The 56,097-nt window shown below is 72.6% G+C and carries 49 protein-coding genes (2 of these 49 running past the window's edge); 28 read left to right on the top strand and 21 right to left on the bottom strand.

The genetic code is table 11. The annotated features are described in order from the left end of the window. Positions 1 to 372: the end of a pectate lyase family protein gene (locus WMF20_RS27950; RefSeq protein ID WP_437604983.1), read on the top strand. Its footprint begins 849 nt before the window's first position; the window shows 372 of its 1,221 coding nt (coding positions 850-1,221); the start codon falls outside the window, past its left edge; the stop codon is at positions 370 to 372. 154 nt (positions 373 to 526) lie between these two features. Here the strand turns inward: WMF20_RS27950 and WMF20_RS27945 are convergent, their stop codons facing one another. Continuing rightward, complete coding sequence (locus WMF20_RS27945) at positions 527 to 1,564, bottom strand: NAD-dependent epimerase/dehydratase family protein (RefSeq protein WP_437604982.1); 1,038 nt, start codon at positions 1,562 to 1,564, stop codon at positions 527 to 529. Beyond that, the gene (locus tag WMF20_RS27940) at positions 1,561 to 3,672 is read right to left on the bottom strand and encodes a glycoside hydrolase family 52 protein (RefSeq protein ID WP_165374244.1); all 2,112 of its coding nucleotides are present in this window, start codon (positions 3,670 to 3,672) and stop codon (positions 1,561 to 1,563) included. Before WMF20_RS27940 ends, WMF20_RS27945 begins: the two co-directional genes overlap by 4 nt. Positions 3,673 to 4,309: 637 nt before the next feature. On the opposite strand from WMF20_RS27940, the gene WMF20_RS27935 reads away from it, so the two are divergent. Beyond that, positions 4,310 to 4,846 carry an FHA domain-containing protein gene (locus WMF20_RS27935; protein WP_437604981.1) on the top strand — a complete coding sequence of 179 codons (537 nt, stop codon included), beginning with the start codon at positions 4,310 to 4,312 and terminating at the stop codon, positions 4,844 to 4,846. A 44-nt stretch (positions 4,847 to 4,890) separates the two neighbouring features. Here WMF20_RS27935 and WMF20_RS27930 read toward each other — a convergent pair whose 3' ends face one another. After that, the gene (locus tag WMF20_RS27930) at positions 4,891 to 5,931 is read right to left on the bottom strand and encodes a hypothetical protein (protein ID WP_437604980.1); all 1,041 of its coding nucleotides are present in this window, start codon (positions 5,929 to 5,931) and stop codon (positions 4,891 to 4,893) included. 290 nt (positions 5,932 to 6,221) lie between these two features. On the opposite strand from WMF20_RS27930, the gene WMF20_RS27925 reads away from it, so the two are divergent. Beyond that, a complete protein-coding gene (locus tag WMF20_RS27925; protein WP_437604979.1) occupies positions 6,222 to 7,289 on the top strand; it encodes a hypothetical protein in 1,068 nt (355 codons plus the stop codon). After that, positions 7,289 to 8,752, top strand: a complete 1,464-nt coding sequence (locus WMF20_RS27920) for a hypothetical protein (protein ID WP_437604977.1) — start codon at positions 7,289 to 7,291, stop codon at positions 8,750 to 8,752. Before WMF20_RS27925 ends, WMF20_RS27920 begins: the two co-directional genes overlap by 1 nt. Here WMF20_RS27920 and WMF20_RS27915 read toward each other — a convergent pair. Beyond that, entirely contained in the window at positions 8,713 to 10,296 is a 1,584-nt protein-coding gene (locus WMF20_RS27915) for a ferritin-like domain-containing protein (RefSeq protein ID WP_437604976.1), read from the bottom strand. The two genes, WMF20_RS27920 and WMF20_RS27915, sit on opposite strands and share 40 nt — an antisense overlap. A 101-nt stretch (positions 10,297 to 10,397) precedes the next feature. On the opposite strand from WMF20_RS27915, the gene WMF20_RS27910 reads away from it, so the two are divergent. Both WMF20_RS27910 and WMF20_RS27905 read left to right on the top strand, forming a co-directional pair. Then, positions 10,398 to 11,759 carry a flavin-dependent oxidoreductase gene (locus tag WMF20_RS27910; RefSeq protein ID WP_437604975.1) on the top strand — a complete coding sequence of 454 codons (1,362 nt, stop codon included), beginning with the start codon at positions 10,398 to 10,400 and terminating at the stop codon, positions 11,757 to 11,759. 238 nt (positions 11,760 to 11,997) lie between these two features. Continuing rightward, positions 11,998 to 12,915 carry a transposase gene (locus tag WMF20_RS27905; protein ID WP_437617175.1) on the top strand — a complete coding sequence of 306 codons (918 nt, stop codon included), beginning with the start codon at positions 11,998 to 12,000 and terminating at the stop codon, positions 12,913 to 12,915. 400 nt (positions 12,916 to 13,315) lie between these two features. On the opposite strand, the gene WMF20_RS27900 is transcribed toward WMF20_RS27905, so the two are convergent. Beyond that, entirely contained in the window at positions 13,316 to 14,545 is a 1,230-nt protein-coding gene (locus WMF20_RS27900) for a hypothetical protein (protein ID WP_437604974.1), read from the bottom strand. A 137-nt stretch (positions 14,546 to 14,682) separates the two neighbouring features. On the opposite strand from WMF20_RS27900, the gene mazG reads away from it, so the two are divergent. Then, positions 14,683 to 15,537: a nucleoside triphosphate pyrophosphohydrolase gene (mazG, locus tag WMF20_RS27895; protein ID WP_129577299.1), complete on the top strand. Its 855-nt coding sequence runs from the start codon at positions 14,683 to 14,685 to the stop codon at positions 15,535 to 15,537. 227 nt (positions 15,538 to 15,764) lie between these two features. Here the strand turns inward: mazG and WMF20_RS27890 are convergent, their stop codons facing one another. Next, positions 15,765 to 16,373, bottom strand: coding sequence for a hypothetical protein (locus tag WMF20_RS27890; protein WP_437604973.1), 609 nt, complete (start codon positions 16,371 to 16,373; stop codon positions 15,765 to 15,767). Beyond that, complete coding sequence (locus tag WMF20_RS27885) at positions 16,370 to 16,957, bottom strand: RNA polymerase sigma factor (protein WP_437604972.1); 588 nt, start codon at positions 16,955 to 16,957, stop codon at positions 16,370 to 16,372. The genes WMF20_RS27890 and WMF20_RS27885 overlap by 4 nt, the downstream gene beginning before the upstream one ends. Before the next feature lie 291 nt (positions 16,958 to 17,248). On the opposite strand from WMF20_RS27885, the gene WMF20_RS27880 reads away from it, so the two are divergent. The 4 genes from WMF20_RS27880 to WMF20_RS27865 all read left to right on the top strand — a co-directional run bounded on the left by WMF20_RS27880 (position 17,249) and on the right by WMF20_RS27865 (position 25,065). Further along, positions 17,249 to 18,898 (top strand): SulP family inorganic anion transporter, encoded by a 1,650-nt coding sequence (locus tag WMF20_RS27880; protein WP_437604971.1) that lies wholly within the window; start codon positions 17,249 to 17,251, stop codon positions 18,896 to 18,898. Between the two features lie 77 nt (positions 18,899 to 18,975). Continuing rightward, positions 18,976 to 22,035 (top strand): YbcC family protein, encoded by a 3,060-nt coding sequence (locus tag WMF20_RS27875; RefSeq protein ID WP_437604969.1) that lies wholly within the window; start codon positions 18,976 to 18,978, stop codon positions 22,033 to 22,035. Further along, positions 22,025 to 23,464 carry a proton-conducting transporter transmembrane domain-containing protein gene (locus WMF20_RS27870; RefSeq protein WP_437604968.1) on the top strand — a complete coding sequence of 480 codons (1,440 nt, stop codon included), beginning with the start codon at positions 22,025 to 22,027 and terminating at the stop codon, positions 23,462 to 23,464. The genes WMF20_RS27875 and WMF20_RS27870 overlap by 11 nt, the downstream gene beginning before the upstream one ends. After that, the gene (locus WMF20_RS27865; RefSeq protein ID WP_437604967.1) at positions 23,461 to 25,065 is read left to right on the top strand and encodes a complex I subunit 4 family protein; all 1,605 of its coding nucleotides are present in this window, start codon (positions 23,461 to 23,463) and stop codon (positions 25,063 to 25,065) included. The genes WMF20_RS27870 and WMF20_RS27865 overlap by 4 nt, the downstream gene beginning before the upstream one ends. Here the strand turns inward: WMF20_RS27865 and cysK are convergent. Next, a complete protein-coding gene (gene cysK, locus WMF20_RS27860) occupies positions 25,053 to 25,943 on the bottom strand; it encodes a cysteine synthase A (protein ID WP_129581653.1) in 891 nt (296 codons plus the stop codon). The two genes, WMF20_RS27865 and cysK, sit on opposite strands and share 13 nt — an antisense overlap. Before the next feature lie 204 nt (positions 25,944 to 26,147). Beyond that, on the bottom strand, positions 26,148 to 27,008 hold the full coding sequence (locus WMF20_RS27855; protein ID WP_437604966.1) for an endonuclease/exonuclease/phosphatase family protein: 861 nt from the start codon (positions 27,006 to 27,008) through the stop codon (positions 26,148 to 26,150). A 112-nt stretch (positions 27,009 to 27,120) separates the two neighbouring features. Between WMF20_RS27855 and WMF20_RS27850 the strand changes: the two genes are divergently transcribed. The 3 genes from WMF20_RS27850 to WMF20_RS27840 all read left to right on the top strand — a co-directional run bounded on the left by WMF20_RS27850 (position 27,121) and on the right by WMF20_RS27840 (position 29,918). Further along, on the top strand, positions 27,121 to 27,552 hold the full coding sequence (locus tag WMF20_RS27850) for a hypothetical protein (RefSeq protein WP_437604965.1): 432 nt from the start codon (positions 27,121 to 27,123) through the stop codon (positions 27,550 to 27,552). A gap of 147 nt (positions 27,553 to 27,699) precedes the next feature. Continuing rightward, a complete protein-coding gene (locus tag WMF20_RS27845) occupies positions 27,700 to 28,698 on the top strand; it encodes an SDR family NAD(P)-dependent oxidoreductase (protein WP_437604964.1) in 999 nt (332 codons plus the stop codon). Between the two features lie 74 nt (positions 28,699 to 28,772). Further along, positions 28,773 to 29,918 (top strand): DegT/DnrJ/EryC1/StrS family aminotransferase, encoded by a 1,146-nt coding sequence (locus WMF20_RS27840; protein ID WP_437604963.1) that lies wholly within the window; start codon positions 28,773 to 28,775, stop codon positions 29,916 to 29,918. Here WMF20_RS27840 and WMF20_RS27835 read toward each other — a convergent pair. Beyond that, positions 29,907 to 30,617: a nucleotidyltransferase family protein gene (locus WMF20_RS27835; RefSeq protein WP_437604962.1), complete on the bottom strand. Its 711-nt coding sequence runs from the start codon at positions 30,615 to 30,617 to the stop codon at positions 29,907 to 29,909. The two genes, WMF20_RS27840 and WMF20_RS27835, sit on opposite strands and share 12 nt — an antisense overlap. Positions 30,618 to 30,804: 187 nt before the next feature. On the opposite strand from WMF20_RS27835, the gene WMF20_RS27830 reads away from it, so the two are divergent. Together WMF20_RS27830 and WMF20_RS27825 are read left to right on the top strand one after the other, a co-directional pair. Then, positions 30,805 to 31,161 carry a hypothetical protein gene (locus WMF20_RS27830; protein ID WP_437604961.1) on the top strand — a complete coding sequence of 119 codons (357 nt, stop codon included), beginning with the start codon at positions 30,805 to 30,807 and terminating at the stop codon, positions 31,159 to 31,161. A gap of 12 nt (positions 31,162 to 31,173) precedes the next feature. Further along, positions 31,174 to 31,542, top strand: coding sequence for a hypothetical protein (locus WMF20_RS27825; protein ID WP_237244169.1), 369 nt, complete (start codon positions 31,174 to 31,176; stop codon positions 31,540 to 31,542). Between the two features lie 43 nt (positions 31,543 to 31,585). Here the strand turns inward: WMF20_RS27825 and WMF20_RS27820 are convergent, their stop codons facing one another. Then, positions 31,586 to 32,320: a tetratricopeptide repeat protein gene (locus WMF20_RS27820; protein WP_437604960.1), complete on the bottom strand. Its 735-nt coding sequence runs from the start codon at positions 32,318 to 32,320 to the stop codon at positions 31,586 to 31,588. Positions 32,321 to 32,456: 136 nt separating this feature from the next. Between WMF20_RS27820 and WMF20_RS27815 the strand changes: the two genes are divergently transcribed. The 3 genes from WMF20_RS27815 (at position 32,457) to WMF20_RS27805 (ending at position 35,027) form a co-directional block, all read left to right on the top strand. Then, entirely contained in the window at positions 32,457 to 32,873 is a 417-nt protein-coding gene (locus WMF20_RS27815) for a tellurite resistance TerB family protein (protein ID WP_129577289.1), read from the top strand. A 132-nt stretch (positions 32,874 to 33,005) separates the two neighbouring features. After that, entirely contained in the window at positions 33,006 to 33,863 is an 858-nt protein-coding gene (locus WMF20_RS27810) for a serine/threonine protein kinase (protein ID WP_237244168.1), read from the top strand. 48 nt (positions 33,864 to 33,911) lie between these two features. After that, entirely contained in the window at positions 33,912 to 35,027 is a 1,116-nt protein-coding gene (locus WMF20_RS27805) for a pyridoxal-phosphate-dependent aminotransferase family protein (protein ID WP_437604959.1), read from the top strand. A gap of 39 nt (positions 35,028 to 35,066) precedes the next feature. On the opposite strand, the gene WMF20_RS27800 is transcribed toward WMF20_RS27805, so the two are convergent. After that, a complete protein-coding gene (locus WMF20_RS27800; protein WP_129577287.1) occupies positions 35,067 to 35,693 on the bottom strand; it encodes an FKBP-type peptidyl-prolyl cis-trans isomerase in 627 nt (208 codons plus the stop codon). 120 nt (positions 35,694 to 35,813) lie between these two features. Here WMF20_RS27800 and WMF20_RS27795 point away from each other — a divergent pair, with 120 nt between their 5' ends. The 3 genes from WMF20_RS27795 (at position 35,814) to WMF20_RS27785 (ending at position 40,114) form a co-directional block, all read left to right on the top strand. After that, on the top strand, positions 35,814 to 37,673 hold the full coding sequence (locus WMF20_RS27795) for a hypothetical protein (RefSeq protein ID WP_437604958.1): 1,860 nt from the start codon (positions 35,814 to 35,816) through the stop codon (positions 37,671 to 37,673). Between the two features lie 15 nt (positions 37,674 to 37,688). Continuing rightward, positions 37,689 to 38,591, top strand: a complete 903-nt coding sequence (locus WMF20_RS27790) for a matrixin family metalloprotease (protein WP_437604957.1) — start codon at positions 37,689 to 37,691, stop codon at positions 38,589 to 38,591. A gap of 191 nt (positions 38,592 to 38,782) precedes the next feature. Beyond that, complete coding sequence (locus tag WMF20_RS27785; protein ID WP_437604956.1) at positions 38,783 to 40,114, top strand: hypothetical protein; 1,332 nt, start codon at positions 38,783 to 38,785, stop codon at positions 40,112 to 40,114. A gap of 76 nt (positions 40,115 to 40,190) precedes the next feature. On the opposite strand, the gene WMF20_RS27780 is transcribed toward WMF20_RS27785, so the two are convergent. After that, complete coding sequence (locus WMF20_RS27780) at positions 40,191 to 41,540, bottom strand: hypothetical protein (protein WP_437604955.1); 1,350 nt, start codon at positions 41,538 to 41,540, stop codon at positions 40,191 to 40,193. Continuing rightward, entirely contained in the window at positions 41,540 to 42,937 is a 1,398-nt protein-coding gene (locus WMF20_RS27775) for a serine/threonine protein kinase (RefSeq protein WP_437617174.1), read from the bottom strand. Before WMF20_RS27775 ends, WMF20_RS27780 begins: the two co-directional genes overlap by 1 nt. A gap of 753 nt (positions 42,938 to 43,690) precedes the next feature. Here WMF20_RS27775 and WMF20_RS27770 point away from each other — a divergent pair. The 4 genes from WMF20_RS27770 (at position 43,691) to WMF20_RS27755 (ending at position 47,344) form a co-directional block, all read left to right on the top strand. After that, the gene (locus tag WMF20_RS27770; RefSeq protein WP_437604954.1) at positions 43,691 to 44,032 is read left to right on the top strand and encodes a YciI family protein; all 342 of its coding nucleotides are present in this window, start codon (positions 43,691 to 43,693) and stop codon (positions 44,030 to 44,032) included. Beyond that, the gene (locus WMF20_RS27765; RefSeq protein ID WP_437604953.1) at positions 44,032 to 45,288 is read left to right on the top strand and encodes an RNA polymerase sigma factor; all 1,257 of its coding nucleotides are present in this window, start codon (positions 44,032 to 44,034) and stop codon (positions 45,286 to 45,288) included. Before WMF20_RS27770 ends, WMF20_RS27765 begins: the two co-directional genes overlap by 1 nt. A 503-nt stretch (positions 45,289 to 45,791) precedes the next feature. Then, positions 45,792 to 46,424 (top strand): TetR/AcrR family transcriptional regulator, encoded by a 633-nt coding sequence (locus WMF20_RS27760; protein ID WP_437604952.1) that lies wholly within the window; start codon positions 45,792 to 45,794, stop codon positions 46,422 to 46,424. Beyond that, a complete protein-coding gene (locus WMF20_RS27755; protein ID WP_437604950.1) occupies positions 46,421 to 47,344 on the top strand; it encodes an alpha/beta fold hydrolase in 924 nt (307 codons plus the stop codon). The genes WMF20_RS27760 and WMF20_RS27755 overlap by 4 nt, the downstream gene beginning before the upstream one ends. 125 nt (positions 47,345 to 47,469) lie before the next feature. Here WMF20_RS27755 and WMF20_RS27750 read toward each other — a convergent pair whose 3' ends face one another. The 3 genes from WMF20_RS27750 to WMF20_RS27740 all read right to left on the bottom strand — a co-directional run bounded on the left by WMF20_RS27750 (position 47,470) and on the right by WMF20_RS27740 (position 50,161). Further along, positions 47,470 to 48,399, bottom strand: a complete 930-nt coding sequence (locus WMF20_RS27750; protein WP_437604949.1) for an aldo/keto reductase — start codon at positions 48,397 to 48,399, stop codon at positions 47,470 to 47,472. Between the two features lie 69 nt (positions 48,400 to 48,468). Further along, entirely contained in the window at positions 48,469 to 49,302 is an 834-nt protein-coding gene (locus tag WMF20_RS27745) for an ABC transporter permease (protein ID WP_129577279.1), read from the bottom strand. After that, on the bottom strand, positions 49,295 to 50,161 hold the full coding sequence (locus WMF20_RS27740) for an ABC transporter ATP-binding protein (protein ID WP_437604948.1): 867 nt from the start codon (positions 50,159 to 50,161) through the stop codon (positions 49,295 to 49,297). Before WMF20_RS27740 ends, WMF20_RS27745 begins: the two co-directional genes overlap by 8 nt. 378 nt (positions 50,162 to 50,539) lie before the next feature. Here WMF20_RS27740 and WMF20_RS27735 point away from each other — a divergent pair, with 378 nt between their 5' ends. Then, positions 50,540 to 51,748: a PAS domain-containing protein gene (locus WMF20_RS27735; protein ID WP_437604947.1), complete on the top strand. Its 1,209-nt coding sequence runs from the start codon at positions 50,540 to 50,542 to the stop codon at positions 51,746 to 51,748. Positions 51,749 to 51,854: 106 nt separating this feature from the next. Here WMF20_RS27735 and WMF20_RS27730 read toward each other — a convergent pair whose 3' ends face one another. Further along, positions 51,855 to 52,775: a LysR substrate-binding domain-containing protein gene (locus WMF20_RS27730; RefSeq protein ID WP_437604946.1), complete on the bottom strand. Its 921-nt coding sequence runs from the start codon at positions 52,773 to 52,775 to the stop codon at positions 51,855 to 51,857. Positions 52,776 to 52,892: 117 nt separating this feature from the next. On the opposite strand from WMF20_RS27730, the gene WMF20_RS27725 reads away from it, so the two are divergent. Next, a complete protein-coding gene (locus WMF20_RS27725; RefSeq protein WP_437604945.1) occupies positions 52,893 to 53,630 on the top strand; it encodes a cysteine hydrolase family protein in 738 nt (245 codons plus the stop codon). 29 nt (positions 53,631 to 53,659) lie between these two features. Here the strand turns inward: WMF20_RS27725 and WMF20_RS27720 are convergent, their stop codons facing one another. The 3 genes from WMF20_RS27720 to WMF20_RS27710 all read right to left on the bottom strand — a co-directional run. Beyond that, positions 53,660 to 53,896 (bottom strand): hypothetical protein, encoded by a 237-nt coding sequence (locus tag WMF20_RS27720; RefSeq protein WP_129577274.1) that lies wholly within the window; start codon positions 53,894 to 53,896, stop codon positions 53,660 to 53,662. Between the two features lie 45 nt (positions 53,897 to 53,941). After that, entirely contained in the window at positions 53,942 to 54,193 is a 252-nt protein-coding gene (locus tag WMF20_RS27715) for a hypothetical protein (protein ID WP_437604944.1), read from the bottom strand. 277 nt (positions 54,194 to 54,470) lie between these two features. Beyond that, positions 54,471 to 56,097 carry the 3' portion of an OPT family oligopeptide transporter gene (locus WMF20_RS27710; RefSeq protein ID WP_437604943.1) on the bottom strand. The gene runs 428 nt beyond the window's last position, so the window shows 1,627 of its 2,055 coding nt (coding positions 429-2,055); its start codon lies beyond the right edge, outside the window — the gene reads right to left on this strand; it ends in the stop codon at positions 54,471 to 54,473.

The raw sequence follows: 56,097 nt of genomic DNA, 5'->3' as shown, positions 1-56,097 counted from the left end.
CATCATAACCATATCAACAACGTGAACTCCCGCCTCCCGAGCTACCGCGGCGGCAACGGGCACGTGTTCAACAACTACTTCGAGAACGTCCCCACGTCCGGGGTCAACTCGCGCGTCGGCGCCTGCCTGCGGGTCGAGGGCAACCACTTCTACAAGGTGAAGAACCCCATCACCACGCTGGACAGCGCGGCCGGCGGCACGGATCGCAAGGACAACCTCTTCGAGGAGACCACGGGGACGCAGGCGTCCGGCGCGGACTGCTCCTGGGCGGCGCCGTACGACTATCCGCTCGACAGGTCGGCCGACGTGAAGGCGCTCGTCCTCACGCACGCGGGCGTAGGCAAGATCGATCCCCTCGAGGACCTGCCCTGACGCGGGCCGCCCGGCGGCCGGCGCAGCGCTCCGGCCGGCGCGGCGCCCGCAGGAGCGCCGCGCCCGCGCCGCCGGAGCGCTCCCACCCGAAAGCTCGCGTGGGAGGCTCCGTGAGGCGGCGAGGCCGCCTGTCGGACGGCGACGGCGGCAGGGATCAGGACTCGGGCTCGTTGCCCCACGGGTTGAAGTCGTGCACCTGCCCCGGCGCGGGCTTCTGGCCCCGGGTGAACGCGTCGAGCAGGACGTCCTGGAGCGGCTCTTCGTCCGCGCGCCGGTAGGTCCCCGCGCGCTCCGACCAGGCGATCTGGCGGCGGAAGGTCTCGACCAGCGGCACCGTGGTCCGGAAGCCGAGGTCGCGCGCCGCCTTGCCGTTGTCGAAGATCGACCCGTATTGGTAGATGAACTTGACGCCCACCATGCGGCGAGGGGCGACCTCGTAGAGCCAGTCGGTCGGGATCGAGACGACGGGGGACTTGCCGCCGGCGGCCTCCTGCAGCGCGGCGAAGACGCCGCCCCACGTGGTGTGCTCGTCGCTCGTGAGGTGGTACGCCTGCCCGTAGGCCTTGTCGTTGCCGAGCGCGTTCACGAACCCGCGGGCCACGTCGGAGACGTGCGCGATGGCCCACGGCGCCCTGCCGTCGTCGTGGACGATGAGCGGCAGGCCGCGCCGGGCGCGATCGGCCATCGAGTCGTCGAAATAGAGCGCGCCGAGCGCCGTGTGGCCCTTGCCGGTCGTGAACGACGGGCGCAAGATCGTGGTCTTGAGCCCGTTCTGGCCGTTCGCCGCGAGCAGCGTCGACTCGATGCGCGACTTGTTCTGGCCATACTTCGTCACCGGGCGGTGCGGCTCGTCGTCGGTCGCCGGCGAGCGCGTGAGCGGCCCGCCGTAGACGCACACCGTCGAGCAGACGACCAGGTGGCCCGCGCGGCCCGAGAACGCCCGGAGCAGCGAGTCGGCGTTCTCCGGGGCGAAGGCGACCATGTCGATCACGGCGTCGAACGTGCGCTGCTGCATCTCGCGCTCGAACTCGGCGTATTTCCAGCGATCGCCGGCGATGACCTCGACGTCCCCCTCGAACCGCCGCGCCGTCACGCCGCGGTTGTAGAGCGTGACGCGATCGCCCCGGTCGAGGAGCTGCTGCACGATGGCGGTCGAGATGAGCCCGGTCCCGCCGATGATGAGGACCCTCATGACTGCTTCTGCCCCGCCCCCGCCGCGGGCTCGTCCAGCCAGAGGATGGCCGTCACGCCGCGCGGGTAGTAGCGGCTGCCGACGGGCACGCCGCGCTGCATCTGGTCGGAGTAGGCCCAGTAGCCGGAGCCCTCGATCTGCCAGCGGACGTGGGCCTCCTCGTGGCGCTCGGGGTCGGGGAGATCGGCCTTCAGGATCGCGCGGGCGATGTGCTGGCAGAGCGCGATCTTGCTCGCCCAGGAGTTGTCGCTGCTGCTCGAGAGCTTCCAGCCGCCCTCGGGGAACAGGCACAGCCCGGGCTTCAGGATGGTGTGGAGGTGGCGACGGAGCACCCGGACGAGCTCGCCGTGCTCGGCCTCGTCGAGCAAGCCCATGACGTGCGGGTAGAGGAGCCCCTCGATCGCGGGGATGATCGCGCTCGTCGAGCTGCCGTCGAGCAGGGCGGGGATGTAGCCCGACGGCTCGTGGAAGGCCGACACGATCGCGCGCGCGGCCTTCTGGCCCGCCGCCTTGGCCTCGGCGGCGCGGGGGGCGTCCCCGCAGCGCTCGAGGAGGTGGGCGAGCACGACGTACGACGCCCACGTCTTGCCGGCCAGGTAGAGGTTGCCGCGCGCGCGGCCGAGCGAGTGATCGAGCGAGTCGTAGGTCGTGATCTCGGCGCCGGTGCCGCAGCGGCTGCTGTCGAGCGCCATGACGCCGGCCCGCGCGCCCGGCTCGGGCGCGTCGCGGTGGAGCAGGCTCGCGAGCAGCTCGGCGAAGAGGCCCCGGTGGCGCTCGAGGAAGCCCTTGTCGCCGGTGCGCGCGGCGTACACGCCGGCGCAGCAGATCCAGTTCGTGAGCTGCTCGTGCGTCATGAAGCTGAAGCAGATGGCGTCGAGGTTCGGGCGCTCGTAGCTGGAGTCGCCGGCGGGCGAGAAGTGGTTGCCGACGCCCATGTCGTGCGTGAACGACACCCCGCCGGGCAGGAGCTCGCCGCCCGCGCCGGGGCGCTTCACCTGGTCGCGGTAGCTGTAGCGATCGACGTAGAGATCGAGGACGTTGCGCACGGCCCAGGGCGCGTAGCGCAGCTCGAAGAAGAGGTGATCGATCGCGAGATCGAAGGTGTTCATCATCTCGTACTCGCCCTCGTTCACGACCCACAGCGGCGCGGGCGGCGAGGCGTCGTCGAGCGCCGTGTCCAGCCACTCGGTCGACCCGAAGTAGCCGTGCGTCGCCTGGGCGAGCAGCCACTTCTGGGCGGGGCTGAGCGCCGACCGCGCGAGCTCCGCGTCGCGCTGGGCCGCCTCGCGGACGAGCGCCTCGCGGCGGTCGAGCGCGGAGGAGAGGACGTCCTCGAGCCGGCGGAAGTAGCGGGTGTAGGCGTAGCGTGCCTCGACGCCGGTCGTGATGGCGCCGGCGTCGTGGAAGCCGAGCGCGATCCAGACCTCGCGCTTTTGCCCCGCCGGGACCTCGATGACGAGGCCGCCGGTCTTGCCGAGGCGGAACAGCCGGTCGGCGCTGCCGTCGAACGCGTGCTCGGGCGTGAAGGCCTGGAAGGCGCGGAGGCCGGGCTCCGGGCGGCAGGCGAAGCCCCAGCGCCGGCCGTGCGCGACGCCGACGAGGCGGCCGTCGCTCTCGGTCTCGAGGTCGCGCAGGCTCGGCGCGTCGAGCGCGAAGAGGCCCGTCAGGGGCTTGTCGCTGCCGGTGTTGTCGAGCTCGAGGCGGGCGATGAGCGCCGGGCACGAGCGCTCGGCGACCTCGGAGGGCGGCGCCGTGCGCGGGTCGGGGATCGGGCCGAACGGCGAGTAGATCGCGAGCGTCAGGCGCCCGGCGCGGATCGTGTCGCTCGCCCACCCGAGCTCGCGGCGGATGTCCTGATCGCCGAAGACGCGGCGCATCCGCGTGTCGTTGCTCAAGGTGACGCCGAAGGGGACGTCCGGGCCGCGCTGGCCCTCGAAGTAGGGGAGACAGAAGAAGTCCCCGTCGCCCTCGCGGTAGCCGATGAAGAGGTTCGACTCTCCCGGGCGGCCCACCTGGGAGGCGAACCCGCCCCGGCGGTTGAAGCTGCCGAGCGTGAAGGAGGCAAAAGCGCCGACCGGCGCGTGCTGGACATTGTAGGAGGAGGTCACGGCGGCAAGATACCGTAATCGCCTCGCGAAGCGCTCCCGGGAAGCAAGCTCGCGGAAGGGAGCCCGCGGTGGCGGCGTGCGGCGCCATGGCAAACTTGGGTCCGTACCACCCGGCGGGCGCGCCGAGGTGGGGCGGCCCTCCGGCGGCCGCCCGGGCCCGGACGGGGGCGGCGGGGAGGCCGCGCCGCCGGGCACGCGAGCCGAGGGCGAGGGGGGCGAGGGGAGATCGGCGCGGTGTGCAACAGGCCTCGAGCCTGGGGCGCTGGCTCGGGACGCGGTGCCCGCTGGAGCGGAACGCGGTGCGGGCGCCGGCGTCCTCCTCCCCATCCGGCACAAGATGGTTGCGCCGGAGGTCGCCTCGACGCGGATATCGGCTGTCGACGAGAGGCGTCGTGTTGCAGAGACACCGATTCGTGGCCGGCGCCGCGTCGATCGCGAGCCGGGTGTGGTGAGCGCCGACGGTGTAGTCAGCGCGGCGCCGGAGGCTCCATCGCTCCAACCGAGGCGCGGCGCGGCGCCCGGTGATCCCGTCGTGGACTGATGTATAAAGGCCTATCGGGACCCGACGGGCGGGCGGTGCGTCGCTCGGCCGGGCGCCGCCTGCTCGAACAGCACGGAACCCGGGGAAGATCTTGTCATGTTGACCTTCGCGACGCTTTGTGCCCAGACCCGGGCGCTCTCACGGATGGCCTTCGACCGGAGGTACCCGCACGCGTGGCTGCTCCGGGAGCTCGGCCCCGAGGATCAGCCCCCTCCGTCGTTCAAGACCGTCTTTGCCGGCACCTCGCCCGGCTCGCACAGCCAACCGGCCCTGGTCCGTCACCGCATCTCGTCCGCGATGAGCGTCGCGTCCCACGGCTGCGAGCTCCTGCCGGTGACGAAGCGCCCGGAGAGCCCCTGGCAGGATCGCATCACCATCGGGCGCGCCCCGAACAGCGATATCGTCCTGCGCGACCCCTCCGTCTCGAAGGCCCACGCGCACATCTCGGTCCTGATCGCGGACACCCCGCTGCTCCACGCGAGGAAGAGCACCAACGGCACGTTCCTGAACGACCGGCTCCTCACGCCGGCCGGGGAGGGCGCCCCGCTCCGCAGCGGCGACATCCTCCAGTTCGGCAACGTGGTCTGCGAGTTCATCCTGAACGCCGATCTCTACCGGCTCGTCGTCCGCTGAGGCCGGGCCCCTCCGGCCCCCGCTCGCGCGCGCGGCCGCGCGGCTCAGCTCCGCTCCGGGTGGGGCGCGCGGAACAGCACCTCCACGGGGCCCGCGTGCGTCTCCACCACGTAGCTCGCCTCCACCGGGGCGCCGCCGCGGAAGGCCCTCGTGATCTCCTTGCGCCGGTTCATCAGCTCGACCAGGCCGAGCGCGAGCGCCTCCGAGGCCGTGAGCTCCTTCGGCGTCGGCTTGCGGCCGATCAGGTCCTCGTCGACCATCGCGAGCGTGGGGTAGGCGTCCGGCCCGGCCAGCTCCCAGCGCTGCTCGGCGACCTCGGCGCGCAGCGCGGGGTGCAGGTCGCTCGCGCGGTCGAAGCTCAGCGAGAAGAAGCCCGCCGGCAGCGACGCGGGCGGCGCGTCCGGGAGCTTCGCGGTCTCGGCCAGGTAGAGCTCGAACCCGCGCGCGCTCTCGAACAGGAGCACGCCGTGGCTCTGGCCGGCTTGCCCGACGACGCAGAGCGCGAGGTCGCGCGCGCCGAGCGACGGGATCGACAGCGCCATGATGTCCGCGTCGGTGGGCACGGCCTTCCAGGGGGTGGCGCGGTAGAGCGCGGCCGCCGCGCGGAAGAACGACGCCATCGCGGGCGCCTCGATGCCGCCGCCGAGGAAGCTCGGCGTCAGGCGGCCGTCCCGCGCGCCGAGGTGCGCCTCGAGGTCCTCGGCCACGACGTCGATCTCCGGCGTCGGCGCGACGCGGACCTCGATGGCCGGGCCGAGCCGCGCCCGCAGCGCGTCCGCGAGCGCGGGCGAGGCCACGCGCACGCGCTCGGGCAGGCGCGGCTTCCCCTCGAGCGGGCCGCTGACGGCGGCCTCGAAGCTGTCGACCGCCCCCGCCACGACGTCGCCGGGGCGCAGGGCGGCGCAGCTCAGCACGAAGCCGCGCTCGGTCATCCAGACGACCGCCTCGGGGCGGTACGCCTCGTCGCCCTCGTGCACGAACGCGCGCAGGGAGAAGAAGCCGCCGATCCACTCCTCGTCCCGGCGGGGCAGGGAGGGCGCGCGCTTCTTGGACCGCTTCTTCTTGGGGGCGGGCACGGAGGACATCAGGGCACCTGTTCGCGGGAGCGCTCCAGCCGGTACGCTCGATGACGCAGGAGCCAGGGGCGAGACCGGGATCGAAGGCGGAAAGCTAGCGCAAAGGCCGCGGGGATCGAAGCGGAACGCGGGCGCGCGGCCGGCGGCGCGCCCGCGCGCCCGCGCTCGGGTGCCGGCGCGGCGGCGCGCGAGCGCGGGCCTTTCGGCCTGGCGCTCCTCGCGGTGCCCTGTTATCGGTCGTCGAGGTCCAGCGCGCGGACCTGACGCAGGTGCTGCTCGCCGGCCGCCCAGGGGACTCGATGGCTGAAGAGATCTGCAGAGGACCCCGCCGCCGCGCGGGCGGCGCGGGGCGCGCGGCGCGGCGGGTCCTCGGCCGCGCCCCGCTCGGGCTCCTCGCGGCGCTGGCCGCGTCGGCGACGGCGGCCCCGGCCTGGGCCGAGCCGACCATCGCGGAGCGCGCGCGGGCCGACGCGCTTCGCCGGGAGGCGCAGGAGCTGCTGGCGAGCGACCGGCCGGATGCGGCCTGCCCGAAGCTCGAGGAGAGCGAGCGGCTGCGCCCGTCGACCGAGACGAAGCTCGAGCTGGCGCGGTGCCACGAGCGCACCGGCCGCCTCGCCAGCGCGTGGGCGCTCTACGCCGAGGTCGAGGCGGCGGGCGGCGACGCGAAGCAGGGCGTCGAGGCGCGCGAGCGCGCGGCGGCGATCGCGCAGAGGCTCCCGAGGCTCGCGATCCTGGTGTCCGACGAGGTGAAGGCGCTGCCGGGGCTCGAGGTGGCGCTCGACGGCGCGGCGGCGCGGGGGGTCGGGTTGGCCCGCCCAGTCGAGCCGGGGAAGCACAGGGTCACCGCGACCGCGCCCAGCCGGCAGGCGTTCTCGCGCGACGTCGAGGCGAGGCAGCCCGGCGAGATCGTCGAGGTCCGCATCACGGCGCTCGATCCGCAGGCGGCCGCGCCGGCGCCCGCTGCCGCCGACCTGGAGCGGCGCAGGCCGACGCCGTACGGCCCGAGGCCGGATCCGATCCACCGGAACCTGATGTGGGTGACCGGCGGGCTCGCGCTCGCTGGCATCGCGCTCGGGAGCACCTTCGGGGGCCTGGCGATCTCCACGTGGGACAAGGTCGAGAACAGCGCCGGGACGGCGTGCAGGAACGCGGAGCGTTACCTGGACTGCGCGCAGCCGGTGCCCGATCTGGCCAGGAGGGCGATGTCGTACGCGACCGTCTCGGATTTCTCCTTCATCGCCGCGGGCGCGGCGCTCGCCGGCACGGCCGTCCTCTGGATGACGCTGCCCCCGGACGGCCCGCGCGCGAGCGCGCGCGTGCAGATCGCGCCGGGCGTCCTCGGCGGCGCCGTCCTCGGGGTGTTCTGATGGCGTTCGAACGCCGTGCGCGGCGCTGGCTGGCGAGCGCCCTCCTCGCGGCGGGCGGCGCGGGCTGCGCGGAGATCGCAGGCATCCAGGCGATCGCCGAGCAGGGCGTCGGGGGCGGGACGTTCAGCGAGCCCGGCTACACGTGCCAGTGGGCGACGTCGTTCGGCGACGCCGACACCACGCTCGGCGGGCTCGCGGCCGACAGCGACGGCACCTTGTGGCTGGCGGGCGGCTTCAAGGGCGACCTCACGGTCGCCGGCGGCGCGCTCACGGCGGGAGGCGCCGGCAAGGACGTCTTCGTGGTGCACCTGGCGCACGACGGCAATCACATGTGGAGCGAGCGCTTCGGGAACGCGGAGAACGACACCGCGACGCACACCCACCAGGCGACGTCGATCGCCCTCGGCGAGGGCAGCGTCTATGTCGCGGGCGACTTCACGGGCAGCCTGTCGTTCGGCGCGGACTGCGGGGCGCCCGCGGACGGCGGGGCCGGCGACGCGTTCGTGGCGCGGCTCGACAGGCACGATCCCGGCGGGGTCGCGGCGTGCGTGGTGCACGGGTCGCGCGGCTCCGACGAGGCGAGGGCGGTGGCCGCGGAGGGCGATCGCGTCTTCGTCCTGACGTCGCTCCAGGGCGGGGCGGACATGGGGTTCTCCAGCTACGATGGACAGACCCTCGCGAACGCGTGCAGCGGTGTCTTCTCGGGCCTCCAGGGGGCGCGCTACCGGCCCCGGGCGCTCCGCGTGTCCTCCGGCGAGGCCTTCGTGGTCGCCGATTTCGAGGGCCGCGTGAACGTCGGATTCCCCGGCTCCGAGCGCGGGCTGCCGCCCGGCGACGCGGTCGCGGAGGGGACCGACTCCGTCCTCGCCTCGTTCCCGGCGTCCTGGATCTGCGATGGATCGAGCGCCGAGGGCGCCGGCCTCTGGTACCGGCACTACTCGTCCCTCCCCGGCGATCAGCGCGCCGGCGCCATCGCGGTGAACGGCGCTGGCGTCATCCTGGCCGGCTCGTTCGACGGGCAGATCGATCTCGCCGGCGAGCTCGTCGCCACGGAGGAGGACGGCTTCGCCGCGCACCTCGACCGGCGCGGCGTCGCCACGTGGGCCAAGCACCTCGGGGGCAGCGGGGATCAGTCGGCGCAGGTCGTCGGGCTCGACGCGCTCGGGCGGGTCGTCGTGGCCGGGCACTTCCGGCAGCAGTTGATGACCGACGACGCCGAGGTCGCCGGGGAGGCCGGCGAGGGGGACATCTTCCTCGCGCGGCTCGGGGCCGCCGGCGGCGCGACCGAGTGGCTCGGCGCGCTCGGCGGCCCCGGGCTCCAGCAGGTCCAGGCGCTCGCGATCTCCGGGACGGACGTCTACCTGGCGGGCACCTCCAGCGACGATTTCGCGCTCCTGAACTGCAAGGTCGAGGCCGAGGGCGGTCAGCTGTTCGTCGCCAAGCTCTCGGTCTCGTCGCGCTGAGGGCCGGCCGCGGGGCGCGGGCCGCTGCGCTCGCCGCCGCGCGCGAGCAGCGCCCGCGCGCACGGCGCGACGACCTGCGCGAGCGCGCGCTCCCGGAGCGTCCGCCGGTGCGCTGGCGACAGCACGCCGAAGCCGAGCAGGCCGCTGCGCGCGGCGTCGTCCGGGGTTGCGGGGGCCGGCTCCGAGGCGGCGGCGGCGAGCTCGTCGGCGACCGCGCTCGCCAGGGAGGGGTCGCGCTCGATGGCCCAGGCGGCGAACCGGAAGGCGAGCTCGGCGTGCCGCGCCTCGTCCTCGGCGATCGTCTCGAGGGCGCGCCGGACCGCGGGATCTGTCGCGTGGAGGGCGGCTTCTGCCGCCTCGATCGCGGCGATGGTCTCGCCGATGCACCCCTCGCGGAGGGTGGTCACGAGGATCTCGCGGGCGCTTTCGCCGCCGAGGGCGCCGTCGATGGCGAGGGGCCCGGGGCCGACGCCGCGTCCGGCGAACGCGCTGGCCAGCGCGAAGCACAGGCGCGCGTGCTCGGCCTCGTCGCCCATGGCCGCCTGGGCCGCGCCGACGAGCTCCGGCGGGGCGCCGAGCGAGAGGAGCTGGAGCGTGAAGCGGGCGAACGCGGCGATCGACGCGTGCTCGAGGAGGGCGACGCGGGTCCAGTGCTCGGCGAGCGCCGCCTGCTGCTCGGCCGAGAGCCCGTCGCGGCGAGGCGGCGCTCCCGGCGAGGCGCCCCGCCAGTCGTCGCGCGCGGCGGGCTCGGCGGTGCGCTCGACGCCGGCCACCAGGAATGGCCGGCCGATCACGCAGTTCGGCTCCGCGCAGGTGTGGCGCAGCGCCTGGAGCGTGCACTGCTGGTCCCCTGGGCAGTCGCCGTCCCCGGCGCAGTCGTCGGCGGCCGTCTGGCAGGCGAAGCCGGTCCCGCCGCAACCCGGGTTGAGGACGTAGCTCGAGCAGAGCAGCCTGCCGCAGTCCTGATCGCTGGTGCACAGCGCCTGCACGCACTGCCCGACGGGGTCGCCGCACAGGCAGATCTGCCCCTCGTTGCATTCGGCATCGGTCGTGCATCCGTAGTGGCAGAAGCACCCTGGTGGCGCTTCGCCTCCGAGGCCGGGGCTGCAGAAGCCGTGCGGCTGCTCGGTGCAGTCGGCGTCCGAGGAGCAGCTGCTGGCGCCGGCGCCCGGGTCCTTGCACGCCTCGGGGCGCGGGAGCGGGCTCGCGCAGGTGATGACCTCGGCGCGGTGCATCCAGCCGCCGGCACAGCGCACGTACCCGGTGTTCTGGCCTGCGACGAGGATGGGCTCGGGATCGTCGCACGCGAACGGGAACCCTCCCGGCGGCGCGCTTCCCGTGCTCCCCGCGGGGCCCGCGCCCGAGCTCGCGGCCGGGCCGTCCCCCGTGCTTGCGCTCGCCGCGCTCGCGTTCGTGCCTGTTCCACCGCTGCCGCCCGAGCCCTCGTCGGCCGTGACGTCGCCGCCGCAGCTCAGGGCGGGCGCGATCGCCAGCACCGAGAGCAACCTCGCACCCCAAGCGTCTATCGAGACAAGCAATCTCATGGCATCAACCTCGTTCGAGGATCTTACCCGCGTTCGACCCTGCCGTCGCTGCCCCGGCGAGCGCGCTTGCCGCGTCGTTCGCGGCGTGCGACCGTGGCGCCATGCGTGTCTTGATTGCCGGCGGCGGGATCGGCGGTCTGACGGCGGCATTGAGCCTGCAATCGGCCGGCGTGGAGGCGTGCGTCGTCGAGGCAGCGCGCGAGATCAAGCCGCTGGGCGTCGGCATCAACCTGCTCCCGCATGCCGTGCGAGAGCTGACGGAGCTGGGGCTCGGGGACGCGCTGGCGGCGACGGGGATCCCCACGGCCGAGCTGGTGCATTACGATCGGTTCGGGGGCCGGATCTGGGCCCAGCCGCGGGGCATCGCTGCCGGGTATCGCTGGCCTCAGATCTCGATCCACCGCGGCGAGCTCCAGGCGATCCTGCTCGCGGCGGCGCGGCAGCGGCTCGGGGACGCCGGCGTGCGCACCGGGCTCGCGGTCGAGCGGTTCGAGCAGACGGGGGCCGAGGTGCGCGTCTCGCTGCGGGATCGGCGGAGCGGCGAGCTCGAGGTGGTCTCCGCGGACGTGCTCGTCGGGGCGGACGGCATTCACTCGGCGGTTCGCGCGCAGCTCCACCCGGCGGAGGGGCCGCCGCGGTGGAACGGCATTCACATGTGGCGAGGCGTGACCGAGGCCGAGCCGTTCCTCACGGGGCGCAGCATGATCATGGCGGGCAGCAACCGGGCCGCCAAGTTCGTCGCATATCCGATCTCGCGCGGCGCGGAGCTCCGCGGCCGGGCCGCGATCAACTGGGTGGCGGAGGTGCGCTTGCACGAGGGGGCGGCGGTCGCGCCCGCGAGCTGGGACCGGCGAGGTCGCCTGGAGGACGTCCTGCCCCATTTCGCCGCGTGGCGCTTCTCCTGGCTCGACGTCCCGGCGCTCCTCGCCGCGGCTCCGGTCCTGTTCGAGTATCCCATGGTCGACCGCGACCCGCTGCCGTGGTGGGGCGCTGGCCGGGTCACCCTGCTCGGCGACGCCGCTCATCCGATGTTTCCGGTCGGCTCCAACGGGGCTTCCCAGGCGATCCTCGACGCGCGCGTGCTGGCCTGGCACCTCGCCCGGGCGAGCGATCCGGAAGCGGCGCTGTCCGCGTATGAGGCCGCGCGTCGGCCACCCACGAGCGCGCTCGTCCTCGCGAACCGGGCGATGGGCGCCGAGCGGGTCATCGCGCTGGTGGAGCAGCGAGCGCCCGCGGGGTTTGCGCGGATCGAGGACGTGCTGAGCGGCGCGGAGCTGGAGGAGATGAGCCGCGGCTACGCGAGGATGATCGGAACCGACGTCGAGGAGCTCAACGCCCGGCCGTCGTGGAGCGTGGGTGACGACCCCCCCCCTCGACCCGACCCGGGTTGTGGGGTGACGACCCCCGACCCGACCCGGGTTGCGTGGGCGACCCGGGTTGCAACCCGACCCGACCCGGGTTGAGCGACCCTCGACCCGACCCGGGTTGAGCGACCCGACCCGCGTCGAGGTTGGAGACGCGACCCAGGTTGGGGGCACGGGGGGGGCACCGGCGCCCAGGAAGGCAGCAGCCAGCCAGGCGAGCGCTCTGGAGACCTGGCGGCCGCCACCCGCGGAACGCGGCCGCCACCCCCGAGAGGATGGCAACTCATCGAAATCACTCGTCACAAACCTGGCACGACGTTTGTTTTGTGCGATGGCCATGAGCCAGCCTCGCGAGATCGCTCCAGGCGCTACGTATATGATCACCCGTCGCATCTTGCGTCGGCACCTGCTCCTCCGACCTGATGCGGTCATCAATCAGCTTCTGATTTATGCTTTAGCGATCTCCGCCCGTCGTTACGGCGTCCAAGTCCATGCGCTCTGCGCGATGTCGACGCACCTACACTTGATCGTGACCGACGTGACGGGCGTATTGCCGCGCTTCCTGCAGTTCTATCATCGCATCGTCGCGCTCGGGACGAAGGTAATCCGCGCCTGGGAAGGACCAGTGTGGGACCACGAGGCCCCGAGCGTGGTGCGGCTGCTGACGCCCGCGGCGGTGGTGGAGAAGATCGCCTACGTCCTTGCCAATCCCGTGGCCGCTGGCCTCGTACGGCATGCGCGTGAGTGGCCGGGCGCCAAGGTGGATGCGAACGAGCTCGGCCGAGGCGTGCTGGGCGCGACGCGCCCCTCCGCGTATCTCGATCCAGAAAACCCGCATTGGCCCGAGGAGGTGGCGCTTCCCCTCTCGTTGCCGCCGGCATTCGAGCTCAACGCGGAGGGCTTTCGTCAACAGGTCGCCGCCGAGCTCGAGCGGCAGGAAGCGCAGGCGCATGCGCAGATGCAGCAGCATGGACGCAGATTCCTGGGGGCCGATCGAGCCAGTACGATCTCCCCTTACGAGCGTGCCACGAGCTTCGAAGCGCTACGCGAACGCAATCCTACTTTTTCGGTCGGTCGTGAGCAGGGTGATGCGTGGCGAAGCGCAGGCGCGGCTGTGCGGGCATTTCGCGCGTCATACCGCGCGGCGCTCGCGCGATGGCGCGCCGGCGTACGCAGCGTGCTATTCCCTGCAGGAACGTGGTGGATGCATGCGTTTCACGGCGCCAGCGTGACGGACGTCGTTCTCGCGATATGACCATGGATCCAACCAGCTACTGACCCGACCCAGGTTGAACCAACGAACCCGACCCAGGTTGGAAACAAATAACCCAACCAGCCCGACTCGGATTGGGGCGTGGTGGCCGGCGCAGGTCGGGTAGTGGTCGTCCCTCACTTGCGCGGACAGTCTCACTATGCCGTGAGCGCGATCACGTAAGTCTTCGATTCGATTTCGATCGGGCTCATGTAGGCAGGTCGTGAGTGCCGTTTGGGGCGATCGGGCCGCTGTACCGCGAGTCGGTCGTGCGACGGAAACGCCGCCTGCTGCGTGCTGCGTGCTGCGAGCCTCAGTGCTCCGGGAGGCTTCGGAAGCGGGGAGGACCATTACGGGGGCAACCCGGGTCCGGGTCGGGTCTCCTGGTCTCCTCGTGCTGGGCTTACGGGGGCAACCCGGGTCGGGTCTCCTCCTGGCCTTTTCCGGCTACGAGGCCCGCGAAGGCGGCCGCGAAGCGGCGCCTCAAATCCTCGTCCGTGACCAGCTTGTCGCGCAACGCTCGCGACAGCTCAAGGTGGTAGAATGGCGCGCCCATCTGGCGCGACCACCGCGCCTGCACGTTGGTGACGCCACCGAGCTTGTTGATGTCGGCCGGGTAGGCGAGGACCTTTCCGTCACTGACGACCGCCCGCAGCGGGGCGAGCAGCCGCTCGAGGTTAGCGCCGTGCCCCACGGCGCTGGCGATGGCGGAGGCCGGCGCCGAGCTGTCCTGAAAGCCGTGCAGTTGCACCGCCGGCATGCCGGGAAAGCTCTGGAGCAGCGCCCGGTGGGCCGACAGGAAAAACGAGCGCTCGGCATGCGCCACGTCGGCGAAGGCAAGCGCCGCAGCCAGCCGCTCGCGGGCGGCAAGGATGTCCCCCCGCGCGCCGCCTCCTGCCCCCAGGACGCCGTCGCTGCCGCCCGCGCCCGCGGCGCCCCCGGACCCCGCCCGCCCGCTGCCCACCGCCCGAGCGCCGTCCCCGGTTGCCTGCGACTCGGCGGCCGTGTCATCCGCGCTCGCGCCGCCCGTTCCTTCGCCTTCGTCATCCCCGACGGCGTTGCTTGGCTTCGGGCCGCCGCCGTACCGGTGCGATGTGTTGACGATCAGCGCCCGCGCTCGCTGCGCCTCGAAGATGGCCAGGGCGATGGGCAGCGTCCCCTGGTCGAAGAAGGTGTGCGGCGCCTCCACGATGAGCGGCGCTGCTGCGCCTATGCGCAGCACCACCGCGGCCGCGCCCCGACGGCGCGAGTCGTCCTCGGATAGCACCCAGAGCTCGCGCCCGGGGACCGCCCGCAGCGCGAACCCCGGTGGGGCCGCCGGAGGTGGCTGCCGGTTCTGGGCGGCGACCCCCGCCGATGTGATCCACGTTACGTAAGCGGCCTCTTCCGCGTCGTTGGGTGGCTCTGCGATGAGGTGGCGCCCGCCCTTGCGCAACGGGGCAATCTGCTCGTCAAGCGCTTCCCTCTCCCGCCCGTCGGCCGCCTGGACCTCAACCACGGTCGGTACCTCCACCGTCCCCACCGCAGAGGCCGACAGGCTCGGCGCCGGGCTCAGAGCGCTCCCGACGCTCCGACATACCCCCTGCGAGCACCCGGCGATCGTGAACAGCACCACATAGCCTGCGCTCTTCATGGTCGTCCTCGCCGCCGAAACCTCGACGACGTTTGTACTTTTCTCACGGCACCGCCCGCGAATCCACAATAACGCGTTGCGCAACAACGCTTCGCCTGCTCTTCCGCGGCGGGGGCGGTTTGCGCTAGTAGCACTGCATGCCTCGCCCCTTCGATCCTGTGGAGGCGCCGCCGCTTCCGGAGCAGGTCGGTCGCACGTTCCCTCGCCTGGTCGAGCTGATGCAGCGGCTCCTTGCGCCCGACGGATGCCCGTGGGACCGCGAGCAGAGCTTCGCGACGCTGCGGCGCTACGTGCTCGAGGAGGCCTGCGAGGTCATCGATGCCATCGACGGCGGCGACCGCAAGGAGCTGTGCGCCGAGCTCGGGGATCTCCTGCTCCAGGTCGTCTTCCAGGCCGAGCTCGCTCGGGCCGAGGGGGCGTTCGGCCCCGACGACGTGGTCGCCGCGATCTGCGAGAAGCTCGTGCGGCGCCACCCCCACGTGTTCGCGGACGAGAGCGCCGAGAACGCCGACGAGGTGCTCCAGAACTGGGAGCGCATCAAGGCGGCGGAGCGGGCCCGGCAGGGCAAGGACCGCGGGGTGCTCGGCGGCGTTCCCCGCAGCCTGCCGGCGCTGACCCGGGCGCAGCGGGTCGGCGAGAAGGTCGCGCGCGTGGGCTTCGACTGGCCGGACGCGCGGGGCTCGCGCGCGAAGGTCGAGGAGGAGCTCGGGGAGCTGGATCGGGCCTTCGAGAGCGGCGACCCCGCCGCCATCGAGGAGGAGCTCGGCGACGTGCTCTTCGCGCTCGGGAACCTGGCGCGCCACGCCGGCGTCGACGCGGAGGGGGCGCTGCGCCGCACGATCGACAAGTTCACCCGGCGCTTCGAGCACGTCGAGCGGCGGGTCGTCGAGCGGCACGGCGGGTGGCCCGCCAAGGCGTCGGACGACACCCTCACGCTGGAAGAGCTCGACGGCTACTGGGACGAGGCCAAGCGCGGCGAGCAGCGGACCTGACCGGCCGCGAACTCAACCCCGTTCGCGCGGAATCGGGGCAAGCTCAACCCCGTTCGCGCGGGGCGAGCTCAACCCCGTTCGCGCGGGGCGAGCTCAACCCCGTTCGCGCGGGGCGAGCTCAACCCCGTTCGCGCGGGGCGAGCTCAACCCCGTTCGCGCGGGGCGAGCTCAACCCCGTTCGCGCGGAGCCTGCGCGGGCGGGCTCCCAGGCGCGCCCGGGCTCAGTCTTAGTCGCGCACCGCGGTCAGCACGAAGCGCTCCCGCACGCGCGCCTCGTTCGACTCATGACGGACGTGGATCTCGTAACGGCCCGGCTGGGCGACGGCCACGCTGAGCGGCGCGTCGCCGCGGTAGCGCGTGAGCCGATGCGAGCAGCGCTCCTGCCGGCAGTGCTCCTCCAGCGCCCCGCCCTGGCCGTCGGGCAGCCGCACGCGCACGTGCTCGGGGACCTCGAGGTGAACCACCGTCGGCTCCTCGGTGTGGCGGTGCGTCCACAGATCGAGGGGCATCCACGCCTGACCGTCGTCCGTCAACGCGACGGCGAGCTCCTCGGAGCGCTCGATCGCGGGAGCGCTCGCGCCCCCGCCGCCCACCAGCGAGACGGCGGCCGCCAGCGCGGCGAGCGCCGGCGCCGCGATGATCGCTCCCCATCGCCACGGAGTCTGCGCCCGCTGCGATCTCTTGCCGCCCTCCGCCGCAGAGCGCTCCGGCCGCTCGGGGAGCTTGCTCAACGCGCGCTCGACGAGCGCCTCCGAAGGGCTCATCGCGCGCAGCGCCCGCACGCTCGCCGCGAGATCCTGCGGAATCGGAGGCAGATCGTGGTCCTGTCCGCTCACGTCGATCCCTCTCGCGCCGCGAGGACGAGTTGCGCCGCCACGCGCTCGTATGCATCGCGAAGCCGCGCGCGCCCCCGGGCGTGGCGGCTCTTCACCGTCCCCTTGGGGATTCCGAGGAGCTCGGCCACGCTCTCGTAACCGAGCTCCTCGATGTCGCATAGCACCACCACGGTGCGAAATTCCTCGGGCAGCTCCTGGAGGCAAGCGAGGAGCACCTCCGTGTCCTGGCTCAGGATCGCGGCCGCCTCCGGGCTCGGAGCTTCGGCGCGAGGCAGGATGCCGAGCGCCTCGGTGCACACGTCGACGAGCCGATCGAGCAGGCCGCGGCGCCGCGCGTCGGTCCGGTAGGCCTCCAGGTACTCGTGCCGAGCGATCCCGCAGAGCCAGACCCCGAGGTCCGAGCGCCCCTCGAACGACGCCGCGTGCAGGTACGCCTTGAGCAACGCGTCCTGGAACAGATCGTCCGCCTGATCCCGGGCGCCGCAGAGGGAGATGCAGAATCGGTACAGGCGGGGGAGCACCGGGCGCACCGCCGCCTCGAACTGCGCGCGCGATTCGCCGAGGAGGGGTCGCGATTCGGTCATGAGGGCCGTTCGAGCGCCTGGAGCGTCGAGGCCCGGGACTTTAGCGTGGAATGGACGGCGAGGTAGCACCCGCCGCTCGGGCCACGGCGGGGCGAGCAGCGGCACCTCGAGCGGGGGAGCGCTGTACATTGACGCCCCCTAGGACGGAACGTACCCCCGCGCAGGTTCCTGCACATCGCATGAAATCGTCGCCCCGATCGGGAACCTCGGGGCGAGTGGTCCCGTCCTGGGGCGTGTTCCGACGAACAGCGGGCCCACAGGATGCCCGCGTATCCGAGGGCCGACCACCCCATGTCCAAGCCGATAATTTCTACAGGCGCGCCGGCGCAGGCGCCCGCGTCCGCCTCGTGGAAGAACGACCTCGTCTCAGGCTTCCTCGTCTTCCTGATCGCCCTGCCGCTCTGCCTCGGCATCGCCATGGCGAGCGGGTTCCCGCCCATCGCCGGCGTGCTCACCGCCGTCGTCGGCGGGATCATCGCCACCTGGCTCGGCAGCGCGCCGCTGACCATCAAGGGCCCGGCGGCGGGCCTCATCGTCATCGCCCTGGGCGCCGTGCAGGAGCTCGGCGGCGGCGATAACTCGGTCGGATATCGCCGCGCGCTCGCGTGTATCGCCGTCGCCGCGCTGACACAGATCGCCTTCGCGCTGGCGCGCGCCGGCAAGCTCGGCGACTTCTTCCCCGTCTCGGTGGTGCACGGCATGCTGGCGGCCATCGGGATCATCATCTGCTCGAAACAGATCCACACGCTCCTCGGCGTTACGCCCGCGGCGAAAGAGCCGCTCCACCTGATCCTGGAGATCCCGCGCAGCCTGTCTCGGCTGAACCCCGAGATCGCCTCGATCGGCGTCCTCTCGCTGATCATCCTCTTCGGCTATCCGGCGGTCGCCAAGACATCGCGTTTCCTGCAGAAGATCCCTGCGCCGATGCTGGTGCTGGCGCTGTCCGTGCCGCTCGCGTACGTCTTCGATCTCGAGCACGAGCACACCTACACGCTCACGGCGACCCACGCGACGTACGCGATCGGGCCGAGCTTCCTGGTCAACCTGCCGGGGAACCTCCTCCAGGCGATCGTCTTCCCCGACTTCAGCCACGTCGGCACGTCCGCGTCGATCAAATACATCGTGATGTTCTCGCTGGTGGGCAGCATCGAGTCGCTGCTGTCGGCGAAGGCGGTCGACTCGCTCGATCCCGCGAAGCGCCGCTCCGATCTCGACCGGGATCTGCTCGCCACGGGCATCGGCAACCTCATCGCGGGCCTGCTCGGCGGGCTGCCGATGATCTCCGAGATCGTCCGCAGCTCCGCGAACATCGGCTACGGCGCGAGGAGCCGCCTGTCGAACTTCTTCCACGGCACCTTCCTCCTGCTCTTCGTCGCCTTCGCGCCGGGGCTGATCCACCGGATCCCCCTCGCCGCGCTCGCCGCCATGCTCACGTTCACGGGCACCCGCCTCGCGTCCCCCAAGGAGTTCGTGAGGACGCTCCGCATCGGCAGGGAGCAGCTCATCATCTTCGGCACCACGGCCGCGTTCTGCATCGCCTCCGATCTGCTCGTCGGGGTGGCGGCCGGCATCGCCGTGAAGATGCTCATCCACGTGATCAACGGCGCGCCGCTGCGCGTCCTCTTCCGGCCGGACGTGGAGGAGCGCGCCGAGGGCGGGCGCGTCGTGCTGCGCGTCAAGCACGCCGCGGTCTTCAGCAACTATCTCAGCATCCAGCGGAGGCTCGCGAGCCACGCGAACGCCTCCAGCATCGAGATCAACTTCGCGGAGGCCCGCCTCGTCGATCACACGGTCATGTCCAACCTGCACGAGCTGGAGGGCATGATGAAGCGCGAAGGGCGGACATTGACCCTCGCGGGCCTCGGCGATCACTTCCAGATGTCGTCCCACCCGCTCTCGGCGAGGAAGAGGACCATCATCAGCCCCGTCGCCGAGCGCTGAGCCGAGGCGAGGCACCACCGCCGCGGCGGCGCCGCGCGGGTGAGGCCTCGGGAACCACCTTAATCTCCGGGATCGCCATGGACAGCGAGCTCTCTCAGGATCTCCGCGCGAGCGCCGCCCGACAGGCGCGCCTCGGCGACGTGGTCGAGCACGCCGGGCACCTCCTGCCAGCGCAGGGGCCCATCGGCGTGTTCGTCCACCACAACACGCTGCACGCATTCCAGCACCTGCCGTTCCACGACGCGCTCGCCGCGGCGAGCGCCGTCTTCGAGGCCGAGCCGTACCTCTCGGAGGCGGATTACCGCGCGCACATCGCCTCGGGGCGGATCGGCGACGAGGACATCGAGGCGGCCCTCGCCGCGCGCTTCGCCGCGCTCCCGGACGAGCGGCGAGGCCCGCTGTCCCGGCACGAGATCGAGCGGCTCGCGCTGCGCCATCCGATCGAGGCGGAGACCGCGGCGGGCCTCGCGTGGCGCATCTCCGAGGCGGGCGAGACGCGGAGGCTCCGGGCCGACGTCCCCGTCGAGCGGCGCCGGCGCATCCTGGAGAGCTCGGAGCGCTGGCTCGAGGCGCTCCCCGAGGCCGCGGCGCGCCTCCGCGACCAGGGCGGCCTCGATCCGGAGCCGCGCGCCGCGCTCGCGCTCTGGGACGCGTGCCGCGCCGTGCAGCTGCCGCCCGCCCCGCCCGCGGAGCCGCCGCTCGTCGACCGCGTGGGCGAAGGCCGGTCGCACCGCGATCTGCTGCTCGCGCTGGCCGGCGAGGATCCGGCCGAGCTCGTCGATCCGCTCCTGATCCGGCTCCTCGCCGCCTACCTCGACGAGGGCGTCGCGCACTGGGCGATGCCCGATCGAGCGCAGGGGCTGTGGCGCTGCTTCCGCGACATGGCGCTCGAGGGCGCGCGGCTCGCTGCCCCGGCCTTCCAGGGGCTCGACGAGGAGCTCCGTCAGCTCGACGCGGCAGGGCTCCCGCCGCCCGCGATCGCGGTCCGCGCCCTCGACGAGCTCGGGGTGCCCGAGGCTCGCTGGGAGGGATACGTGACCCGCGTGCTGCTCGAGCTCCCGGGCTGGGCCGGCATGATCCACCGCCTCGAGCACACCCCGAGCGATCGGCCCCCGGGATCGCCGCCCGCGTCGCTGGTCGAGTACCTCGCCGTCCGCCTGACCCTCGCCCGGTACGCGCTGCGCGACGTCGCGCGCCGGCGGCTCGGCTACGCGGGGCCCCTCGCCGGGCTCGTCGAGCACGCCCGGCGCGCCGTGCGGCCGCCGGCGCCGCCGCCCTGCTCGCCCGACCACGATCGGCCGTTCCGCCTGTTTCAGCTCGCGCAGCTCGCCGGCCTGTCGGCCGCCGAGATCGAGCCGCTGCCTGTGGCGGACCGCGTCTGGGCGCTGTCGGCGCTCGAGGCGTTCGACGCGATCGCGCGGCGCCGCGTCCTGCACGAGGCCTACGAGCATCACCACCGGGTCGAGGCGCTGCACGGGATCGCCGTGAGCCTGCGCCGCCCGGAGGAGGAGCGCGCGGTGAAGGAGCCCCGCTTCCAGGTCGCGTTCTGCATCGACGATCGCTGCGAGGGGCTCCGGCGGCATTTCGAGGAGCTCTCGCCGCGGCACGAGACCTTCGGCGTGGCCGGGTTCTTCGGCGTGCCGATCCGCTACCGCGGGCTCGACGACGCCGGCCACGCGAGCCTCTGCCCGGTCGGGGTGGAGCCGGCGCACGAGATCGTCGAGCGGCCGCACGAGGAGGAGGCGGGCCGCCGAAGGCAGGCCCGCCGCAGGCGCTGGGCGCGGCTCCTGCACACGCTCGGGCGCGGCTCGCGCACGCTGGCGCGCGGCGTGCTCCTCACGCCGACCCTGGGCCTGCTCTCCACGATCCCGCTCCTGGGACGCGTCCTGTTTCCTCGGGCGACGGCGCGGCTGCGCCGCGCGCTCGAGCGGCGCCTGCTCCCGGCCGTGCCGACGCGGCTCCTCAGCCCGCACGACGAGGGCTCCGCCGCGGCCGGCGCGGGGCGGCCGTTCACCGCCGCGGAGAAGGCGGCCCGGGTGGCCGTCACGCTGGAGAACATGGGGCTCACCCGCGGCTTCGCGCCGATCGTGGCGGTGCTCGGCCACGGATCGACCAGCGTGAACAACCCGCACCAGTCGGCGTACGACTGCGGCGCCTGCGGCGGCCGCCACGGCGGCCCGAACGCGCGGCTGTTCGCGGCCATGGCGAACGACCCCGAGGTCCGCGCCCTGCTCCGCGGCCGGGGGATCGACATCCCGGACGGGAGCTTCTTCGTCGGCGGCATGAACAACACGACGACGGACGAGATCGTCCTCTACGACCAGCACCTCGCGCCGGCGTCGCACCGCGCCGAGCTCGCGGCGCTCTCCGGCGCCCTGGACGCGGCGCGCGCGCTGCACGCGCACGAGCGCTGCCGTCGCTTCGCGTCGGCGCCGGCCGAGGGCGGCCCCGCGCGGGCGCTCGCGCACGTCGAGGCGCGCGCCGCCGACCTCAGCGAGGCCCGGCCCGAGCTCGGGCACGTGACCAACGCCGTCTGCGTGGTCGGCCGCCGCGCGCTCACCCGCGGGCTGTTCCTGGACCGCAGGGCGTTCCTCGTCTCGTACGACCCGACCCAGGACCCGAGCGGCGCGATCCTCGAGCGCGTCCTGCTCGCGGTCGGCCCGGTCGGGGCGGGGATCAACCTCGAGTACTACTTCTCCTGCGTCGACAACCGCCGTTACGGCGCCGGCACCAAGCTGCCGCACAACCTGGTCTCGCTGCTCGGGGTCATGGAGGGATCGCTGAGCGACCTGCGCACCGGGCTGCCGAAGCAGATGATCGAGATCCACGAGCCGGTGCGCCTGCTCGTCGTCGTGGAGGCGAGCACGGAGACGGCCGCCGCGCTCTGCGCGCGGCAGCCGGCCCTGCGCGAGCTCATCTGCAACGGCTGGATCCAGCTCGCCTGCGTCGATCCGGACACGCGCCGGATCGCGCATTTCACGGGGGACGGCTTCGCGCCGTTCTCGCCCCCGGACGACCTTCTGCCCGAGGTCCAGCGCTCCGCCGACTGGTACGCCGGGCGGTCCGGCTTCGTCCCGCCTGCGCTCATCCGCGCCGCGTCCGCGCGGCCACGCGAGGTCGCCCACCATGCTGTCTGACGTGCTGCTCGGCGAGCTCGCCGCGCTGGCTGTGCTCTCCCCGGCGGCGGCCTTCGCCGCGCTCGGGGCCTACCTGCTGCTCCTCCGCACGCCGAGCGAGCGCGTCGTGTCGCGCGCCGTGCTGTCCGCGCTCTCGGTCTCGCTCGCGGCGTCGCTGGCGATCTGGGGCTCGGCCGTCGCGGCGCCCTACGCGTTCCTCCCGGTGAAGCTCGGCCACTGGTTCGAGACCCGGAGCTACGCGTTCGAGCTCGTCCTGCTCGTCGATCGGCTGTCGGCGACGATGATGGTGCTCGTCTCGCTGATCGCGCTCACGGTCGGCCGGTTCTCGGTGGCGTACCTGCACCGCGAGCCGGGGTTCGCGCGGTTCTTCCTGCTCCTCGCGCTGTTCTCGACGGGCATGCTGGCGCTCGTGTCGGCGGGCACCGTCGACCTGCTCTTCGCCGGCTGGGAGCTCGTCGGCGTGACGAGCGTGCTGCTCGTGGCCTTCTTCCACGAGCGCGAGGCGCCGCCGCGGGCCGCGGTGCGCGTCTTCATCACCTACCGGCTCTGCGACGTCGGGCTGCTCGGGGGCGCGGTGCTCATGCACGATCTCGCCCACTCCTCGCAGTGGGGCGAGGTGTTCGGCGGCGCCCCCTGGCCCGGGGCCGCGGCGTCGCTCGGCCCCGGCGCGGCCACGGCGCTCGCGCTTTGCCTGTTCCTCGCCGCCATGGGCAAGAGCGCGCAGTTCCCGCTGGGGAGCTGGCTGCCGCGGGCCATGGAGGGGCCGACGCCGTCGAGCGCGCTCTTCTACGGCGCGATCTCGGTGCACGCGGGGGTGTACCTCATGCTGCGCGTGGCCCCGCTGCTCCAGCGCTCGCTGGCCGCGAGCGCGGTCATCGCCTGCGTCGGGGCGGCGACGGCCGTCTACGGCACGATGGTGGGACGCGTGCAGGCGGACGTGAAGAGCGCCCTGGCGCACGCGACGATGACGCAGGTGGGGCTCATGTTCGTGGAGATCGGGCTCGGGCTCTACTGGCTCGCGCTCGTCCACCTGTTCGCGCACGCGTGCCTGCGCTGCCTCCAGATGCTGCGCGCCCCGTCGGCGCTCCGCGACGCGCAGGAGATCCGGGCCGCGCACGCCGGTGAGCCGCTGCCGCCCCTCGGGCTCGCCGCCCGCGTGCTGCCGGCGGCGCTCGTGCGGCGCGCGTACTGGCTCTCCCTCGATCGCTTCCACCTCGAGGCGCTGCAGGAGCGGCTCGTCGCCGCGCCGCTGATGCGCGTCGGGCGCGTGCTCGACCGGCTCGAGCGCCGGTGGGTGGCGGCGCTGAGCGGCTGGCCTGAGCGCGCCGCCGCCGAGCCGGGGGAGCCGGACGCGCACGCGCCCGGCGCGCCCGAGCGCGCGATGGCCTTCGAGCCCGCCGCGAGCGACCGGAAGGGGGCGCGGACATGAGCGCCTTTCCGCTCCTCGGGGCGCTCGTCCTCACGCCGGCGGTCGCGGCGCTCTTCGCCTCTCGGTCGCGCAGCGACGAGGGCGCGCGCCGCGCGGCCGTCGTCGGCGCGGCGCTCACCCTGCTCCTCTCGCTCGCGCCGCTCGCGCTCTCGCGCGCCGGCGTCGCGCTCGCCGCCGGGGGGCCCGCCCTGCCGCTCCTCGGCGCGCGCCTCCGGCTCGGCGTCGACGGCTACACCATCGCCCTGCTCCCGCTGCTCGGCTTCGTCCTGCTCGCCCTGGTCGCCGCGGGCCCGCGCGCCGCGGTCGACCGGCCGGCCGCCACGGCGCTGCTCGCCACCGGGAGCGCCATCCTCGGCGTCTTCTGCGCGCTCGATCTCGCGGTGCTCGCGGCGGCGTGGATCGCCGCGCTCGTGCCGATCGAGCGCCTGATCGCCAGGAAGGGCGGCGCCCCGGACCCGCTCCTCCGGCGCACCTGCCGCATCTTCCTGCTGGGCGGCACGGCGCCGCTCGCCCTCGCGATCGGCGCCATGGCGGTGCTCGCCGCGCGCCGCGGGGCGGCCCTGCCGTTCGACATCGACGAGATCTCCCGCGCCGGTGTCCCCGAGGCGTGGCAGTCGCCGCTCTTCGCGCTCGTCGGGATCGCCGTGCTGATGCGCATGGCCGCGGTGCCGTTCCACGGCTGGCTGCCCGTGCTGCTCGAGCGCGGGCCGCTCGGCGTCACCGTCCTGCTCGCCGAGATGCAGGTCGGCGTCTGCGTGCTCCTGCGCGTCGGCGCGGCGCTCCTGCCCGCGGGCTGCGCCGAGGGCATGCCCATCCTCGCCGTCCTCGGCCTGGTCAGCGCCCTGCACGGCGCCGTGCTCGCGCTCGTCCAGACCGATCTGCGCCGGATGCTCGGCTACCTCGTGGCGAGCCAGAAGGGGCTCGTGCTCCTCGGGCTCGCCTCGCTGAGCCGGGAGAGCGTGAGCGGCGCGCTCCTCCAGAGCGTCGCCTCGTCGATCGCGCTCACCGGGCTCGCGATGGTCGTCGGAGCGCTGGAGGCGCGCGCTGGCACGGCCGATACGCGGGCGCTCGGCGGCCTCGTGGCCCGGACGCCGCGCATGGCCGCCTTCTTCTTCCTGCTCGCGTGCGCGGCGATCGGGATGCCGGGGGCGCTCTCGTTCGTGAGCGAGGACCTGCTCCTGCACGGAATTTTGCACATCCATCCCGTGCTCTCGGTGCTGGCGCTGACGGCGGCGGCGCTCAACGGGATCACGCTGTTCCGCGCGTTCCAGCGCGTTTTCCTGGGCCCGCTGCGGCGCGACCTGCAGGGCGCCTCGCTGGAGGCGCTCCTGTTCCGCGAGCGGGCGTTCCTGCTGGCGACGGTGGCGCTCACCGTGGTGCTCGGCGTCGCGCCGGGGCGGCTGCTCGCGCTGCACGAGCCGATGGTCGACCAGGTCCTCCACGGCGTCGCCCGCGCCGCGGCGGCGCGCGCCTCGGCGGCGGCGAGCCGCCGCGCCGTCGCCGATGCTGGCCAGGGCTCCTCGTCCGCGAGGGCGGGCGTCACGGCGGGCCTCGCGGGCGCGCAGCGCGCGCCGGGGCCGGGCGCGGCTCAGAGCAGGTAGCGCTCCCCCGAGTCGGGCAGGACGGTCACGATCGTGCCGTGCACCTTGCGCGCGATCTCCACGGCGGCGTGGACGTTGGCGCCCGAGCTCGGCCCGACGAGGAGGCCCTCCTCGCGGGCGAGCCGCCGCACCATGCGGGACGCGCCCGCCTCGGTCACGGTGAGGATCTCGTCGATCAGCGAGCGCTCGAGGATCGCCGGCACGAAGCCGGGGCCGAGGCCCTGGATGCCGTGGGCGCCGGGGCCTCGGCCCGAGAGCACGGCGCTCTTCGCCGGCTCGACGGCGCAGATGCGGACCGCGGCGCCGAGCCGATCCCGGAGCACGCGCCCGCAGCCGGTCAGGGTGCCGCCGGTGCCCACGCCGGCGACGAACGCCGCGATGTCGCCGCCGGTCTGCTCGAGGATCTCGAGGCCCGTGGCGCGCGCGTGCGCGCCGGGGTTCGCCGGGTTCTGGAACTGCTGGCTCATCCAGGCGCCGGGGGTCGCCTGGCAGATCTCGATCGCGCGGGCGACCGCGCCGGCCATGCCCTGGCCCTCGGGCGTGAGGACGATCTCGGCGCCGTAGGCGCGGAGGATGTGCCGGCGCTCCACGCTCATGTCCTCGGGCATGACCACCACGCAGCGGTAGCCGCGCACGGCGGCGATCATCGCGAGGCTGATCCCGGTGTTGCCGCTCGTCGCCTCGACGATGGTCGACCCTTTCCCGAGGGCCCCTTCGCGCTCGGCGCAGAGCACCATGCCGAGCGCGGCCCTGTCCTTGACGCTGCCGCCCGGGTTCATCGACTCGAGCTTGCCGTAGATGACGCCGCCCCCCTCGGGCGAGATCCGGGCGAGGCGGACGAGCGGCGTGCCGCCGATGAGCGACAGCGCGTCCGGCACGACCGGACCGACGCGCACGGGGGCAGCGGGCGAGGGAGCCGAGCGCTCGCCGGGAGCGTCGGGCGGGCTCGGCGGGCCGCCGCCCGGGGCTCGAGGGGACGACATGACGCCAGTGTACACGTGAACAGGGCATCCTCGAGGAGGCCCGGGCCCTGACGGGTTCCGTGCCCCAGAAATCCCGCCAGGGATCGCTGGCGCGCGGCGCTAGAACGAGATCTCCGACAGCACCCCGTAGTGATCCGAGGCGGCGACGCCGTCCTCGATCTCCTCGAAGACGACCCGCGACGAGAGCGGCTTGCCGCGGCCTTGCTCGTCCGCGCCCCGGACGAAGATGTAGTCGATGCGGCGCGGGTACTCCTTCGTGATGGCCGCGAACGGGTTCCGCACGGGATCGAAGGTGAACCCGGGCCCGTTGCCCGCCTGTTCGAAGGTGTCGGCGAAGTACACGCTCTTCTGGTTCAGGCTCTGCAGCCCCTTCATGAACCGGATCTCCGCGGCCTCGGGCTGCGCGTTGAAGTCGCCGACCACGATGGGCGGCAGGCCCGCCATGGGCGCCTCGCGCATGACGATCTCGGCCACGGCCGCGACCTGCGCCTCGCGCACGACGCCGTGGTCGAACTGCCAGTCCAGGTGGGTGACGAAGAACGGGATCACGCCGCGCGGCGACGCGAGCTCGGCGAGCAGGATCGAGCGCTTCTGGTCGGTCTCGCCCGTGGGCAAGGGGAACGCCTGGCTCCGCCCGATCGGCCAGCGCGACAGCACCGCGTTGCCGAAGAGCACGCCGCCGCCGAGGTCGTGCGCCGCGCCGAACGCGATCTCGTAGCCGAGCCCCTCGGCGATGTCGTCGGCCAGCGACCGGCCCTCGTACGACATCACCTCCTGGAGCCCGACCACGTCGGGATCGAGCTCGCGAAGCCCCTTCCGGATGAGGGCGAGGCGCGCCTCCCACGGGTCGTGGCGGTTCCAGATGTTCAGGGTGAGCACCCGCAGGGAGCTCCGGGCAGCCGCGCCGGAGCCGTCGTGCGCGGCGCCGCCGGCCCCGGAGACTTCTAGAGGACGATCCATACCGACGGGCTACGCCAGCTGCGCGTCCGAATCCAGCCGTGATACGAAGGGGCCCGGCGCAAGCCGCTCCCCTTCCGGCGCGGAAGGGCGATCTTGACCGGGAGAACCCTGAATGATCGCGTGTGCTCCTCGAAGGGGGCGGCCTGGAACGGCCTCCTCCCGATCTCGAACCCCGCTCCGCCTGGCCGGGGGCCTGCTCCTGTTCGCGCTGCTCGCCGGCTGCGAGAGCAAGATGGACCCGAAGGAGTGCGACAAGCTCCGCGGCGACGCCTTCGAGATGGTGAACAAGGCGCAGCACTGCAACACGGACGCCGACTGCCGCCAGAGCGAGTGGCCGGGCTGCGCGAAGCCCATCAGCAATGCGACCTTCGACAAGATCAAGCCCCTCGCGGAGAGCTACAAGACGGGCAAGTGCGAGGAGCCCAAGGTCGACTGCAAGAGCCCGCCGGAGTCCTACTGCAAGCAGGGGCTCTGCGTGCACCGCGAGCTCGGCACGACCGAGGGGGCGGGCAACACGCCCACCGACCAGATCCAGATCCAGTGATCGCGGCCGCACCGCCGGGCCGCGAGCGCCCCGGCGGCGCTGCCCGGCGGCGCCGCGCAGGCCGCCGTGCCGCGCCGCCGGGCGCGAACCGGCGCGCCGCCTCGGTACGCGCTTGACGCGCGCACCCGCAGGGGCCACGGACGCGCCGTGAGCGAAGGCTTCTATCGCGGCAAGCGCGTCGTCGTGACCGGCGCCGGCGGGTTCATCGGCAGCCACCTCGTCGAGGCGCTGGTCCGGGAGGGCGCGCGCGTGCGGGCGCTCGTCCGGTACGCGTCGGGCTCGCGGCGCGGGCACCTCGACCGGCTCCCCGAGGACGCCCTCGCGCAGGTGGAGGTCGTCCCCGGCAACGTCGAGGACGCGGGCGCGGTCCGGTCGCTCGTGCGCGGTGCCGACGTCGTGTTCCACCTCGCGGCCCTGATCGGGATCCCGTACTCGTACGTGGCCCCGCAGCAATACGTGGCGACGAACGTGCAGGGCACGCTGAACGTCCTCGAGGCGGCGCGCGAGCACGGCGCGCGCGTGGTCCACACCTCGACGAGCGAGACCTACGGCACCGCGCGCTACACGCCCATCGACGAGGCCCACCCCCTGACCGGCCAGTCCCCGTACTCGGCCACCAAGATCGGCGCCGACAAGCTCGCCGAGAGCTACCACCTCTCCTTCGGCCTCGAGGTCGCGACCATCCGGCCGTTCAACACCTACGGCCCGCGGCAGTCGTCGCGCGCGATCATCCCGAGCGTGATGCAGCAGCTCGCCGCCGGGAGCGCCGCGATCCGCATCGGGAGCACCGCGCCCGTGCGGGACCTCAACTTCGTGACCGACACCGTGGCCGGCTTCCTCCTCGTCGGCTCGAGCGCGCGGGCCGTGGGGCAGACGCTCAACGTGGGGAGCGGGCGCGCCATCTCCATCGGCGATCTCGTCCGGCTCATCTTCGAGGTGACCGGCAAGCGCGCGGAGCTCGTGACGGACGGGGCTCGGGTTCGCCCCGACGCGAGCGAGGTCATGGTGCTGCTCGCCGACTTCCGCCGCGCCGCGGAGCTCGTCGGCTACGCGCCCCGCGTGCCGCTCGAGGAGGGGCTCGCGCGCACGTACGCGTATATCGAGCGCCACCTCGCCGATTACCGGCCCCGCGAGTACGCGATCTGACGCACGACGCCGCGCCGGCAGGGCGGGCGCCCCGCGCGCCGGCCGCGCGCCGCCGGCGGGATGGATGGAACGCCATGTGGAAGATACCTCTCAGCGATCTCTCGTTCGGGCCTGAAGAAGCGGAGGCCGCGCGCGAGGTCGTCGCGTCGGGCTGGCTGACGATGGGGGAGCGGACGGCGCAGTTCGAGCAGAAGCTCGGCGAGGCGCTCGGCTCCCCGCGGGTGCTCGCCGTGACGAACTGCACCGCCGCGCTGCACCTCGCGTACACGGCGCTCTCCGTGGGCCCCGGCGACGAGGTGATCTGCCCGAGCCTCACGTTCGTGGCGACCGCCAACGCCGCGCTCCTGTGCGGCGCGAACGTCGTGCTCGCCGACATCGTCGGCGACGGCGACCTCGGGGTCGACCCCGCCGACATCGCCCGCAAGATCACCCCGAGGACGCGGGCGATCGCGGTCGTCCACTACGCCGGCTACCCCTGCGACATGGACGCGATCTCCGCGATCGCGGCCGAGCGGGGGATCGCCGTGGTCGAGGACGCGGCGCACGCGCCGCTGGCGAGCTACCGCGGCAGGGCGCTCGGGACGCTGGGCGACGTCGGCTGCCTGAGCTTCTTCTCGAACAAGAACCTCGCGGTCGGCGAGGGGGGCGCCGTGATCGCGAAGGACGACGCGCTCCTCGCGCGCATGCGGCTCCTCCGCGCGCACGGGATGACGACGCTGACCCTCGACCGGCACAAGGGGCACGCCTTCACGTACGACGTGATGGCCGCGGGCATGAACTACCGCATCGACGAGATCCGCAGCGCCATCGGCGTCGTGCAGCTCGGCCGGCTCGCGGCGGGCAACGCGCGGCGGCGGGCGCTCGCGGCGCGCTACCACGAGCGCCTCGCCGGCGTGCCGGGCGTCGGGCTCCCGTACCGCGACTTCTACGCCCGCGGGGTCGGGGAGAGCGCGCACCACCTCATGCCGGTGCTCCTGCCCGAGGGCGCCTCGCGCGAGGCCGTGATGGAGGCCATGAAGGCGCGCGGCGTCCAGACGAGCGTGCACTACACGCCGATCCACCGCTTCTCGCACCACGGCGCCTCGGACCGGGTGCGCAAGGAGGGGCTCGCGCGCACGGACGCGATCGCCGGCCGCGAGCTCACGCTCCCGCTGCACCCGCGCATGCCGGACGCCGACGTCGACGCCGTGTGCGAGGCGCTCGCCGCGTCACTCCGGTAGGTACCGCTGCCGGTGCTCCTCGAACTCCTCCTGCGCCTCGGCGAAGTCGTCGCTCCTGCCGATGTCGAGCCAGTGGCCCCGGAAGGGGAAGGTGGCCACCTGCTCGCCGGCGTCGAGCAGCGCGTGCATGAGGTTGTCGAACCCGAACGGCCGGCCCTCCGGGATGAAGCGGAGCACGGCGCGGCTCATCGCGTAGATACCCATGCTGACCCAGAACGTGTACGTGGGCTTCTCGCGGAAGCCGACGACGCGCCCCTCCGGGCCGAGGTCGAGCACGCCCAGGTCGATCTTCGAGGCGCGCTCGCAGACCGCGACGGTGAGCGGCGATCCGGCCGACTCGCCCGTGCGGTGGAGCGCCGCGAAGTCGAGATCGCAGAGGATGTCGCCGTTCATCACGAGGAAGCGCTCCGGCAGGTCCCGCTCGATGACCCGGAGCGGGCCCACGGTCCCGAGCGGCGCCTCCTCGCGCTGGTAGGAGATGCGCAGCCCGTACCGGCTCCCCTCGCCGACGACCGCCTCGATGAGGGCGGCCTGGTGGCCGACGCACATCACCACGTCGGTCACCCCGGCGCGCGTGAGCTGCCGGAGGAGGATCTCGACGATGGTGTGATCGCCGATCGGCATCAGCGGCTTCGGGATCAGGGCGGTGTAGGGGCGGAGCCGGGAGCCTTTGCCGCCGGCGAGCACGACTGCCTTCATGCGGTGACGTATACCCACGCGCTGCTCGGACGGGGGACCATTCCGCAGAATTTCGCGCTCGTCCGGCCCGCCGCTCCCTCTCCGATTGACTCTCTTCCAGCTGCTCTTTAGTGATGGAGAGCGTCCCGCGGCAGGTCAGCCCCTGCGCGGCGCGGTTCAACCTTCACAGGCGGCTTGGGCAGCAATCATGACGATGGTACCCCCGTCCCGTACCCCCGGAAGGAAGCGCCGGAAGCTCGGATATCGCGGCAGCGGCACCTTCGCCATGTGCAGCGCCGGCCCGCACCCGGGCGGCCCGCTGTTCCGGCAGCTCTGCACGCTCGCCGATCGCTTCTCCGCGTGCGAGGACGACCCGGCCGCGGCGCAGATCGGGAGCGTGCTCTCGCTGCTCGCCTTCTACGCGACAAAGCCGAACGACCGGGATTTCCGGCTGTCGTTCGGCTCCTTCGTCATGGATCTCGCCGTCGCCGACGAGGAGCGGGCGCGGGCTCGGGCTCAGGGGGACGGGCCCATCCCCTACCGGCGCCCGCTCCTGGCTCGTTGACCTGGGCTGCTGATGAGCGCTCGAGAGTTACCCACGCGCCCGGCGGGGCGCAGCAAGCGGACGACATCGGCCTCGGTCGTGCTGATCGTGAGCGCGAGCGAGCAGCTCGCGGAGCGCTGCCGCCGGCTGGTCTTCGTCGAGGGCGCCGACCTGCTCGCGTGCGATCTCGTGTCGCTGCGCGGGAGCGCGGCGTGGCTGCACCCGCTGGCCATCGTGATGACCCAGGACGTGCGGGCGTTCGATCCCGAGGGGTTCATGGAGCTGTCGCGGCGCATCGGCGCCGAGCTTGTGGTGCTCCCCTCCGAGACCGTCTCGGATACGCAGCTCACCGCGATGATCACCGCGGCGCTGGACATCGCTCAGCGGCGCCGGACGGACTGACGCCAGGCGAGGCCGCCGGACCGACGGACGGCCGGCGGGCGCGTCACTCGCGCGGCGGGAGGACGTCGCCGGACTTGCTCGCCAGCAAGCACCCCTCGTCGAGGCCGAGCTTGCACGCCTTCGTGAACAGCTCGACCGCCTTCTGGGAGTCGCGCTCCACGCCCTCGCCCTGCGCGTGGAGGTGCCCGAGCTCGACGCAGGCGAGGGCGTTGCCGCGCTCGCAGACGCGCTGGAACAGCGCGGCCGCGCGCCCGGGATCGGCGCTGGCGCCCTGGCCGCGGAGGTAGGCCCTGCCGGCCGCGAGGCACCCGAGGTTCGCGCCCGCGTGGCACGCGCGCGCGTGCCAGTAGAGCGCCGCCTCGTCCGCATCGCTCGCCCCATCGCCGCCGTCCGCGCGCGCGAGCCGGTCGTGGTACGCGTCGCCGAGCCGCAGGCAGCCGCGCGCGCTCCCCTCCGTGCACGCCTCGTGGAACAGCCCCACGGCCCGCTCCACGTCGATCGAGACGATCTCTCCGCCCAGGTACATCGACCCGAGCGTCACGCAGTCCTCGATCTGGTGGTCGGCGCAGCCGTTCGTGCAGCCGATGAGATCGTCCCGCTCGCAGGGCAGCCGGAGCGGCGGTGGGGGGGGTTCGGCCGGCGCCGCGGCGGGCGGCGCCGCCGCGGGGGCAGGCCGGGTGGGCCCCGCGGCGTGGCGCGGCGTGGTCGCGGCCGCGCCGCCGCAGCCGCAGAGGAGGAGCGCGCCGACGAGCATCTGGGCGAGTTCGCGCACGTGCATGCTCGAACTCATGACACACCGCTCGACCTCCCCCAACGCTGCCCGCCGCTGCGTTCGTCCTGGACGCGCTGACGGGAGCGGACGCTCCGGGCTGGTCCCCGGCCGGGCCTCGGTGTAGACGGAGCCGATGCCGCTCATGAGCCCTCCTCCGCTGCAAACGCTCGACGAGCCCAACCTCGAGGCGCTCGTGGAGCTGATGTTCCTCGCGGCCTTCGCCGACGGCGAGTTCAGCCAGGAGGAGAAGGTGCATTTCTCCCGGAGCGTCGAGTCGCTCACGGACCGCCGCATCCCCCAGAGCACGATGGATGAGCTCATCCGCACCGTGGTGGAGCAGCTCCAGAAGGAGGGGCGGGCCGCACGGCTCGCGTCGCTCAAGGAGCGGCTCGCCACCCCGCAGGCGCGGAAGGTCGCCTTCTCCCTGGCCGCCCAGGTCGTGGTCGCCGACGGGATCGTCAGGAACAGCGAGCGCGAGCTCCTCCTCGACGTCGCCGCGGCGCTCGAGCTCGATCAGACCGAGGCGGCGGACGTCGTGCGGAGGCTCGCCGCCTCCTGAGCGCCCGGCCGCCCGCGGCGCGCTGCGCCCGGGGCGCCCTGGGGTCGGCCCTGCCGCGGGGGCCGCTACAGGGCGAGGCGAGCGCCGCGGGGTGAACGGGCACCGCCGTTTTCGGTTACGATGGCGTCCGCCGTGACCTGGTCCTCCACTGGCAGTTTCCTGCTCCCGTTTCCCGTGCCGGGCTCAGCGCTGACCTCCACCCGGGGCACCTACGTGATCGGAGCGCTCATCGGCGACGGTCAGTATGGCTCGGTCTACGAGTGCAGCGGGCCGTTCGACCAGGTGTACGCCCTGAAGATGCTGCGGCCGGCGAACAAGCCCTACCAGGTCGTCAAGGAGGAGTGGTCGCGCGAGATGCTCCGCCTGGAGAGCTTCCGCCACCCGAACATCGTCTACATCCACGATGCGTTCGAGGTGAACTACCTCTTTTACCTGGCGCTCGAGCGGTGCGACACGAGCCTCCGGGCGCTGCTCGGCACCCCGTTCCAGCCGCCGCTGCTCCTGGAGCTCGCGCGTCAGCTCCTCATGACGCTGCAGTACCTGCACGACAACGGCGTCGTGCACGCCGACCTGCACGCGGGCAACGTGCTCATCTCCCAGCTCGACCACAAGCCGCTCGTCAAGCTCACCGACTTCGGCGTGGCCCACCAGCTCGACGGCGTCACCCGCTGGTTCCGCCCGCAGGTCGCGAACCCGAAGATCCTCGTGCCCGAGCTCGTGACGGCGGGCTACACGACGACGCAGAGCGACCTCTACCAGCTCGGGCTGCTCATGTACCAGATGCACACCGGCCAGCCGGCCATCGACGTGAACGCCCCCTACGAGGAGATCACGCGGCAGATCGCCGAGGGCGCCCCGCGGCAGAAGGCCGAGGCGCTCGGCACGCCGCTGAGCCAGGTGATCGCCAAGCTGCTGCGCCGCCGCGACGCTTACCGCTACTACTCCGCGCGCGACGTCTGGGACGACCTGCGGCAGCTCCGCTGGGCGTAGCGCAATCTCCGCTGCGCCCGTCGCGCGTTCCGGGCTACACCTCGCCGCATGGTCGCCGCCGCCACGCCACGCGTCGTCTCGCTCACGCCCGCGGTGTTCCACCTGCCGGACGCGGTGAACCAGGTCTCGCGCACCTACGGGGAGAGCCCGATCGTCCCGCGCGGACCCCGGCTCCGGCCGCTGCTCGACCGCGCCCGGCGCGGCATCGTCGAGGCCCTCGGCGCGCCCGGCTACGAGGCGATCCTCCTCACGGGCTCGGGCTCGACGGCGATGGCCGCCGTGCTCGGCTCCTGCCTGCGGCGCGACGAGCGGCTCCTCGTCGTCCGGAACGGCGCCTACGGCGACAGGATCTTCGAGTTCGCTGGGGCGCTCGGCCAGCCGGTCCTGGACATGTGCCTGCCCTACGGCGAGCGCCCGGATCTGGCGAAGATCGAGGCCATCCTCGCGGCGGACGAGGTCGACGCGGTGGCCATGGTCTACGGCGGCACGTCGACGTGCACGCTGAACCCCGTGCCCGAGGTCGGTGAGCTCGCCCGGAAATACGGCAAGAAGCTGCTCATCGACGGCATCAGCGCGCTCTTCGTCGAGCCCTTGGTCCTCGAGGGCTCGGGCATCGCCGCGGTGATGGGCTCCTGCAACAAGGGCCTCCACAGCCACCCGAACCTGACCATGGCGCTGGTCCGCAAGGACCTGCTCGCCGAGATGGAGCGGATCCCCGCGCGCGTCCCGAGCCTGGAGCTCCACAAGACCTGGCGCGCCCAGCAGGGCGGCGCGCACCCGTACACGATCGATCCGATGAGCCTGTGCCAGGTGATCGCGGCGCTCGATCACCTCGCCGCTACCGGCGGCGTCGCCGGGCGGCACGCCGTCTACCAGGCGCGCTGCGCGATTTTGCGGCCGGGCTACGAGCGGCTCGGGCTGAAGATCGCGCGCTGGGAGAACATGCCGCTCCAGTCGATCGGGACGGCGCTGCACCTGCCGGCGCGGAGGACGTACGATGAAATGGCGGGCCGGCTCGCCAGCGAGCCGGTCGACGGCCACGTGTTCGAGATCTACGCGGCCCAGGGGAAGCTCTCGAACCAGCTGTTCAGGATCTTCCACATGGGCGAGTACCCGCTCGAGGTCTACGAGATCTTTCTCAAGGCCCTCGCGCGCGTCATCTGAGCCAGGCGCCCGCCGCTCACGTCGCGCGGCGACCGCGGCTCACTTCGCCTCGGTCTTCTCGGCTGGCGCGGCGGCGGGCTTGTCGCTCTTGGCCGCGTCCGGCTTGGCCGCCTTGTCGGCCGCCGGCTTGGCCGCCTTGTCGGCGGCGGCCTTCGTCTTTGCGGCCTTGTCGTCCGCGGGGGCGGCCGCGTCGTTGGCGGCGTCGCCGACGCCGAGCAGCTCGATGTCGAAGACGAGCGTCGACTTGCCCGGGATCTTCGGCGGGCTGCCCGACTCGCCGTAAGCGAGGCGCGAGGGGATCGTGAGCTTGCGCTTGCCGCCCACCTTCATCCCGACCACGCCCAGGTCCCAGCCCTTGATGACCTCGGTGTTGCCGATCGTGAACTCGAACGGCTCCCGGCCGACGGACGAGTCGAACTCGGCGTTGGTCTTCAGCAGGCGCCCCGTGTAGTGGACGCGGACCCTGTCGCCGTCCTTCGCCTCCTGGCCGGTGCCCACGACGATGTCTTCCTTGATGAGGTCGGCCGGCTCCGGTACGGCGGGCTGCACCTTCGGCACGGCGCTGCCCGGGGGCAGCTCCGGCTCGGGGACCTTGTCCTCGCAACCCGCGACCGGGCCGAGGAGGACAGCGCAGGAGAGGGCGAGGACGATTTGGAAAGGCTTCATGGCGCCACGTCTTACGCACCCGGCGCGGCCCGATCAACGGTCTCCCGCGGCGTCCGTGGCACCGGCGGGCCGGGTTTCTCGTTGCAGCGCTCGGGCCCGCGCGGTTAGGGTGCGGCCACCTTGGCTCGCGCGTTCTCCGTCGCTGCCCTGGCGATCGCCGAGGGAGGCGCCAACGCCGTCGGCGCCGTGCGCTTCACCTGCGCCGAGGCGGAGCTCGAGGTCGAGCTGGTCCGCGTCGCCGGCTACACCGAGGGGTTCGCCCTGGGCGCCGTGGCGGCGCCGGTCCGCTTCGGGGTCCCTTACATCGCGATCCGCGGCCTGTTCCGGCGCGGCAAGGCGCTCTGCGTGGCGCTCGATCCGTCCGCGTGCTCGCCGCACAACTGCTTCGTCCTCGCGCGCTTCGAGGGCGATCTCCCCGGCGTGCCCGGCGTGATCTCGCCGACGGCGATGGAGGCCATGGAGAGCGCCTACCGCGCGCGCGTCCACGCCCGCGTCGCGAGCTGGGTCGCGCCGGCGCCCCTCGGCGTGCTCGCGGCCGCCCTGTCGCCCGACTACCTCGCGAGCGGCCCGCTCGGCACCGCGTCGCTCGCGCTCCTCGTCGCGCTCGCGACGTGGCTCGCGCTGCGCTTCGCCGCGCGGCTCGCGACCTGGGGGGGTCCGCCCTCGGACCGCCTGCGCGACGCGCTCGTGGAGGAGCTGTCGCGCCGCATGGGCTTCGCGTCGGAGCGGCTCGCGGCCTCGACCCCCAGCGCGCCGGCGCCGCCCGTGTTCGCGCCCCGGCCGACGCCGCTCGCCGCGCGGCCGGGGCGCGAGCGCGGCGGCGAGGACGGGCTCGACGCCCTCCCGCTCCGGGCGCGCGTGCTCGTGCCCGCGGCGCTCGCCGTGGTCGGCATCGTGGCGACGATGGCGTTCGTGCAGCGGTTCGCGGCGCCCCGCGACCTGCCGCCGGCCGAGCGGCAGGCGGCGCGCGGCGTCGGGCCGGCGGCCCGCGGCGCCGCCGCCGCGCTCCTCGCGGGCGAGGCCCGGGAGCGCGCCGAGCCGTCGTTCCCGCACTGCCTCTGCGAGCGCGCCGACTCGCCGCTCTGGCAGCAGGGGGTGCCCATCCTCAGCGTCCTCGGTTCGACCGGGCCCGACGACGGCGCCGGGGTGATCGCGCCGATCCTGCAGCGCGACCGCGCGGAGGACGACGAGGCCGCGGCGGAGCCCGGCGAGAGCGGCGCGGAGCCGGGCGCGGCCGCGTCGGCGCCGGGCGACGCCGGCGCGGCGCCCGTCGACGCCGGCGTCGACGGGGGCGGGCACGCGCGGCGGCCGGCGCGCGGCCGCTACGATTTCGAGCTGGCGGTCGTCAACAACAGCGGCGCTCCCGTGCGCGATTTCCGCGTGCTGCTCACGTTCGCGCGGCGCAACCGCCGCGGCGAGCGCGCCGGGATCACCGAGCGCGGGCTGTTCTGGGAGGGCGCGCTCGCGCCGGGGCGCGCGGTGAAGTGGCATGTCGAGGCGCCCGGGACGGAGGTCAAGATCGAGCCTGGGGTGACGGGCATGCTCGACGGCGAGACCGGGGTTGCGTCGCCAGACGCGTTCTTTCAGCTGACGCGCGCGCGCTACCGGGTGGTGCGCATCCACGCGGCGATGATGCTCGCCTGGCTCCGCGACCCGCGCGCCCGCGACGCGCTCCTGTCGCTCCTGCCCGCCGCGTCCGGGGAGGAGGAGAAGCTCGAGCGGATCCGGCGTGCGACGGCCGACGTGGTTCCGTGCTCGGTCGCGGTGGCGGAGGGCCGGCTGCGCGCGTGCCTCTTCAACGGCGGCGTGGCTCCGCTGCGCGGCGTCACGCTGCGCGAGGTCGCGGCGGGCGAGGGCGGGGCGCCGCGCGCGTGGCCCATCGCGGCGACCCTGCCGGTCCACGAGGGGGTGGAGGTGACGTTGCCGCTCGAGGGGAGCGCGGCGCCCGAGGAGCTCGAGGTGGTGCCGCAGGGGCGATGAGACGATGATGGGGGGATGAAGAGGGGCTCCCGGGCCGCGCTCGCGCCGGTCGCGGCGCTCGCCGCCGCGCTGGCGCTGCTCGCCGGGGCCGGCGAGGCGGCGGCGTGGTCGCCGCTCGATCTCGAGGTCGTCCCCCGCTGGAGCGAGCTGCCGGTCCGCTACCACATCAACCACAAGACCATCCCGGCGCCGCTCTCCGGCTTCGCCGCCGCCGCCATCGAGGCCGGGTTCGCGGCCTGGTCGAGCCCTGCGTGCACGGCGTGGGCGACCGAGCTGCTCGGCGACACGGACGCCGGCTACGACTTCGACGACGGCAGGAACGTGTTCCTCTGGATCAGCGACAGCTGGCCTGCCGCGCTCGGCCAGGTCGACTCGGTCATCGCCGTCACGATGCCGGTCTGGGATCCCGACAGCGCCATCGACGACGCCGACATGGTGTTCAACAACGTGGGCTTCTGCTGGGATGACAGCGGCGAGGGCGACTGCATCGATCTGCAGTCGATCGCCACCCATGAAGAAGGGCACTTCCTCGGCCTCGGCCACTCGAACGTGCGCGGCGCGACGATGCTGGGTACGTACCGGGGCGGCACGTCGGCGCGCACCCTCGAGGGCGACGACATCGAGGGGCTCTGCGCGCTCTACCCGATCGGCGGGACGACCGTCGCGAGCTCGGGCGGCGGCGCGGGGTGGGGCGGCAGCGCAGGCTGGGGCGGAGGCGCAGGCGGGGGCGGCGCGGCGTCGGATGCCGGGGATGGGCCGAAGAGCGGCGGCGTGAACGACGCCGAGGGACGCGACGCCGGCTGCTCGTGCTCGGGTGGCGGCCGGCTGCCGGGCGCTCCGGGAGCGCTGTCGCTCGCCGCGCTCGCCGCGCTGCTGTCGCGCCGGCGCCGGTGCGCTGGGTCGACGCCGCGCAAATGACCGCCGATGCCGCGCGGATTGGGCCCGGCACCGCGCGAACGGCGGCCGGCGCGGCGCGAACGGCGGCCCGCACCGCGCGAACGGCGGCCGGCGCCGCACGATCCGTGGCAGGGGCCCGGGACAAGAGAGCGAGCGCCCGGCGCGGTCGCGCCCGCTTTACAACCCAGCGCAGCCGGGGCAAACGTCCCGCCATGCCCGAGCCGAGCACCGCAGCATTCGACGCGGAGGTCGCGCGTGCCCTCCGCTCCCTCGAGGCCGACAGCGCCGTTCCTGCCCTCGATCCGCTCGGCGATCCGGCCGGCGCGGCGCGCGCGCTCTCGGCAGAGGGCGACGGCGCGCCGCTGCTCCTCCGCGCGGCGCCCGAGCTCGGCGCGCCGCAGCGCGACAAGGACGCGCGCTTCGGCCCGGCCCCGCGCGACCCCGTCTGGCTCCGGATCGAGCGCGGCGCGAGCGCCCTCCGGCTCGCGCCGCTGCGGCTCGCGGGCGTCGGGCGGCCGCGGTCCGGGACCGCCGGCGCGGCCGGGGCAGGGGAGGCGGCCGGGGCCGGAGAGGGCGCGGCCGAGCCGCGCGACGCGGTGCGGGTCGAGGTGACCTCGGCGCAAGGGCCGTGCTGCACCGCCCCCTCGTGCACCCGCGAGCGGACCCACGTCGCCGCCTGGCTCGTGCTCGCCCCGCCCCCGCGCTCGCCGGCGCCCGCGCGCGCCGTGGCGGCGCAGCGCCTGCTCGTCGCCGAGGCGCAGGACCTCGATCCCGGCCCGGCGGAGGCGCTCGTCGAGTCGGTGGCGGCGCCGCTCGCGGCCGCGCTGCGCGTCCCGCTGGTCACGGCGCGCGGGACCGAGCCGCCCGGCGCGATCGCGCCGCGACCCCTCCCGGAGCCAGCGCCGGCGCCCGCGCTGACGGCCGCCGCGCTGGCGCGGTTCGCGATCCGGACCGAGGGGGAGCTCCTCGTCCTGCGCGACCACGCGAGCCAGGGGCCGCGCGGGTCCGCGACCCGCAACGCGCTCATCGGCGCCGCGCTGCTCGTCGCCGCGCTCGCCCTGTGGGTCCAGGTCATGCGGAGCGCCTCCGCCGGCGACAGCGGCATCGCGATCGGGATCGGCAGCGCCGCCGCCCTGCTCTCGCTGGCGGGCTACGCCTTCCTCGGCGTCGCCCGGTTCTCGTCCCGGTATGCGGCGCGCTCCGCCCCGGTGGCGTCGTTCGGGCCGGGCCGCTTCGTCGTCGCCCCCTGGGTGAGCCGCACCGGCGCGATCGATCTGCGCCCCGAGGGCAGGCTCGGGGCCGCCATCTCCGCCGGGGAGGTCCACGCCGTCCGCGTGCAGTCCCGCGGAGACCGCTTCGCGGTCGAGATCGACACCGACCACGGCCCCATCGACGCGCTCCTCACCGACCGCGAGGACGTCGCGCGCTACTGGCGCGACGCCATGGATCGTGCCGTCGCCTCGGTCCGCCACCCCGGCGGCCCTTCCGCCAAGCAGCGCCTCCGCGCGCGCTCCCAGGCGCAGCAGCCCGCCGCGGCGAGCTGAGCCCGCCGTCGACCCTAGCCCGCGCCTTGGGTGGAGAGAACATCGCGAGCACGTGACCTCTGATGAGGCCACGTGCTCAGAGGTCGTGATAAACGGTTACACTCGGAACGAAGATGAAGGCCCAGCTTCCGAGGATTCGCTCACGGAAGGTCACGTCGTCACTGGGGCCCTGATTGTCCCTGGGCGCTATCTTGAACGACGTGGTGAGCTCTGGCACGTTCATGGGGGCGAACCCGAACAGCCCCAGGGTCAACTGGAGCGGCCATCCAGGAGCCAGCGACCAGCGCGTACGCCACGATGCCTGGAGCGAGATGAAAAGGCCTCCGAACCCCGACACACCGAGCTCGGACGCAGGTACGAAGTCGAAGGACGTCGGACCGTCTCTCGAGCTTCGGCCATTCTGTGCTTCTCGTGAGTTGACAAGAGGTCCCCCGATCGGCCCCAGGGCGAAGCCGAGGCTCAAGCGTTCGCCGCGCGAGTAGAATGAAGTGGAGATCTCCGGTCCTGCAAAGAGAGCGTTCAGATACAGGCTGTCGCTGACGTCGGCAAACTGACCGTTGGTGAGCCTCGCGCCGGTCCGAGAGCGCGCCTGCCACAAGAAGACATAGCCGGCTGTGGCCCCTATCCACACCGATGGTATGAGCGGGTGGCGATAGCCGCCCATGACGAGCGCGCCGAGACCAGGTGGTGCGCTGCATTCATCATCGCAGTTGGAGACCTGGCCGCCCAGGCCCGGGGTGAGGGCGAGGCCGACTCCGAGCTGCAAGGATGGCAGGATGGGATCCTCCGCCCGAGGATCTTCACGCACGGCCGGTGCTTTCGCGAGCGCCACTGCGACCTGTACGTTTCCCTTCGGTAACACATAGAAAGTGGTGTCGAGGGGTCGGTAGCCGGTCATCTCGATTCGCGCGGTGTGCGTTTCGCTCGTCAGCCTGATAGGGCGGACTTGAGGCATCGTCGCGACTTCCTTGCCGTCGATGATGATCCGCGCGCCTGGGTAGTCCCCATCAAAGATGACGGTACCGACAAGTTGATCGAGCTTGGCTCGAAGCTCCTTCGATGTCTCCGCGTTCTCTGGTGCGAGGGATGGAAAATCGCGCTCCAGCACGTCGAGCATGTCGAGTGCCTCGACGGGGCGATCGAGCTCCTTCAGGAGTAGCGCGATGTTGAGCGTGTTATTCTCGGATGGACACACCAGGTGAGAGTCGCGGAAAGCGGCGAGCGCGCGATCGAGGTCCTTCTGCTCATAGAGTTGAAGTCCCTTGTTGAAATGCCCGGTGGCCGCAGCGCGGTCCTTGCAAGGTGGCCTCCTTCCTTCTCCGGCGGCAGCATGTGGATTGATGGCTGCAAACGTCGAGGTCAGGGCGAAAAACGCCGCCAAATTCCCTGCGATGCCTCGGCGCCTTCTCTGGAGGAGAGCGCTCATCACAACGTCCCCCGTAACGTGAAGTTCGGCGAAGACGCCGGAGCGGGCGCTTTACCCTTTGTGCCACCGGGGTTTTGCGGCTTTCTCGCGTTCGGGGGGGCGACGACCGTAGTCGTTGCAGCGGATGACGAAGTGGGCGCCTCATGGGCAGGGGGCGCGTCCATGGTGGGGCCCTGGCTTGCAGAGGGGCCCGTCGTCGGGCTCTGGCTCGTTGAAGGTGCGTCGGGTTGAGGCATTGCGGGAGGGACCGCGCCGTTCGCCTCGGCGGCCGGAGCGGTAACGTCGGCCTTTTCCTGGGATGTGCGTCTGCCCGTGGCTACGTAAAGGAGCCCACCGAGCACGAGCGCCCCTCCCAGGACCAACGGAACGAGGAGGGAGCGTGCCTTGAGGTGCCGGAGCGGGAGTTCTCGTGTCACCGCTGGACCGGTCCCGGTCGGGGCGATTCCTGGAGACCGCTCGAGCGTGGCTCTTGCCGGGTGGAACTCGCTCAGCGACGGCATCGACGTGGATCGCACGGCGGGCATCCCGAGCAGCTGCGCGAATGCGCTCACCGCAGATATGGCAGTTGGGAAGCGGTCCGCGGGCGCTGCCGCCGTCATTCGGGCAAACCATTCATCGAACCCAGGAGGAAGCTCGACTCCCTTCTCGACCGCCCTCGCGCTTGCCGGCTGCTGTGGGCCGCTGGACGCTATCAGCATGAACATGAGCGGGCTGTTCTCACGGAGCTCCGATGCCCAGTAACTCTCACCGACGAGGAGCGTGTAGGCTATCTGTCCCAGGGCGTAGATGTCAGTCGCGGCGCTGACTTTCCCGCGGCGGAACTGCTCCGGTGCCATATAGACTGGCGTGCCGACGGAAGCCGTCGCGTTGACGTTCGTCGTCCCCTCCTCAAGCAGCTTGGCGATACCGAAGTCGAAGACCTTCACCCGGCGCGTGCCATCGTCCAGCTCCGTGAGAAAGAGGTTCCCCGGCTTGAGATCTCGGTGGATGATCGACGCGCGATGCGTTTTCTCGAGAGCGAGCGCGATTTGGTGCAAGTAGGTCAGTACCTCGGCGGGCTGGAAGCGTCCCACACGCTTGAGTCGTCTACCGAGGTCCTCACCTCTGAGGAGCTCCATGACCAGGAACGGCATGCCTGTCGCATCGTCGAATCCAGCGTCGAATACGTCGACGATGAAGTCGCTCTCGATGTGCGCTGCGGCGCGCGCTTCCAGCTTGAAGCGCTCGCGGAGATGCAGATCGTCGACGATGTGGGGAAGCATCACCTTCAGCGCGCGGCGCCGGGTGGTCTCGATGTGGATCACCTCGTACACCGCCCCCATCGCACCCGAGGCGATGCGCCGGACGACCTGATAGCGGCCGGCAAAGATCGCCCCCTCGTTCAGCCCGGATGACATTTTCAAGCGCCCGGGGCGAGCATACACTAGCTCCCGGTGGTGTGCGACACGAGTTGGCGGTTGTCCTTCGGGCTCCGGAGGCGCAGCGCAGCCCGGGACGGCCGGCCGCGGGCGCGCCCGGCTCGACGTCCATGCAGCGCTCCGCGCTACCCTGCTCGATCGCGTGCTCGGTGTGCCCGGGTCAGCGAGCGATCGCGGCGGGGAGCTCCCAGCGCAGGCGCGGCTGCGACCGTCTCCACGAGCGGAGAGCGCTGAAGTTTCGTGATGACCGACAATCACCCGAGCGGCCACTCCGCGCCGTCGCTGAGGAGATGGAACTGACGTGCACGATCCTGTACGCCGCTCACCTGATTGGTGTACTCCTTGAATCACATGTCATCGTGGCGGTACGTCTGGCGCTTCGCCCCTGCTTCCGGATTCCTGCTGCGTTGAATGACATGGCCGTGGTGAACGCATCTCTCACCAGCTTCGGGAAGCTTCCCTGGCCCTTCATGCCGCCTCGCCCACCGCACCCTGCGGGGAGGGACGGGCTCCTCTCCCTGCCGAGCCCGTCGTCCAGGTGCCAGCCCGAGGATGGCCGGTGGGCCTCTCCCTCCCGACCTCGTCGTCCATGCGGCAGGGCGGCGGGGCGAGGCACCTCACTGCTCGCTCCACCGGGACGCGGAGAAAAAACGGTACGTGGGGCGAGAAAATTGTCCGCCGCGGCGCCCCTCGAACGTCGCAGGGGCGAAGTGCCCGGGAAGGAGAACGATCATGAACGAATTTATGTACTTGTTCCGCGGTAGCGACGCCTCTGGCTCTCCGGCCGAGATGCAGCAGCACATGCAACGGTGGACCGCGTGGGCGAAGGAGCTCACCGAGAAGGGGCACCTCAAGCGTCCCGGCAGCCCCCTCGAGCCCACCGGCAAGGTCGTCCAGGGCAAGCAGAAGGCGGTCGTCGACGGGCCCTTCGCCGAGGCGAAGGATGTGGTCGGCGGTTACATGCTCATCGAGGCCGAGGATCTCGCGCACGCGGTCGAACTCTCGAAGGGTTGCCCGATCCTCGATCGCGGTGGGAGCGTCGAGGTGCGCCCGATCTGGAAGCTGAGCCGGTAGTGGATCCGGTCGACCCCGTCTTCCGGCGCGAGGCTGGGCGCATGCTCGCCACGCTGACGCGCCTCTTCGGGGTCCACAACCTCGCGCTGGCGGAGGACGTCGTGCAGGACGCCCTCTGCCGCGCGCTGGAGGTGTGGAAGTTCCAGGGGGTGCCCGAGAACCCGGCCGCCTGGCTCATGGCGGCGGCGAAGCACCGCGCGCTGGACGTCCTCCGGCGCGAGCGGACCGCGCGCACCTTCGCGCCCGAGCTCGGGCGGCTGATCGAGGGGGAGCGGGCGCTCGACCCCGCGGTCGACGAGCTCTTCGGGGCGGCTGCGATCCGGGACGATCAGCTGCGCATGATGTTCTCGTGCTGCCACCCCCGGCTGCCGGAGGAGGCGCAGATCGCGCTCGTGCTCCACGTCCTCTGCGGCTTCAGCGTGAGCGAGGTGGCGGGCGCGTTCCTCGCCACCGAGGCGGCCCTCGAGAAGCGCATCTCCCGGGCGAAGAAGGTGCTCGCCGGCTCGACGCGGCTGTTCGAGCTCACGGACGACGCGTTCTCTGCCCGGCTCTCGGCGGTCCGCCGCGCGCTCTACCTCCTCTTCAACGAGGGCTATCACGGCGCCTGCGCGAAGGAGGCCGTCCGGGTCGAGCTCTGCCGGGAGGCGATGCGCCTCACCGCGCTCCTCCTCGAGCACCCCCCCTCGTCGACGCCCGCCACACACGCGCTCGCTGCGCTGATGTGCCTCCACGCGGCGCGCCTGCCCGCGCGCGTCGACGCCTCCGGCGACCTCACCTCGCTCCTCCACCAGGAGCGATCGCGGTGGGATCGGCGGCTCCTGGCCGAGGGGCAACGGCTCCTCGACCTTTCGGCCGAGGGGCCGGAGCTGACCGAGTACCACGTCGAGGCCGCGATTGCGGCGGTCCACGCGCGCGCGGCCCGGCCGGAGGACACGGACTGGGGGGCGATCGTGGCGCTCTACGATACGCTGATGGCGATCCGCCCTTCACCGGTCGTCGCCCTCAACCGCGCCATCGCCGTCGCGCAGCACGAGGGGCCGGAGCGCGGGCTCGAGGAGATCGGCGGCATCGAGGGCCGCGAGCGCCTCGCCGCGTATCCGTTCTATTTCGCGGCGCTCGGCGAGCTGGAGCTCCGCCGCGGCCGGCGCGAGATCGCGAGCCAGCACCTCCGGGAAGCGCTCGCGCTCGCCCGCAACGCCATGGAGCGCCGGTTCTTCGAGCGACGCCTGGGGGCGTGCGGCGACGGGCCTCCTTGACGCATCCATCCAGCGCGGCGTTCCGCGGCACCGGCCTCCGGCACATGTTGGCATGCGACCGGCGCATGCCAGCATGTGTCAGGCAGGCCCGGTCGGCGGAGGCTGAATTGGCGTTTCTTATCGTGAATTCGCGCGGATTCGTCGAGATGGAGGGGACGGCGCGCGGATTGCTCGGGGAGGAGCAAGGCGTCGGCTTCGACATGAAAGGACTTGCCCGTGGACGTAGCGGGCGGCCAGCGGCCTCAACCCGGGTCGGCGCTGGGCGGCCTCCGCTGGGCGGCTTCAACCCGGGTTGGCGCCGGGCGCGCCTCAACCCGGGTCGGCGCTGGGCGGCCTCAACCCGGGTCGGCGCCGCTGGGCGGACTCAACCCGGGTCGGCGCCGGGCGGGTCGGCGCCGGGCGTGCCTCAACCCGGGTCGGCGCCGGGCGCGCCTCAACCCGGGTCGGCGCCGGACTCATCCATTCCTTGCCAACGGCCCACGTTCATGTAATGAACGCGTTCAGTGAACGCGTTCACCCAAAGACCCGGCCGCCGCGAAGCCCAGAAAGACGCCACGCGCGCCCGGATCCTCGAGACCGCGCGCGACCACTTCGAGCGCCATGGCTTCGAGGCGGCGAACGTCCGCGCCATCGCCGCGGACGCGGGGGTTGCCGCGGGCACGGTCCTCCTCCACTTCGCCGACAAGCGCGACCTGCTCCACGCCGCCCTCTTCGACGACCTCGCCGCCACCGCGGCCGAGGCCGTCCGCGACGAGGAGCCCGGCACCCTCGAGCAGCGGCTCCACCGTCTCGGGGCCGCGTTCTTCGCGTACTACGCCCGCCGCCCGGCCCTGTCGAAGACCCTGCTCCGCGAGGCGCTGTTCGCCGACCCGCCGTGGCAAGCGCGCTTCACCGACCAGATCGCCGCCGTTCACGGCCGCGTCGTCGCGCTCTTCAACGCCGCCCGCGCGCAGGGCGAGGTCGCCGACGACGCCGACCCCGCGCTCTTCGGCGTCGCGTTCTTCTCCTTCTACTACTTCGCGCTGATCGCGTGGGTCCAGGGCGCGCACCCGTCGCCCGTCGCCCTCCTCGATCGGCTCGTCGCTCAGCACCTCTGCGGCCTCCGCCCCGCAGCCAACGTCAGGAGGGCTCGATGACGTCATCCATCATCTTTCGCAGTCCAGAGGCGCGCGCGCGCATCGCCACCTGGTTCGAACGCTTCCTCGAAAGGGCCCCGGTCCCGACCCGCGCGCGCGAGGTCCCGACCCGCTTCGGCGCGACGCACGTCCTCGTCGCCGGCCCCGAGCACGCCCCGCCGCTCGTCTGCGTGCACGGCGCCATGGCGAGCTCCGCGCACCTCTTGCCCGAGCTCGGCCCGCTCCTCACGCGCTTCCGCGTCTACGCCGTCGACGTGATCGGCCAGTCCGTCAAGAGCGCCGACGTCCGCGTGCCGGTCGACGGCCCCGCCTACGCCGAGTGGCTCACCGACGTCTTCGACGCGCTCGCGCTCGCGCGCGCCCACCTCCTCGGCGTGAGCTGGGGAGGCTTCGTCGCCCTGCGCATGGCCGCGGTCGCGCCCGCCCGCATCGATCGGCTCGTCCTGATCGTGCCCGGCGGCGTCGTGTCCGGCCCGGCGTGGCAGGGCCTCACGCGCGTGGCCATCCCCATGGCCCTCTACCGCGCGTTCCCCTCCGAGGAGCGGCTCGCGCGCCTCGTCTCCGGGCTGTTCACCACGCACGACGCCATGTGGGGCCCCTACTTCGGCGACGCCGTGCGGAGCTACCGGCTCGACATGCGGATCCCGCCGCTCGCCGCGCCGGAGGCCCTCGCCGGCTTCGCGCGGCCCGCGCTCGTGTTCGGCGCCGACGACGACGTGAGCTTCCCCGGCGCGAAGCTGCTCGCGCGCGCGAAGGTGCTCCTGCCGCGCGCCGAGACCGAGCTGCTCGAGGGGTGCCGCCACTCGCCGCCCACCGACGACGCCTTCCGCGCGCGGCTCGGCGGCCGCATCGCCCGCTTCCTCGATCCCGACGCCGCGGCGCCCCTCGCGTCGCCGGGGCTCGCCTCTCCGCCCGCGTGACCTTCCGCCGCGCGCCTGCCGGCGCCCCGGCGCGCCTGCCGGCGCCTCGGCGCGCCTGCCGGCGCCCCCGCGCGCCTGCCGCGCGCCCCTGCCGCGCGCGCCCCCCGACGCTCCTCTGCGTCGCCTCAGTGCCCCGACACGTCGTCGACCTGCGCGAAGGCCTCGACGAGGCGCGCGCGGGCCCACGCCGACAGCGGCGGCGCCTCGATCGACCGCACGTTCTCCAGCAGGTGCTCCACGCTGCTCGTCCCCGACAGGATCACGTGCGCGCCGGGCTCGTCCCTGCAGAAGCGGTACGCCGCGTCCGGGAGCGACGCGACGTCCTCCCCCACGAGCAGGCGATCGAGCCCTTCGTCGACGAGCGCTCGCGACACCTTGCCCCGCGCCGAGAGCTCGTCGAGCAGCTCCCTCAGCCGCTCGGGCCGGCTCAGCGCGCGCCGGACCGCGAACATGATCAGCGTCCCGATGTCCTTCGCCCGCGTCAGCGGGAAGACCCGCTCACGCGCCGACTGGTTCAGGAGGTTGAACCCGACCATCACCACGTCCCAGAGGTCGTCGCGGAGCGCCTGCGCCAGCATCGCGTGCGTCGGATCGGCGGCGAACGCCTCCGTGATGCCCAGGAAGCGGATCTTGCCCTGCTCGCGCAGGCGCAGCAGCACCGGGACGATCCGCTCCCGCAGGTCGGCGTACCGGTCCGGGAGCACGCCGTGAAGGTGGTAGACGTCGACGTGATCCGTGCCGAGCCGCTCGAGGCTCGCGTGCAGCGACGACACCACGTCTTCCGGCCGGAGGGGCGCGTCGAGGCGCGTCGTCTTCTTCGTGGAGAGCACCACGCGATCGCGCGGCACCTCGCGGAGCGCCTTGCCGATGAGCTCCTCGGTCCCGTACGCCTCCGCCGTGTCGATGAAGCTCACGCCGCGCTCGATGGCCGTACGGACGAGCCGGAGCGACTCCGCCTCGGCGACGCGACCCGACCCGAGCCGGCTGTCGCCGCCCGCGCCCAGGCCGAGCGCGCTGACCTCCAGGCCGGTTCGCCCCAGGATGATGCGATTCACGTGGTCCTCTTTCTCTCTGTTCGATGAACGGTGATCCCCCCCGGCGCGAGGCGCCCGCCGGCCGGGGGCTCACTCCTTCGGGGCGACCTTCCACGACGTGAAGCGCCGCTCGACGCGCATGAGCAGGTGATTGAACGTCAGCCCGAGCGTCGTGATCGTCAGGATGCCGACATACATGCTCGGGATCTGGAAGTTGTATTGCGCGTAGATGATCAGGTATCCGAGCCCCGCCTTGGCCCCGATCATCTCCGCCGCGACGAGCACGAGCAGCGAGTAGGCGCCCGCGAGGCGGATGCCCACGAAGATCGTCGGGATCGCCGCCGGCAGGATGACCTTGCGGAACAGCTGGAGCGGAGACAGCCCCATCGTCCGCGCCGACTTGACGAGCAGCGGATCGACCCCGCGCACCCCGCTGATCGTGTTGAGCAAGATCGGCCAGGTGCACGAGTAGATGACGAGCGCGATCTTCGAGGCCTCGCCGATCCCGAGCAGCAGGAGGAACACGGGCAACAGCGCGAGCGCCGCGGTGTTGCGCAGCACCTCGAGCAGCGGGTTGATCGCGTCCGCCACGGCCTTGTACCACCCGATCGCGAGCCCGAGCGGCACGCCCACCAGGATCGCCAGCGAGAAGCCCGTGAGGGAGCGCGACAGGCTCGCCTTGATGTGGCTCAGGAGCTGCCCGTTCTGGAGGAGCTGCCAGCCGGTCGCGAGCACCTCGGACAGCGGCGGCAAAAACGCCCCCTCCACGAGCCCGACCCGCGGCGCCGTCTCCCACAGCGCGGCGACGAGGAGCAGGATCCCGGAGCGCGCGACGGCGCGGCCGAGCCACCTCCCCGCCTCGGCCACGAGCTGCGCCTGCTGCGGCTCCTCGGGCAGCGCGATCGATTGCGGGACGCTAGCCATTGACCGCCACCACGCCCGCCACGGCGCGCCCCTCTGCCGCGCGCTTCTGCTTCCTGAGCCGCTCCTGCTCCTCGGCCTTGAGCACCTCCTCGCGCAGGAGCGCCCAGATCTCGTGCCGCAGCCTGCCGAACTCCGGCGTCGACCGCGCGTCCTCGTAGCCCCGGATCTCCTCGGGGATCTCGATGATCCGCTTCACGCGGCCGGGCCGGGACGTCATGATCGCGACCCGCTGCCCCAGGTACACCGCCTCGTCGATGCTGTGCGTGATGAAGAGGATCGTCTTGCGCGACCGCTCCCAGATCCGGAGCAGCTCGTCCTGCAGCGACTCGCGCGTCTGCGCGTCCAGCGCCGCGAACGGCTCATCCATCATCAGCACCTCCGGGTCGTACGCGAGGCTCCTGGCGATGGCCACGCGCTGCTTCATGCCGCCCGACAGCTCGTGCGGATACCGGTCCTCGAAGCCGGAGAGGCTGACGAGCTCCAGGTAGCGCTGCGCGATCTCCTTGCGCTGGCTCTCCGGGACGCCCTTGGCCTCGAGGCCGAACTCGACGTTCCCGCGCGCCGTCCGCCACGGGAAGAGCGCGTATTGCTGGAACACGATGCCACGATCGAGCGCCGGGCCGGTGATCGGCTCGCCGTCGAGCAGGAGCTTCCCGCTGGACGGCTTCGATAGCCCGCCGAGGAGATCGATGAGCGTCGATTTGCCGCACCCGCTCGGCCCGACGAGGACCAGGAGCTCGCCCGCCCTCACGTCGAGGCAGAGGTCCTCGATGGCCGTGAACCGCGCGCCCTCCTTCGAGCCGGCGGGCCCCTTGACGGCGAACGTCTTGCTCACGTTCTGAAACTGAATCTTGCTCATGGCTCCTCCTGCGGCCGCGCGGGGAGGGACGAGGACGTGATCCGAAAGTCAAGCCCAACCAGCATGGAACGACCGCAACTCCCGCGACGTGGCGCGCCGTCACCCTGGGATCTGCTCCTCCAGGCGTGCCGCGGGGCGCCCTCATCGACCGTGCCGGAGACGCTGAGCACGCGACGTACCAACCGCCCGCCGCCTCACGAGACGCAAATCCGCTATAGCAGAGAGCCGCCTGCTGCTGGCGCAGCAGACGCTGCGCCGGGGGTGTTGCTGTAGCAGCAGTGGAACCGCCCGGAGCAGATCGGCCGGCGCGAAGGAGTAGCCCAAGGACGGAAGCGATCTCGACGACCGGCGAGCGTTCGGGGTACTTTTCCCGTGTACATGACCGTCTCCACTGCGTCTCCGGAAGAAGTCGAGGACGAACGTCTTGCACGCGGGCGCGCGCGCCTTCTTCAGCGCGCGCCGCTTGCGATCGTCCAGTACGGCGCGGATCTCACGATCCAGGACTGGAACGGGGCGGCCGAGCGCCTGTTCGGCCCTGCGCGGCGGGAGGCGCTCGGCCGGCGCGTCGACGAGCTGCTGCCGGCGTCCGGCGACCCCGAGGCGTGGCGCCGGCTGCTGGCGGAGGACGGCGCGGCGCCGCGGGTCTTTCGGCACGTCACCAGGGATGGCGTCGCGGCGCACGTCGAGTGGCGCCACGAGCGCCTCCTCGACGAGCGCGGGGAGGTCATCGGCGTCGGGGTGTTCGGTCACGACGTGACCGAGCGGGTCGAGCAGAGTCGCCGCTACGAGCAGAAGGAGCTGGTCCTGCGGACCGTCGCGCAGACGCTGCCGATCATCATCTGGGCGATCGATAGCGAGGGGATTTTCACGTTCCACGAAGGCAGCGGGGTCGCGAACGCGGGGCTCCAGGAGGGCGAGCACGTCGGCAAGAACGTGTTCGAGCTCTACGGCGGCAGCGACGGCATCGACATGCTCCGGCGGGCGCTCGCGGGCGAGGGGAGCCATTCGCTCAACTCGACGCACGGGGTGTTCTGGGAGAACTGGGAGATCCCGGTCCGCGACGAGCGCGGAGAGGTGTACGCGGTCGTCGGCCTCACCCTCGATGTCAGCCAGGCGAAGAACACGGAGCAGGAGCTCCGGACCAAGCTGGAGCTCATCGAGCGGCAACAGCAGGTCATCCGCGATCTGTCGACGCCGATCATCCAGGTGTGGGACGGCATCCTGACGCTGCCGATGATCGGGGTGCTCGACAGCCAGCGGACCGCGGAGGTGATGGACACGCTCCTCGAGGCGATCTCGCGGATGGGCGCGCGGTACGCGATCCTCGATCTCACCGGCGTCGACATGGTGGACACGAAGACGGCGAGCTACCTCCTCGATCTGGTCGGCGCGATCCGGCTCCTCGGCGCCGAGGGCATCGTCACGGGCATCCGTTCGAACGTCGCCCAGACCATCGTGAGCCTCGGCCTCGATCTGAAGAACATCACCACCCTCGGGAACCTCCGCGCCGCGCTCCAGCACTGCATCCGCCAGATGAGCAAGGAGCGCGCGGCCGGCTCGACGCAGCCCGCGCCCGAGCGCCGATAACGGCGCTCCCTATCGCGGACGTCGGATGCAGCGAAGCGAGCTGGAAAGCCGCCGGGAGCGAACAGGATAAAGAGGCCGCGCGGACCACGAGAGGCGTGGCCCCTGCCTAGCGCGCCGTCTTCTCCATCTTCGCCGCGCCTTCGCCCAGCGCCTTGGCCAGCGTCTCCACGAAGACACGGACCGCCGCCCGCGCGGGCGCCGCGTACACCGCGAAGATGGCGCGCTTCGACGCGCCGTACTCCGGCAGCACGCGCCGCAGCGCGCCGCTCTCGAGGTGCTCCTCTACGACGTAATCAGGCAGGTTGGCCAGCCCGATCCCCGCGACCGCGGCGTCGCGCAGCGTCAGCGTGTCGCTGGAGCGGAGCGTGCCGCTCACCTGGATGACGCGCTCCCCCTCGGGACCCACGAGCGTCCACCGCGGCACTGGCTCCATGTTGTGCGTGATGCAGTCGTGATCGGCCAGGTCCTCCAGGCGCCGCGGCGTCCCGTGGCGCCGCAGGTAGCGCGGGCTCGCGCAGAGCACGCGCCGATCGTCGGCGAGCCGCCGCGCGACCAGCGACGCCGGCGAGATCTCCGCAGCCTGGCGCACCGCCACGTCGATGCGCTCGGCCACCAGATCGACGATGCGATCGGTGATGTCGAGATCGATCCGGAGCTCCGGGTACTTCGCGCGGCAGGCCAGCACGGCGGGCGCGACGCGGATCGTGCCCAAGATCGTGGGCGCCGAGATGCGCAGGGTCCCGCGCGGCGTCCCGTCGAGATCCGCGACCGCGCGCTGCGCCTCCTCGACGTCCGCGAGGATCCGGCCGGCGCGCTCGGCGTAGAGGTCCCCCGCCTCGGTGAGGCTCACGCGGCGCGTGGTGCGCCGGAGGAGCTGCACCCGCAGGCGCTCCTCCAGCCGCGCGACCTGCTTGCTGACCGACGACGACGTGAGCCCGAGCGCCTTCGCCGCCGCCGAGAAGCTCTGCAGCCGCGCGACCTCCAGGAACGCCCTCATCTCGCCCAGATCACCGACCGCCGGCTCCATCCCATTCGTTCCTTCCGCGACGCAATCCTCGTCGGAAGACCAGGATTATCACGAGCATGCGCCGGATCTAGCTTTCCTGGAGCGCGAGGCCGCTGCCTCGCCGCGAAGGAGGATCCCATGCTTACGCAGGCTCGCGGACACACCGGAGTCGCGCTGCTGCTCTTCATCCTGACCTCCGCCTTGACCGCAGATCAGCTGGCCTCGCCGCCCCCGGCGCAGGGCGGGCCGACCACGCTGCGGGCGCTGTACGGCCTCGAACCGGTCGACCGGCTCCACCGGGCGCGCACGGCGCTCGTGCTCGTCGACCTCCAGGAAGAGTTCTTCTCGGGCGGCCTCACGCTGCCGGACGCCCGGGCGGCGCTCGAGAAGGCGACACGCCTCCTCGCCTGGGCAAGGGAGAACGGGATCACGGTCGCGCACGTGCGGAACGTCGGCCCGAAGGGCGCGCGGCTCTTCGCCGAAGGCAGCCCGCGCGCCGACTTCGTCCCCGCGGCGCGGCCGCGCGCCGGGGAGATCGTGATCACGAAATCGATGGCCGGGGGCTTCACGAAGACCGAGCTCGACGCCGAGCTCCGCCGCCGCGGCGTCGACACCATCGTGGTGAGCGGCCTCATGACCCACCTCGCCGTCGACTCGACGGTGCGGGACGGGCTCGTGCTCGGCTACCGCGTCGTGCTCCCGAGCGACGCGTCGGCGAGCCGCGATCTACCCGCCGTCCGGGGCGCGCAGGGCGCTCGCCTCATCGACCACCGCACCCTGCACGAGGTCTCGCTCGCAGCGCTGGCCGATCGCTTCGCCGACGTGCTGCCGACCGACGCCGTCCTCGCGCTGCCGCTCCAAGACGCCGCGAGGTGAGCGCGCCGGCCCGCCCCCTCGGCGCCGGCTCACGCCACGCGATCGATCGCCCCCTGAACGCCCTTCTGCTTGGAACAGTGCGCGCAGCAGTAGAACGCGCCGCCGGCCTCGATGCCGTGCCCCACGATCCGACAGGCGCAGTGGGCGCACGCGGGCGCGAGCTTGTGAATCGCGCACTCGAAGCAGTCGAAGGTGTAGGTCGTGCCGCCCACCATGATCTGGAAGGCCTTGTCGTAGCTGTTACCGCAGCAATCACACGTGTTCATGGGACCTCTCGACGGTTAGGGGTGACGTTGCGCCGCGATTCGAGATCAGCCGGCCGTCGCGATCACGCCGGGCTCCTTCGGCGGCTGCCCCGGCGCCGGCGGGTCCTCGATCTCCGGAGAGGGCTCTCCGGGCGCAGGAGGCGGGGGCGGGGGATCCCGCCGCGCCGGCTCGCCCGGATCGGGGTCGCGCCGCGGCGGCCTGTCCGGCGTGGGATCCTGCACCGGCGGGCCCTGCTCGGGATCGCCGACCGGCGCGGGGCTGGGTGTTCCTCGGGACGGGGGGGCGTTCACCGACATGCAGGGTCCTTTCCTGGCGCGCGCTTCGTGGATCGCTGAGCTCGCATCGACGCGGCGCGGACAAGGCTGCATGAACCGCGCCACGCGCGCATCCGAGCGGAGCGCCTCGACGGGGCGACGCGCTGCGCTCACCGCGCCTCGTCGTGGAGGGAAAGGCGAGCATTCCTGTCACACTGAGGCGCCGTTGCGCGGGTGAGGCCGGGGTGGCGAGCGGCCGCGAGCGGTCCCGAGGGGCCGCGCGGCGGGCGGCGGCCTCACGCCGGCGACCGGGAGCGCTTCACTTCGGGAGGAAATCGAGGATCTGCCCGAGCGCCTTGGTGAGGCTCGCGGCCTCCAGCACGTCGGGCAGCACCAGCACGCCGAGCACGCTGAGGCCGATGCCCATCAGCGAGCCCCCGGCGATCACGCCCGCGCAGATCGCCTCGGTGTTCTCGGCGGCGAGCGCGTACCAGGGCCGCTTGACCGGCGGGGCGGGCGCCTCCGTGAGCCCGCCGGGCCCCGTCTCGCTCAGCCGCGACTCGCGCTCGCGCGCCCTGTGCCAGGCCGCGGCGCGCCGCTCGATCAGCCAGAAGAGGAACGAGCCGAGGAACATCGACCAGATGTCGGTGAAATTGAGGATGAACGCGAGCCCGAGGGCGACCGCGGAGAGGGGGAATCGGTTCTTCGTGAGCTGCTTCGTGATCTCGACGAGGATCCCGACGATCGCCCCGACCACCACCGCGGACTTGGCGGTCGGGTGGAGGAAGTCGAGCCCCTTCATCAGCACCTCGGCGACGGCCTTCCACGTGAGCGCGCTCGGGACCGGCAGCTGCTCCGTCCCGTAACGGCCGATGTCCCCCTGGATGAGCACGAGATACCAGATGGGGACCGAGAGCACGAGCCCCGCGACCGTCCCGAGCACGTGCCCCATCGCCTGGTGGCGCGGCTTGCCGCCGAGCATGTAGCCCGGCTTGATATCCATCAACAGGTTCGCGGTGTTGCTCGCGACCTCGGCCGTGATCCCGGCCGTCATCAGGTTCGTCGTGATGTTCTTCGGCGCGAGGGCGCCATAGGTGAGCTGCGTCAGCTTGCCGAGCGCCCCGGTCGGGGTGATCGCCGTGATGCCCGTCGAGTTCACGGCGATGAGCGAGAAGACGAACACGAGCGGGACCGCGATGACCCCGAGCCACCAGGAGATGCCGAACCAGAGCTGCCCGAGCACGACGACGACCAGGCCGACGACGGGCACGCCGATGATCGACAGCTTCACCGGCAGCTCGATGTCCGCGAGCACGTCCCGCGCCCCGCCCTTCCTGGAGAGGCCCCGGAACGCGTCGATGATCACCTTGGGCTTGGAGAAGAATGCGTAAAGGGAGGACGTGGTCATGCACGCGACGCCGCCCCAGAGCGCCCAGAGCGTGATCTGCCCGAACCCATAATGCCCGTTCTTCGGCAGGATGATCCCGTGCTGGATCAAGAGGGGGGCCAGGATCCAGTAGTTGAGGATGCCGCCGAGGAGGAGCGACGCGCCGGTCCGGATCCCCATCAGGCCGCCCGTGGCGACGAAGATGATGCTCGTATCGAAGCGGATCGTGAGCTCGTTCAGGGGGACGCCCCGGATGGCCGGCGAGAGGCCCCATCGCTTGAGCAGGTCGGCGAACCAGCCGTGATAGAAGACCTCGTCGTAATAATGGGGGATGCTCTTGAGCGCGAAGAGCGCGCGCATCACCTTGTCGTCGCGGAGGAGCTCGAGCAGGGCGCTCGCGAGGCCGCCGCCGAGGAGGAGCTTCGCCTTGAAGAGGCCCTCCTTCTCGTCGCTCTCGTGCAGCGCGTCCATGACCACGCCGGCGGCCATGCCCTCGGGGAAGGGGAGCTGCTCGTCGTTGATGAAGCGCTTCTTCATCGGGAACGCGAAGAGCACGCCG

Source organism: Sorangium sp. So ce834 (assembly GCF_051521425.1).
GTDB lineage: Bacteria > Myxococcota_A > Polyangia > Polyangiales > Polyangiaceae > Sorangium > Sorangium cellulosum_D.
The sequence above is the reverse complement of the archived record's forward strand: the minus strand, read 5'-3'. Positions and strand labels throughout refer to the sequence as shown.

Coding starts and splice junctions, on each gene's coding strand:
- WMF20_RS27945 (WP_437604982.1), bottom strand. CDS start 1,564: ATGAGGGTCCTCATCATCGGCGGGACCGGGCTCATCTCGACCGCCATC.
- WMF20_RS27935 (WP_437604981.1), top strand. CDS start 4,310: ATGTTGACCTTCGCGACGCTTTGTGCCCAGACCCGGGCGCTCTCACGG.
- WMF20_RS27930 (WP_437604980.1), bottom strand. CDS start 5,931: ATGTCCTCCGTGCCCGCCCCCAAGAAGAAGCGGTCCAAGAAGCGCGCG.
- WMF20_RS27925 (WP_437604979.1), top strand. CDS start 6,222: ATGGCTGAAGAGATCTGCAGAGGACCCCGCCGCCGCGCGGGCGGCGCG.
- WMF20_RS27920 (WP_437604977.1), top strand. CDS start 7,289: ATGGCGTTCGAACGCCGTGCGCGGCGCTGGCTGGCGAGCGCCCTCCTC.
- WMF20_RS27915 (WP_437604976.1), bottom strand. CDS start 10,296: ATGAGATTGCTTGTCTCGATAGACGCTTGGGGTGCGAGGTTGCTCTCG.
- WMF20_RS27910 (WP_437604975.1), top strand. CDS start 10,398: ATGCGTGTCTTGATTGCCGGCGGCGGGATCGGCGGTCTGACGGCGGCA.
- WMF20_RS27905 (WP_437617175.1), top strand. CDS start 11,998: ATGAGCCAGCCTCGCGAGATCGCTCCAGGCGCTACGTATATGATCACC.
- WMF20_RS27900 (WP_437604974.1), bottom strand. CDS start 14,545: ATGAAGAGCGCAGGCTATGTGGTGCTGTTCACGATCGCCGGGTGCTCG.
- mazG (WP_129577299.1), top strand. CDS start 14,683: ATGCCTCGCCCCTTCGATCCTGTGGAGGCGCCGCCGCTTCCGGAGCAG.
- WMF20_RS27885 (WP_437604972.1), bottom strand. CDS start 16,957: ATGACCGAATCGCGACCCCTCCTCGGCGAATCGCGCGCGCAGTTCGAG.
- WMF20_RS27880 (WP_437604971.1), top strand. CDS start 17,249: ATGTCCAAGCCGATAATTTCTACAGGCGCGCCGGCGCAGGCGCCCGCG.
- WMF20_RS27875 (WP_437604969.1), top strand. CDS start 18,976: ATGGACAGCGAGCTCTCTCAGGATCTCCGCGCGAGCGCCGCCCGACAG.
- WMF20_RS27870 (WP_437604968.1), top strand. CDS start 22,025: ATGCTGTCTGACGTGCTGCTCGGCGAGCTCGCCGCGCTGGCTGTGCTC.
- WMF20_RS27865 (WP_437604967.1), top strand. CDS start 23,461: ATGAGCGCCTTTCCGCTCCTCGGGGCGCTCGTCCTCACGCCGGCGGTC.
- WMF20_RS27855 (WP_437604966.1), bottom strand. CDS start 27,008: ATGGATCGTCCTCTAGAAGTCTCCGGGGCCGGCGGCGCCGCGCACGAC.
- WMF20_RS27850 (WP_437604965.1), top strand. CDS start 27,121: ATGATCGCGTGTGCTCCTCGAAGGGGGCGGCCTGGAACGGCCTCCTCC.
- WMF20_RS27840 (WP_437604963.1), top strand. CDS start 28,773: ATGTGGAAGATACCTCTCAGCGATCTCTCGTTCGGGCCTGAAGAAGCG.
- WMF20_RS27835 (WP_437604962.1), bottom strand. CDS start 30,617: ATGAAGGCAGTCGTGCTCGCCGGCGGCAAAGGCTCCCGGCTCCGCCCC.
- WMF20_RS27830 (WP_437604961.1), top strand. CDS start 30,805: ATGACGATGGTACCCCCGTCCCGTACCCCCGGAAGGAAGCGCCGGAAG.
- WMF20_RS27825 (WP_237244169.1), top strand. CDS start 31,174: ATGAGCGCTCGAGAGTTACCCACGCGCCCGGCGGGGCGCAGCAAGCGG.
- WMF20_RS27820 (WP_437604960.1), bottom strand. CDS start 32,320: ATGCACGTGCGCGAACTCGCCCAGATGCTCGTCGGCGCGCTCCTCCTC.
- WMF20_RS27815 (WP_129577289.1), top strand. CDS start 32,457: ATGAGCCCTCCTCCGCTGCAAACGCTCGACGAGCCCAACCTCGAGGCG.
- WMF20_RS27805 (WP_437604959.1), top strand. CDS start 33,912: ATGGTCGCCGCCGCCACGCCACGCGTCGTCTCGCTCACGCCCGCGGTG.
- WMF20_RS27800 (WP_129577287.1), bottom strand. CDS start 35,693: ATGAAGCCTTTCCAAATCGTCCTCGCCCTCTCCTGCGCTGTCCTCCTC.
- WMF20_RS27790 (WP_437604957.1), top strand. CDS start 37,689: ATGAAGAGGGGCTCCCGGGCCGCGCTCGCGCCGGTCGCGGCGCTCGCC.
- WMF20_RS27785 (WP_437604956.1), top strand. CDS start 38,783: ATGCCCGAGCCGAGCACCGCAGCATTCGACGCGGAGGTCGCGCGTGCC.
- WMF20_RS27780 (WP_437604955.1), bottom strand. CDS start 41,540: ATGAGCGCTCTCCTCCAGAGAAGGCGCCGAGGCATCGCAGGGAATTTG.
- WMF20_RS27775 (WP_437617174.1), bottom strand. CDS start 42,937: ATGTCATCCGGGCTGAACGAGGGGGCGATCTTTGCCGGCCGCTATCAG.
- WMF20_RS27770 (WP_437604954.1), top strand. CDS start 43,691: ATGAACGAATTTATGTACTTGTTCCGCGGTAGCGACGCCTCTGGCTCT.
- WMF20_RS27755 (WP_437604950.1), top strand. CDS start 46,421: ATGACGTCATCCATCATCTTTCGCAGTCCAGAGGCGCGCGCGCGCATC.
- WMF20_RS27745 (WP_129577279.1), bottom strand. CDS start 49,302: ATGGCTAGCGTCCCGCAATCGATCGCGCTGCCCGAGGAGCCGCAGCAG.
- WMF20_RS27740 (WP_437604948.1), bottom strand. CDS start 50,161: ATGAGCAAGATTCAGTTTCAGAACGTGAGCAAGACGTTCGCCGTCAAG.
- WMF20_RS27735 (WP_437604947.1), top strand. CDS start 50,540: ATGACCGTCTCCACTGCGTCTCCGGAAGAAGTCGAGGACGAACGTCTT.
- WMF20_RS27730 (WP_437604946.1), bottom strand. CDS start 52,775: ATGGAGCCGGCGGTCGGTGATCTGGGCGAGATGAGGGCGTTCCTGGAG.
- WMF20_RS27725 (WP_437604945.1), top strand. CDS start 52,893: ATGCTTACGCAGGCTCGCGGACACACCGGAGTCGCGCTGCTGCTCTTC.
- WMF20_RS27720 (WP_129577274.1), bottom strand. CDS start 53,896: ATGAACACGTGTGATTGCTGCGGTAACAGCTACGACAAGGCCTTCCAG.
- WMF20_RS27715 (WP_437604944.1), bottom strand. CDS start 54,193: ATGTCGGTGAACGCCCCCCCGTCCCGAGGAACACCCAGCCCCGCGCCG.